The 55,194-nt window shown below is 67.9% G+C and carries 60 protein-coding genes (2 of these 60 only partly in view); 16 read left to right on the forward strand and 44 right to left on the reverse strand.

The annotated features are described in order from the left end of the window. The 6 genes from H3309_RS10355 to glmM all read right to left on the reverse strand — a co-directional run. Positions 1–29 carry the start of a site-specific DNA-methyltransferase gene (locus tag H3309_RS10355; RefSeq protein WP_182294642.1) on the reverse strand. The gene continues 1,036 nt to the left of window position 1, outside the view, so 29 of the gene's 1,065 nt are visible here — the first part of the coding sequence; the start codon lies at positions 27–29; its stop codon lies beyond the left edge, outside the window. Between the two features lie 166 nt (positions 30–195). Then, positions 196–768: a ribonuclease HII gene (locus H3309_RS10360; RefSeq protein ID WP_243453689.1), complete on the reverse strand. Its 573-nt coding sequence runs from the start codon at positions 766–768 to the stop codon at positions 196–198. Between the two features lie 87 nt (positions 769–855). Further along, positions 856–1,665 carry a bifunctional hydroxymethylpyrimidine kinase/phosphomethylpyrimidine kinase gene (thiD, locus tag H3309_RS10365; protein WP_182294644.1) on the reverse strand — a complete coding sequence of 270 codons (810 nt, stop codon included), beginning with the start codon at positions 1,663–1,665 and terminating at the stop codon, positions 856–858. After that, positions 1,662–1,964: a type II toxin-antitoxin system RelE/ParE family toxin gene (locus H3309_RS10370; protein WP_182294645.1), complete on the reverse strand. Its 303-nt coding sequence runs from the start codon at positions 1,962–1,964 to the stop codon at positions 1,662–1,664. Before H3309_RS10370 ends, thiD begins: the two co-directional genes overlap by 4 nt. Then, complete coding sequence (locus H3309_RS10375; protein WP_182294646.1) at positions 1,961–2,218, reverse strand: type II toxin-antitoxin system ParD family antitoxin; 258 nt, start codon at positions 2,216–2,218, stop codon at positions 1,961–1,963. The genes H3309_RS10370 and H3309_RS10375 overlap by 4 nt, the downstream gene beginning before the upstream one ends. Positions 2,219–2,237: 19 nt before the next feature. After that, entirely contained in the window at positions 2,238–3,575 is a 1,338-nt protein-coding gene (gene glmM, locus H3309_RS10380) for a phosphoglucosamine mutase (RefSeq protein WP_182294647.1), read from the reverse strand. A gap of 65 nt (positions 3,576–3,640) precedes the next feature. Between glmM and H3309_RS10385 the strand changes: the two genes are divergently transcribed. Next, the gene (locus H3309_RS10385; protein ID WP_182294648.1) at positions 3,641–4,498 is read left to right on the forward strand and encodes a sulfite exporter TauE/SafE family protein; all 858 of its coding nucleotides are present in this window, start codon (positions 3,641–3,643) and stop codon (positions 4,496–4,498) included. On the opposite strand, the gene H3309_RS10390 is transcribed toward H3309_RS10385, so the two are convergent. After that, a complete protein-coding gene (locus H3309_RS10390) occupies positions 4,473–5,315 on the reverse strand; it encodes an oxygenase MpaB family protein (RefSeq protein WP_182294649.1) in 843 nt (280 codons plus the stop codon). The two genes, H3309_RS10385 and H3309_RS10390, sit on opposite strands and share 26 nt — an antisense overlap. Before the next feature lie 74 nt (positions 5,316–5,389). Here H3309_RS10390 and H3309_RS10395 point away from each other — a divergent pair, with 74 nt between their 5' ends. Beyond that, the gene (locus H3309_RS10395; RefSeq protein WP_182294650.1) at positions 5,390–5,851 is read left to right on the forward strand and encodes a M15 family metallopeptidase domain-containing protein; all 462 of its coding nucleotides are present in this window, start codon (positions 5,390–5,392) and stop codon (positions 5,849–5,851) included. 29 nt (positions 5,852–5,880) lie between these two features. Here H3309_RS10395 and H3309_RS10400 read toward each other — a convergent pair whose 3' ends face one another. After that, positions 5,881–8,214, reverse strand: coding sequence for an FtsK/SpoIIIE family DNA translocase (locus H3309_RS10400; RefSeq protein ID WP_182294651.1), 2,334 nt, complete (start codon positions 8,212–8,214; stop codon positions 5,881–5,883). Positions 8,215–8,407: 193 nt separating this feature from the next. Here H3309_RS10400 and H3309_RS10405 point away from each other — a divergent pair, with 193 nt between their 5' ends. Further along, entirely contained in the window at positions 8,408–8,746 is a 339-nt protein-coding gene (locus H3309_RS10405; RefSeq protein WP_182294652.1) for a hypothetical protein, read from the forward strand. Positions 8,747–8,757: 11 nt separating this feature from the next. Here the strand turns inward: H3309_RS10405 and H3309_RS10410 are convergent, their stop codons facing one another. Further along, positions 8,758–9,168: a type II toxin-antitoxin system VapC family toxin gene (locus tag H3309_RS10410; RefSeq protein WP_182294653.1), complete on the reverse strand. Its 411-nt coding sequence runs from the start codon at positions 9,166–9,168 to the stop codon at positions 8,758–8,760. Continuing rightward, positions 9,165–9,434: a hypothetical protein gene (locus H3309_RS10415; protein WP_182294654.1), complete on the reverse strand. Its 270-nt coding sequence runs from the start codon at positions 9,432–9,434 to the stop codon at positions 9,165–9,167. The genes H3309_RS10410 and H3309_RS10415 overlap by 4 nt, the downstream gene beginning before the upstream one ends. A 348-nt stretch (positions 9,435–9,782) precedes the next feature. Between H3309_RS10415 and H3309_RS10420 the strand changes: the two genes are divergently transcribed. Next, positions 9,783–11,045 (forward strand): UbiH/UbiF/VisC/COQ6 family ubiquinone biosynthesis hydroxylase, encoded by a 1,263-nt coding sequence (locus H3309_RS10420; protein ID WP_182294655.1) that lies wholly within the window; start codon positions 9,783–9,785, stop codon positions 11,043–11,045. A 48-nt stretch (positions 11,046–11,093) separates the two neighbouring features. Next, complete coding sequence (locus H3309_RS10425; RefSeq protein WP_182294656.1) at positions 11,094–12,581, forward strand: AbgT family transporter; 1,488 nt, start codon at positions 11,094–11,096, stop codon at positions 12,579–12,581. 2 nt (positions 12,582–12,583) lie between these two features. On the opposite strand, the gene H3309_RS10430 is transcribed toward H3309_RS10425, so the two are convergent. Then, complete coding sequence (locus H3309_RS10430) at positions 12,584–13,369, reverse strand: succinate dehydrogenase iron-sulfur subunit (protein WP_182294657.1); 786 nt, start codon at positions 13,367–13,369, stop codon at positions 12,584–12,586. A 199-nt stretch (positions 13,370–13,568) separates the two neighbouring features. Then, a complete protein-coding gene (locus H3309_RS10435) occupies positions 13,569–13,847 on the reverse strand; it encodes a DUF1902 domain-containing protein (RefSeq protein WP_182294658.1) in 279 nt (92 codons plus the stop codon). A gap of 130 nt (positions 13,848–13,977) precedes the next feature. Between H3309_RS10435 and H3309_RS10440 the strand changes: the two genes are divergently transcribed. Together H3309_RS10440 and H3309_RS10445 are read left to right on the forward strand one after the other, a co-directional pair. Then, positions 13,978–14,226 (forward strand): type II toxin-antitoxin system Phd/YefM family antitoxin, encoded by a 249-nt coding sequence (locus tag H3309_RS10440; RefSeq protein ID WP_182294659.1) that lies wholly within the window; start codon positions 13,978–13,980, stop codon positions 14,224–14,226. Next, entirely contained in the window at positions 14,213–14,500 is a 288-nt protein-coding gene (locus H3309_RS10445; RefSeq protein WP_182294660.1) for a type II toxin-antitoxin system RelE family toxin, read from the forward strand. Before H3309_RS10440 ends, H3309_RS10445 begins: the two co-directional genes overlap by 14 nt. A gap of 41 nt (positions 14,501–14,541) precedes the next feature. Here H3309_RS10445 and H3309_RS10450 read toward each other — a convergent pair whose 3' ends face one another. From H3309_RS10450 to H3309_RS10485, 8 genes are all read right to left on the reverse strand, one after another. Then, positions 14,542–15,027 carry a hypothetical protein gene (locus H3309_RS10450; RefSeq protein WP_182294661.1) on the reverse strand — a complete coding sequence of 162 codons (486 nt, stop codon included), beginning with the start codon at positions 15,025–15,027 and terminating at the stop codon, positions 14,542–14,544. 9 nt (positions 15,028–15,036) lie between these two features. After that, positions 15,037–16,824: a succinate dehydrogenase flavoprotein subunit gene (gene sdhA, locus H3309_RS10455; RefSeq protein WP_182294662.1), complete on the reverse strand. Its 1,788-nt coding sequence runs from the start codon at positions 16,822–16,824 to the stop codon at positions 15,037–15,039. A 1-nt stretch (position 16,825) separates the two neighbouring features. Continuing rightward, positions 16,826–17,206: a succinate dehydrogenase, hydrophobic membrane anchor protein gene (sdhD, locus tag H3309_RS10460; protein WP_182294663.1), complete on the reverse strand. Its 381-nt coding sequence runs from the start codon at positions 17,204–17,206 to the stop codon at positions 16,826–16,828. Further along, positions 17,206–17,538 (reverse strand): succinate dehydrogenase, cytochrome b556 subunit, encoded by a 333-nt coding sequence (gene sdhC, locus H3309_RS10465; RefSeq protein ID WP_243453690.1) that lies wholly within the window; start codon positions 17,536–17,538, stop codon positions 17,206–17,208. Before sdhC ends, sdhD begins: the two co-directional genes overlap by 1 nt. Positions 17,539–17,907: 369 nt before the next feature. Beyond that, the gene (locus H3309_RS10470) at positions 17,908–18,378 is read right to left on the reverse strand and encodes a DUF1330 domain-containing protein (protein ID WP_182294665.1); all 471 of its coding nucleotides are present in this window, start codon (positions 18,376–18,378) and stop codon (positions 17,908–17,910) included. Further along, on the reverse strand, positions 18,362–18,715 hold the full coding sequence (locus H3309_RS10475; protein ID WP_182294666.1) for a DUF6285 domain-containing protein: 354 nt from the start codon (positions 18,713–18,715) through the stop codon (positions 18,362–18,364). Before H3309_RS10475 ends, H3309_RS10470 begins: the two co-directional genes overlap by 17 nt. Positions 18,716–18,728: 13 nt before the next feature. Beyond that, positions 18,729–19,712, reverse strand: a complete 984-nt coding sequence (locus H3309_RS10480; protein WP_182294667.1) for a phosphotransferase family protein — start codon at positions 19,710–19,712, stop codon at positions 18,729–18,731. After that, complete coding sequence (locus H3309_RS10485) at positions 19,709–20,260, reverse strand: GNAT family N-acetyltransferase (protein WP_182294668.1); 552 nt, start codon at positions 20,258–20,260, stop codon at positions 19,709–19,711. The genes H3309_RS10480 and H3309_RS10485 overlap by 4 nt, the downstream gene beginning before the upstream one ends. Positions 20,261–20,339: 79 nt before the next feature. Here H3309_RS10485 and pnuC point away from each other — a divergent pair, with 79 nt between their 5' ends. Genes pnuC through H3309_RS10500 form a run of 3 tightly spaced genes read left to right on the forward strand, consistent with a single transcriptional unit; the run spans position 20,340 to position 22,347 of the window. Continuing rightward, positions 20,340–20,891 (forward strand): nicotinamide riboside transporter PnuC, encoded by a 552-nt coding sequence (gene pnuC / locus H3309_RS10490; RefSeq protein WP_182294669.1) that lies wholly within the window; start codon positions 20,340–20,342, stop codon positions 20,889–20,891. Then, positions 20,888–21,400 (forward strand): AAA family ATPase, encoded by a 513-nt coding sequence (locus tag H3309_RS10495; RefSeq protein WP_182294670.1) that lies wholly within the window; start codon positions 20,888–20,890, stop codon positions 21,398–21,400. The genes pnuC and H3309_RS10495 overlap by 4 nt, the downstream gene beginning before the upstream one ends. Next, a complete protein-coding gene (locus H3309_RS10500) occupies positions 21,397–22,347 on the forward strand; it encodes a 50S ribosomal protein L11 methyltransferase (protein ID WP_243453691.1) in 951 nt (316 codons plus the stop codon). The genes H3309_RS10495 and H3309_RS10500 overlap by 4 nt, the downstream gene beginning before the upstream one ends. Positions 22,348–22,557: 210 nt before the next feature. Here the strand turns inward: H3309_RS10500 and ligA are convergent, their stop codons facing one another. Both ligA and H3309_RS10510 read right to left on the reverse strand, forming a co-directional pair. Next, positions 22,558–24,672, reverse strand: a complete 2,115-nt coding sequence (gene ligA / locus H3309_RS10505) for an NAD-dependent DNA ligase LigA (protein WP_182294671.1) — start codon at positions 24,670–24,672, stop codon at positions 22,558–22,560. Further along, positions 24,651–26,762 carry a ComEC/Rec2 family competence protein gene (locus H3309_RS10510; RefSeq protein WP_182294672.1) on the reverse strand — a complete coding sequence of 704 codons (2,112 nt, stop codon included), beginning with the start codon at positions 26,760–26,762 and terminating at the stop codon, positions 24,651–24,653. The genes ligA and H3309_RS10510 overlap by 22 nt, the downstream gene beginning before the upstream one ends. A 98-nt stretch (positions 26,763–26,860) precedes the next feature. On the opposite strand from H3309_RS10510, the gene gltX reads away from it, so the two are divergent. Both gltX and H3309_RS10520 read left to right on the forward strand, forming a co-directional pair. Continuing rightward, on the forward strand, positions 26,861–28,291 hold the full coding sequence (gene gltX / locus H3309_RS10515) for a glutamate--tRNA ligase (RefSeq protein WP_182294673.1): 1,431 nt from the start codon (positions 26,861–26,863) through the stop codon (positions 28,289–28,291). A 27-nt stretch (positions 28,292–28,318) separates the two neighbouring features. Further along, positions 28,319–29,602: a citrate synthase gene (locus tag H3309_RS10520; RefSeq protein WP_182294674.1), complete on the forward strand. Its 1,284-nt coding sequence runs from the start codon at positions 28,319–28,321 to the stop codon at positions 29,600–29,602. A gap of 1 nt (position 29,603) precedes the next feature. On the opposite strand, the gene H3309_RS10525 is transcribed toward H3309_RS10520, so the two are convergent. Genes H3309_RS10525 through H3309_RS17675 form a run of 4 tightly spaced genes read right to left on the reverse strand, consistent with a single transcriptional unit; the run spans position 29,604 to position 34,330 of the window. Next, positions 29,604–31,169, reverse strand: a complete 1,566-nt coding sequence (locus tag H3309_RS10525; protein WP_182294675.1) for a capsule assembly Wzi family protein — start codon at positions 31,167–31,169, stop codon at positions 29,604–29,606. Next, positions 31,157–31,840, reverse strand: a complete 684-nt coding sequence (locus H3309_RS10530) for a phosphocholine cytidylyltransferase family protein (RefSeq protein ID WP_182294676.1) — start codon at positions 31,838–31,840, stop codon at positions 31,157–31,159. Before H3309_RS10530 ends, H3309_RS10525 begins: the two co-directional genes overlap by 13 nt. 3 nt (positions 31,841–31,843) lie before the next feature. After that, on the reverse strand, positions 31,844–32,950 hold the full coding sequence (locus tag H3309_RS10535; RefSeq protein ID WP_182294677.1) for an inositol-3-phosphate synthase: 1,107 nt from the start codon (positions 32,948–32,950) through the stop codon (positions 31,844–31,846). Between the two features lie 42 nt (positions 32,951–32,992). Beyond that, on the reverse strand, positions 32,993–34,330 hold the full coding sequence (locus tag H3309_RS17675; RefSeq protein ID WP_182294678.1) for a CDP-alcohol phosphatidyltransferase family protein: 1,338 nt from the start codon (positions 34,328–34,330) through the stop codon (positions 32,993–32,995). 65 nt (positions 34,331–34,395) lie between these two features. Between H3309_RS17675 and H3309_RS10545 the strand changes: the two genes are divergently transcribed. Both H3309_RS10545 and H3309_RS10550 read left to right on the forward strand, forming a co-directional pair. Then, complete coding sequence (locus H3309_RS10545) at positions 34,396–35,247, forward strand: CDP-alcohol phosphatidyltransferase family protein (RefSeq protein WP_182294679.1); 852 nt, start codon at positions 34,396–34,398, stop codon at positions 35,245–35,247. 35 nt (positions 35,248–35,282) lie between these two features. Next, the gene (locus H3309_RS10550; protein WP_182294680.1) at positions 35,283–37,412 is read left to right on the forward strand and encodes a hypothetical protein; all 2,130 of its coding nucleotides are present in this window, start codon (positions 35,283–35,285) and stop codon (positions 37,410–37,412) included. On the opposite strand, the gene H3309_RS10555 is transcribed toward H3309_RS10550, so the two are convergent. The 13 genes from H3309_RS10555 to nuoG all read right to left on the reverse strand — a co-directional run bounded on the left by H3309_RS10555 (position 37,413) and on the right by nuoG (position 50,644). Continuing rightward, complete coding sequence (locus H3309_RS10555; protein ID WP_182294681.1) at positions 37,413–37,688, reverse strand: DUF1467 family protein; 276 nt, start codon at positions 37,686–37,688, stop codon at positions 37,413–37,415. Between the two features lie 196 nt (positions 37,689–37,884). Continuing rightward, positions 37,885–39,543, reverse strand: a complete 1,659-nt coding sequence (locus H3309_RS10560) for a ribonuclease J (protein WP_182294682.1) — start codon at positions 39,541–39,543, stop codon at positions 37,885–37,887. Position 39,544: 1 nt separating this feature from the next. Beyond that, positions 39,545–40,324, reverse strand: a complete 780-nt coding sequence (locus H3309_RS10565) for a type III pantothenate kinase (RefSeq protein ID WP_182294683.1) — start codon at positions 40,322–40,324, stop codon at positions 39,545–39,547. Between the two features lie 2 nt (positions 40,325–40,326). Further along, entirely contained in the window at positions 40,327–41,025 is a 699-nt protein-coding gene (locus H3309_RS10570; protein WP_182298670.1) for a biotin--[acetyl-CoA-carboxylase] ligase, read from the reverse strand. Further along, a complete protein-coding gene (nuoN, locus tag H3309_RS10575; protein WP_182294684.1) occupies positions 41,022–42,464 on the reverse strand; it encodes an NADH-quinone oxidoreductase subunit NuoN in 1,443 nt (480 codons plus the stop codon). The genes H3309_RS10570 and nuoN overlap by 4 nt, the downstream gene beginning before the upstream one ends. Then, positions 42,461–43,966, reverse strand: a complete 1,506-nt coding sequence (locus H3309_RS10580; protein ID WP_182294685.1) for an NADH-quinone oxidoreductase subunit M — start codon at positions 43,964–43,966, stop codon at positions 42,461–42,463. The genes nuoN and H3309_RS10580 overlap by 4 nt, the downstream gene beginning before the upstream one ends. Beyond that, on the reverse strand, positions 43,966–45,954 hold the full coding sequence (gene nuoL / locus H3309_RS10585) for an NADH-quinone oxidoreductase subunit L (RefSeq protein WP_182294686.1): 1,989 nt from the start codon (positions 45,952–45,954) through the stop codon (positions 43,966–43,968). The genes H3309_RS10580 and nuoL overlap by 1 nt, the downstream gene beginning before the upstream one ends. Then, positions 45,951–46,256, reverse strand: a complete 306-nt coding sequence (gene nuoK, locus H3309_RS10590; RefSeq protein WP_182294687.1) for an NADH-quinone oxidoreductase subunit NuoK — start codon at positions 46,254–46,256, stop codon at positions 45,951–45,953. Before nuoK ends, nuoL begins: the two co-directional genes overlap by 4 nt. Continuing rightward, positions 46,253–46,879: an NADH-quinone oxidoreductase subunit J gene (locus tag H3309_RS10595; RefSeq protein WP_182294688.1), complete on the reverse strand. Its 627-nt coding sequence runs from the start codon at positions 46,877–46,879 to the stop codon at positions 46,253–46,255. The genes nuoK and H3309_RS10595 overlap by 4 nt, the downstream gene beginning before the upstream one ends. Positions 46,880–46,924: 45 nt before the next feature. Further along, a complete protein-coding gene (gene nuoI, locus H3309_RS10600) occupies positions 46,925–47,413 on the reverse strand; it encodes an NADH-quinone oxidoreductase subunit NuoI (protein ID WP_182294689.1) in 489 nt (162 codons plus the stop codon). Then, positions 47,410–47,589 carry a hypothetical protein gene (locus tag H3309_RS10605; protein WP_182294690.1) on the reverse strand — a complete coding sequence of 60 codons (180 nt, stop codon included), beginning with the start codon at positions 47,587–47,589 and terminating at the stop codon, positions 47,410–47,412. Before H3309_RS10605 ends, nuoI begins: the two co-directional genes overlap by 4 nt. Further along, a complete protein-coding gene (nuoH, locus tag H3309_RS10610) occupies positions 47,586–48,641 on the reverse strand; it encodes an NADH-quinone oxidoreductase subunit NuoH (RefSeq protein ID WP_182294691.1) in 1,056 nt (351 codons plus the stop codon). Before nuoH ends, H3309_RS10605 begins: the two co-directional genes overlap by 4 nt. Then, positions 48,638–50,644, reverse strand: coding sequence for an NADH-quinone oxidoreductase subunit NuoG (gene nuoG, locus H3309_RS10615; protein ID WP_182294692.1), 2,007 nt, complete (start codon positions 50,642–50,644; stop codon positions 48,638–48,640). Before nuoG ends, nuoH begins: the two co-directional genes overlap by 4 nt. Before the next feature lie 108 nt (positions 50,645–50,752). Between nuoG and H3309_RS10620 the strand changes: the two genes are divergently transcribed. Continuing rightward, positions 50,753–51,010, forward strand: coding sequence for a type II toxin-antitoxin system RelE family toxin (locus tag H3309_RS10620; protein ID WP_182294693.1), 258 nt, complete (start codon positions 50,753–50,755; stop codon positions 51,008–51,010). Further along, positions 51,007–51,405, forward strand: coding sequence for a helix-turn-helix domain-containing protein (locus H3309_RS10625; RefSeq protein WP_182294694.1), 399 nt, complete (start codon positions 51,007–51,009; stop codon positions 51,403–51,405). The genes H3309_RS10620 and H3309_RS10625 overlap by 4 nt, the downstream gene beginning before the upstream one ends. Here the strand turns inward: H3309_RS10625 and H3309_RS10630 are convergent. The 5 genes from H3309_RS10630 to nuoE form a co-directional block, all read right to left on the reverse strand. Beyond that, positions 51,381–52,373: a cupin-like domain-containing protein gene (locus H3309_RS10630; protein ID WP_182294695.1), complete on the reverse strand. Its 993-nt coding sequence runs from the start codon at positions 52,371–52,373 to the stop codon at positions 51,381–51,383. The two genes, H3309_RS10625 and H3309_RS10630, sit on opposite strands and share 25 nt — an antisense overlap. A 2-nt stretch (positions 52,374–52,375) precedes the next feature. After that, entirely contained in the window at positions 52,376–52,978 is a 603-nt protein-coding gene (locus H3309_RS10635; RefSeq protein WP_182294696.1) for a hypothetical protein, read from the reverse strand. A gap of 36 nt (positions 52,979–53,014) precedes the next feature. Then, positions 53,015–54,322: an NADH-quinone oxidoreductase subunit NuoF gene (nuoF, locus tag H3309_RS10640; RefSeq protein WP_182294697.1), complete on the reverse strand. Its 1,308-nt coding sequence runs from the start codon at positions 54,320–54,322 to the stop codon at positions 53,015–53,017. Continuing rightward, positions 54,322–54,549, reverse strand: a complete 228-nt coding sequence (locus H3309_RS10645; protein ID WP_182294698.1) for a hypothetical protein — start codon at positions 54,547–54,549, stop codon at positions 54,322–54,324. The genes nuoF and H3309_RS10645 overlap by 1 nt, the downstream gene beginning before the upstream one ends. A 163-nt stretch (positions 54,550–54,712) precedes the next feature. Next, positions 54,713–55,194: the 3' portion of an NADH-quinone oxidoreductase subunit NuoE gene (nuoE, locus tag H3309_RS10650; protein ID WP_182294699.1), read on the reverse strand. 166 nt of this gene lie beyond the right edge of the window; 482 of the gene's 648 nt are visible here — the last part of the coding sequence; the start codon falls outside the window, past its right edge — the gene reads right to left on this strand; its stop codon occupies positions 54,713–54,715.

The raw sequence follows: 55,194 nt of genomic DNA on the forward strand, positions 1-55,194 counted from the left end.
CAATCGCCCATGATGATCCTGTTCAGCATAAATCCCCCGTTGGTCGGGGAGCTTGCTGAATCATCACGGATTCCCTCGTCAAGTCATGGATTTATGACGATATCCTCAAAGCCGGACTCATCACCGCGACAATCACCACAGATTGAGTCCGCCACGGATCGCAACCGCAACAGCTTGTGCTGTTGCGCAAAAGACTCACCCGCCCAACAGTTTCGCGACCGGCGCGAAACCCCGCCGGTGCAACGTACAAACCCCCAGTCGCGCCAGCGCCGCCGCATGCTCCGCCGTGCCATAGCCCTTGTGCCGGGCGAAGCCATAGCCCGGGAAATCCGCGTCCAGCGCACGCATCATCGCGTCGCGCGCCACCTTCGCCACGATGCTCGCCGCCCCGATCGCCGGGCAGCGCGCATCGCCCCCCACCATCGTCTCCGCGGGCACCCCGAAATCCGGCGCCCGGTTGCCGTCCACCCGCACCAGCGCCGGCCGCACCGGCAAAGCCGCCACCGCCCGCCGCATCGCCAGAAAGGTCGCCCCCTGAATGTTCAACGCCTCGATCTCCTCGACCAACGCCACCCCCACCCCCACATGCGCCACCGCGCGGATCAGCGGCACCAACGTCTCGCGGCGCGCGGCGCTCAGCGCCTTGCTGTCCCCCACCCCCTCCGGCACGCCCCCCCAAAACACCACCGCCCCCGCCACCACCGGCCCGCACCAAGCCCCCCTGCCCGCCTCGTCAACGCCCGCCACCCGAAGCAAGGACAAATCCACACCCCTCCCGTTCACGGGGAGCCGAAGACGAGGCAAAGCGTCGGCGGCGACCCGCGCCCCAACGTGAGCGGGGTGGGGGACCCCGCGTCACGCACAGGCACCGCCCGCCTCACCCAACCCCCATCCAAACCCCAGCGGTCCATGCCCCGCCCCCAGCCCCGGCGCCGCCAGGATCGCCCGCCGCACAAATGCACGGCCCCGCGCCACCGCCGCCTCCAGCGCCATCCCCTGCGCCAGACCCACCGCCACCGCGCTCGCCAGCGTGCAGCCGGTGCCATGCGTGTGCCGGCTGGCGATACGTACCCCGTCATACCGCAGCTGCCCCCCCCGCCACACCAGCCAGTCGCTCAGGGCATCGCCGTCCAGATGCCCGCCCTTGGCGAGCACCGCGCGCGGCCCCGCCTCCAGCAGCTCCTGCGCCGCCAGCAGCATGTCGGCCTCGTCCGCCACCTCCGTGCCCGTCAGCGCCACCAGTTCCGGCACGTTCGGCGTCACCAGCGCCGCCAATGGCAACAAGCGCTCCACCATCGCGCCCACCGCTTCCTCCGCCAGCAGCACCGCCCCCCCCTTCGCCACCATCACCGGATCGAGCACCACCGGCACCCGCACCCCGTCCAGGACATCCGCCACGGCACGGATGGTCGCCGCATCCCCCAGCATCCCCAGCTTCACGACATCGGCGCCGATATCCTCCAGCACCGCGCGCATCTGTGCCACGATCACATCGACCGGCACGGCATGCACCGCCTGCACCCCCCGCGTGTTCTGCACCGTCACCGCCGTCACCGCGCTGGCGGCGTAACCCCCCAACAGCGTCACCGTCTTGATATCCGCCTGGATGCCCGCCCCACCGCCGGAGTCGGAGCCAGCGACAATCAGGACCCGCGCGATGGTCACCGAAACATGTCTTCCACCCGTTGCCGCCCATGCGCCACGCGCAGCACCACCAGCACCCCGTCCCGAACCACAAAGGCGAAGCGGTGCGCCTTGTAGCGCCCCATCCGAACACCGGGCCGCAAATCCTCTCGCGGCGTGCACAAACCCGGTTGCGCCGCCGCGCGTTCCATCGCTGCCATCAACGCGTCGACATAGGCGATGGCCTCATCCCGCTGCCAGGGATCGAAAAAGCGCTCGACGATCCGCTGCAAATCACTCCGCGCTACTCGCGTCAGGCGAAACGCCGATGATGGCGTCACGCCGCCGCACAACCGCGCGCCCGCGCTTCAATATGCTCGCGAAGCTCCGCAAAGGCCTTCGCACCATCGATCGTCTGGTCATCGGCAAGCGCCGCATCAATTGCACGTCGCCAGGCATCCGCGTCACCATCGTACTGGCGCTCCCGCCAATATTCCAGCGCTTCCACCATCACCTCATCGGCTGCCGCATAACGGCCCGCCGCCACCGCCTTCTCCACGGCCTGCGCCAGATCCTCCGGCGCCACAAAGCTCATTCGCTGCTCCATCATGCCCTCATACCACCGCCCGCACCGCCGCACAAACCGCCTCGACGCTCGCCCTCACCTGTGCTGCATCCTCCCCCTCCGCCATCACCCGGATCAACGGCTCGGTGCCGGACTTGCGGATCAGCAACCGGCCATTGCCCGCCAGCTTCCCTTCCTCCGCCGCGATCGCCGCCTGCACGCCCGCATCCTCCAGCGGCGCGCCCTTGGCATAGCGGACATTCTTCAACAGCTGCGGAAACGGCTTGAACCGGTTCAGCGCCTTCGATGCCGGCTCGCCCGTCTCCACCAGCACCGCCAGCACCTGCAACGCCGCCACCAGGCCATCGCCCGTGGTGCCATGATCGGTCATGATCAGATGGCCGGACTGTTCGCCCCCCACATTGAACCCGCCCTCGCGCATCATCTCCAGCACATAGCGGTCGCCCACCTTCGCCCGCGCCAGCGTCAACCCCAGCGTCTGAAGATAGCGCTCCAGCCCCATGTTGGACATCACCGTCGCCACGATGCCGCCGCCGCGCAGCGTGCCCGCCGCATGGCCGCTCGCCGCCATCACCGCCATCAGCTGGTCGCCGTCGACCGTCGCGCCCTTCTCATCCACCACGATCAATCGGTCGGCATCGCCGTCCAGCGCGATGCCCACGTCCGCCCGCGCCTCCTTCACCCGCGCCGCCAGGGTCGCCGGGTGCGTCGACCCGACGCCGTCGTTGATGTTGAAGCCGTTCGGCTCCACCCCCAGCTTGATGACCTCGGCGCCCAGCTCCCACAGCGCCTCCGGCGCCACGCGATAGGCGGCGCCATGCGCACAGTCGATCACCACCCGCAGCCCGTCCAGGCGCAGCGCTTCCGGAAAGGTCGATTTGGCATGGTGGATATAGCGCCCGCGCGCATCGTCGATCCGCCGCGCCCGGCCGATCGCCGCCGGCTCCGCCAGCGTCACCGGTCCCTCCAGCCGCGCCTCGATCGCCGCCTCGTCCGCGTCCGACAGCTTGTAACCGTCCGGACCGAACAGCTTGATGCCATTGTCCTGATAGGGGTTGTGGCTGGCACTGATCATCACCCCCAGGTCGGCCCGCATGCTGCGCGTCAGCATGGCGACCGCCGGCGTCGGCATCGGCCCCACCTGCACCACGTCCATCCCCACGCTGGTGAAGCCCGCGGTCAGCGCCTGCTCCATCATGTAACCGCTCAACCGCGTGTCCTTGCCGATCAGCACCCGGTGCTTGTGGCCCCCGTTCAGGAAATGCGCGCCCGCCGCCTGCCCCACCCGCATCACCATCTCGGGCGTCATCGCGCCCTGGTTGGTCAGGCCCCTGATCCCGTCCGTGCCGAAATATTTGCGTGCCATTCCCGTCCTCACATGCCTATGACACCGCCCTACACGCGCACCCGCACCGCCCGCAAGGAACGCCCTTGATCGACCCTGCCCTGCTGCTCCTGTTCGCCGCCGGCCTCTGGGCCGGCGCCCAGAATGCGCTCGCCGGCGGCGGCAGCTTCGTCACCCTGCCCGCGCTGATGGCCGCCGGCCTCGATGCGAAAACCGCCAACCTCACCACCACGCTCGCCCTCTTTCCCGGCCAGCTCACCACCGGCTACGCCGGCCGCCACCTCGTCACCGGCACCCAGCGCCTGTCCTTCCGCGCCCTCGCGGGGATAGCCCTCCTCGGCGGCACGCTCGGTGCCGCCATCCTCCTTCTCACGCCTGCCCCCTCCTTCGCCGCCATGCTCCCCTGGCTCGTCCTCCTCGCCACCCTCATCTTCGCCTGGTCCGCCTTCCGCAAACCGGCAACAGCCACACCCCTCCTGCCCCGCGAAGCGGAGAGCGGGGAGTCGAAGACGGCGCACAGCGCCAGCGGCGACTCGCGCGACAGCGCGGCGGGGGTGGGTGCACGTCCCTATTCCGCGCCAGTGGCCCCACCGCCCCTCGCCCTCACCGTCGCGCTTCAGTTCCTCATCGCCGTCTATTGCGGCTTCTTCGGCGGCGGCGCCGGCTTCGTCATGCTGGCCTCCCTCACGCTCGCCCGCATGCCCGTCCGCAACGCCGCCGGCACAAAGAATGTCCTCGTCGCCCTCTCCAACTCCGCCGCCGCTCCCGTCCTCGCCCTCTCCGGCGCCGTCGCCTGGGACAAGGCGCTGATCCTCGGCACCGGCGCCATCCTCGGCGGCTGGGCCGGCGCCAAGGCGCTCTCCCACATCCCCGACAAACCACTGAAACTCCTGGTCATCCTCATCGGCACGCTGCTGTTCATCGGCCTCCTCGTCTGGACCTGAGCGCCCAGCGCAGCACCGCCCCCATGCCGCCCGCCCCGGCGCGCAACGCCGGCACCGCCACCCCCGGCACGCGCAGGCCGTGCATCGCCGCCGCCCACCCCGGCAGCAGGTCCACCGCCGCGCCGCGCAACAGCGCCTGCGGCACCGCCAGCTCCGCCGAGCCCCCGGCCCGCATGATCAGCCCCGCCACCTCCCGCGTCCGCGCGTCCACCCGCAATTCGCCGCGCATTTCCTCCAGAAACGCCGCGGCCGCCGCCTTCGTCTCGGGCATCCCCTCCGCCCCCAGAGCCCGCGCCACCGCCGCCATTTCCGCCATGTACCGGTCCTGACGGACTCGCGGCATGAACGGCTCGCGATAGCGCCGCCACGCCGCCAGAAAGCTCATTCCCTCCGTCACCGCCACAAAGCTCAGCAGCCGCGGCTCATCGGCGCGATAGGGCGTGCCATCCGGCAACACCCCCTCTACCCGCGCATGGATGCGCCGCACCCGCGCGATCGCCGCCTCGGCCGCCGCACGTTCCCCGAACGTTGTCACCGCGATGAACCCGGCCGTCCGCCGCAGCCGCCCCGCCATGTCCGCCCGGAAATTGCTGTGATCCCACACCCCCGCCAGCGCCTTCGGGTGCAGCATCTGCAACAGCAGCGCCGCAATCCCGCCGATCATCATGGTGGTCACATCGGCATGCACCTCGAAGGATTCCGCCCCCTCCGCCAGGAAGCGCGCATGCTGCGGCGCCGGCACCACCGCCGGCCGGCCACCGGGAGCCGCGAACGCCCCGCGCACCGTCCTCGCAATCGCCGTGCGCACCTGCTCCATCGCCGCAGCCTACCGCTTCGCCGCCCGCCACGCCACCCCTCGACGGCCGCGCCCCCCTATGGCATCATGCCGCCATGCCGGGCATCGACCAGCTCCGCCTCATCGGCCCCGCCGACGCCGGCGCCCGCCGCCTGCTCGCCCGCTTCCCCTTCATCGAGTTCACCAGCGGCCGCCGCAACGTCGCCGAACAGGCCGACGCCATGGCCAGCAACATCGTCGCCCGCCGGGACTGGATCCTGCGCACCTATTCGGACACAGCCGAACGCGCCGCGCTCCAGGGCTGGGTGGACAGCCACCCCGACGCCATCCGCCGGCCGGAGATCGCCCGCGGCCTCGCCCGCGTCATGGCCAACTGGGATGACGGCCAGAAGGGCCGCCTCTCCAAACATTTCAGCGGCCAGGCCTTCGATGTTCGGCCCCTCGTCAACAGCCCCGCGGCGTCCGCCATCAAGGCGGAAATCCGCGCGCTCGACGGTCTCGTCAAATTCCTGGAAAAAGAAGGCGGCCTCGTCCGCTGGCACGCGCAATTCGCATGAATCTGCCGGTCGTTGACAGAGTCGGCCGCCTATAGTCTCTCGCCATTTTCCCCCATCAACACCTCCCGCCGCCCGACATGGTCGGGCTTCGACACCAGCCCCATCTCCTCCATCTGCTCGATGAGGCGCGCCGCGCTGTTATACCCCACCCGCAGCGTCCGCTGCAGGTAACTGATCGTCGCGCGCCGGCTCGTCGCCACCACCTGGATCGCCTGCGTCAGCGTGTCGGCCTCGGCGTCCACGCCACTGCCGCCGCCGCCGCCCCTGCCCGGGCCGCCGCCCACCACGCCGCCATCGGACCCGTCCCCCTCGGGCGGCTCCTCCGTCACGCCATGCACATAATCGGGCGAGCCCTGCGCCTTCCAGAAGGCCGCCACCGCCTCCACCTCCTCGTCGCTCACGAAGGGCCCATGCACCCGCACCGCCGCCTTGCCGCCGGGCATGTAGAGCATGTCGCCCTTCCCCAACAGCTGCTCCGCCCCCTGCTCGCCCAGGATCGTCCGGCTGTCGATCTTGCTGGTCACGCTGAAGCTGATCCGCGTCGGCAGGTTCGCCTTGATCACGCCCGTGATGACATCAACGCTCGGCCGCTGCGTCGCCATGATCAGGTGGATGCCCGCCGCCCGCGCCTTCTGCGCCAGCCGCTGGATCAGGAACTCCACCTCCTTGCCCGCGGTCATCATCAGGTCGGCGAGTTCATCGACCACTACCACGATCAGCGGCAGCACCTCCAGCGGCAGCGTCTGCTCCTCATATTCCGGCCGGCCGTCCTCGTCCCAGCCGGTCTGGATCTTCTTGGTGAAACTCTGCCCCGCCCGCTGCGCCGCCCGCACCCGCTCGTTGAAGCCGCCGATGCTGCGCACATTGATGTGCGCCATGTTGCGGTACCGGTCCTCCATCTGCTCGACCGCCCATTTCAGCGCCCGCACGGCTTTTTGCGGCTCGGTCACCACCGGTGCCAGCAGGTGCGGGATCTCGTCATAGACGCTCAGTTCCAGCATCTTGGGGTCGATCATGATCAGCTTGCACTGGTCCGGCCGCAGCCGATACAGCAGGCTCAGGATCATCGCGTTCAGCCCCACGGACTTGCCGCTGCCCGTCGTCCCCGCGATCAGCAGGTGCGGCATCGGCGCCAGGTCCGCCACCACCGGCGCACCGCTGATGTCCTTCCCCAGCACCAGCGGCAGCGTGCAGCCGCTGTTCTCGAACGCCGCGCTGGCCAGCAGTTCAGACAGGCTCACCATCTCGCGCCGCGCATTGGGCAATTCGATGCCGATCACATTGCGCCCCGGGATCACCGCCACCCGCGCCGAAATGGCGCTCATCGACCGCGCGATGTCGTCGGACAGCCCGATCACCCGGCTCGCCTTGATCCCCGGCGCCGGCTCCAGCTCATACAGCGTCACCACCGGCCCTTGGCTCAGACCCACGATCCGGCCCTTCACCCCGAAATCGTCGAGCACGCCTTCCAGCAGCCGCGCATTCTGCTCCAGCGCCGCCTCGTCCACCACCACGGTGGACGCCGCGCGCGGCTTCAGCAGGCTCAGCGGCGGCAGCGCCGCCACATCCCCCAGCGCCAGCGCGCTCTGCCGCTCCACCGCCTCCCGCTTCGAACTCGCCGCCGCGGCCGGCGCGCGAATGGGCCGCGTCGGCGCCGCCACATTTTCCGCCACCGGCACGACCGCCGGCTCGCGCACCGGGCGCACCCGCAGCGGCGGCGGCGCCTCATCCGCCACCACCGCCCGCCGCGCCAACATCGCCCGCCACGGCAGGTCGATCGCCAGCAGCAACAGCCCCAGCGCCCCCAGCGCGCACATCCCCGCGACCCCCAGCGCCAGCAGCGCCGGGTCGAGCGACGGCAGCAGCAGCGCGCTGCCGCCATCCACCGCTTTCGCCGCGATCAGCCCGGCAACACCCCCCGGCCCGGCATCCAGCAACCCCAGCGGCTGCCGCCACAGCAGCCCCGCCGCGAACGCCGCCAGCAGCATCGCCAGCACCAGCCACAACAGCGCCCGCCGCCAGCGCACGCGCTGCCCGATCAGCAGCTTCACCCCGGCCACCAGCGGCAGCACCGCCAGCAGCACCGCGGCATAGCCGAACCCCTGCAACCCCAGGTCCGCCACAAAGGCCCCCGGCCGCCCCAGCCAGTTCACCGCCGCCCGTTCCGTCACATGATTGAGCGACGGATCCCCCGGATCATAGCTCACCAGCGCCAGCAAAATCCCGAACCCCAGCGCCAGCAGCCCCACCACAAGCACGCCCCGCAAAAACCGGCTCACCCCCCGCCCCACAGCCGCCCGCCCCCGCGCCACCGCCCCCCCGATATCAGGCTTCTCAAACAAAGGACGCGCGTTGCTGGCCATGCGCCATCATGCCCCGTCCCGGACTCGCCAACAAGGGGGAGTCCGTCTCCCGGCACTCCATAACATCAACCTGAGCAGGAAGCTGTCTTTCCATGAAAGCCTTGCAGCGGCGTGTTTGTCGAGGGGGAGCTGACAGGCAGCTTTTGCCTTCATATTGTTGGAAAGCGGCCATCGATCCCGCTAAGTGTTGACGATGGAAGATCCACGCCAGTTCAACATTGAGAATGGTCAGGGGCTGCTACTCTGTCCGTCGTGCGGTTTTCCAGGCTACTCTGACAAACCGGCATACGACGAACGAGGCGGCATTGTTGGGACGACGATCTGCAGTTGCTGTCTTTGGGAACCGGGCTTTGACGATGATCAGCTCGCTTCGGTGAACGCGGGCGATACTATCCTACAGTCTCTAAAAAATTATCGCGCGAAGCTAGGTACGCTGCAGTTAGGGCAGGGCGGTCGCGACCGACGGCCTAAAGATTTCAACGTTGAGCGGCAGCTTTCAGTGCTGTTTGCGATTGCACCGCACGTCCGATAGGTCGTCGTTTGTCACCCCGCCCGGCTCGCCGGATGAATCACCAAATCCGTGGTCACAAAATCATTCCCCGTGCACAGCAGCGGCGCCGATCGCTCCTTCGCCACCGCATAGACCATCAGGTCGAGGAGGTTGAGCGCGCCGCCTGATCCCGCGCCCTTGCCATATTGGGCGTTGGCTTCGCCGGCGATGCGGGCATGGTCGGCGGTGAAGGGGATGGTGTCCAAGCCCAGGCGCCCGAAATGGTCGAGCAGCAGCGCCGCCTCACGCCCCAGACCAACGCGACTTCCCGACGCGACGCGGAGATATTCAACGCGCGCCGGCGCCGGCAGCAGGCCACCTTCGGCAATGATGGCGTCCAGCAACGCCGCGGCACCGGTCTCCCGCAGCAGGATCGCGATCAACGCCGACGTGTCGACGATCACCGCACGTTGCCGTCTGCATCATACTCATCCGCGTCCAGCTCCTGCATCGTCGGATAGGCCCGCTTCGGCAGCCCGCCCAGCAAGGCCCGGATATCCTCGACGACACGGGTGCGATCATCGCTCAAGGGCAGCGGCATCCGCTCCAGCGCCTCCTCGATCACCTCGGCCTGGCTGCGCCCGCCCCGCGTCAGCAGCTGCAATCGCCGAAAGGCGCGATCCGAGGCAAAAGCGATGCGGCGTTGCTGCCGGCGGGGTACCGTGGCCATTCAATGTCTCCCCGATGGAAAATAGCACCGACCCCACCGTTCTGCAACGTGGTGTGCGATCGGCGGAACGCATCGCAAGGTCACAAAAAAAGCCCGAGGGAAGAGACCCCCGGGCTGGAATGAGTTGCGGACCCATAAAGGCCCTTGAGCGAGCACAGGAACCCGAAGGCACCCACTAACCTCCATTCAAAACCCGTGCCAACTCCCAAACATAGGCAATCTCCCGTCCAAACCCCGCCTGCCTGCCCAAAAACAGGGCGAACGCCCCGCCCTGCCCGCTTTTCAGGCATCTGCCCCGCGACGAAATCACCCTCGCCGCCACCGTCCCGCTCCCCTATGCTCGCCCTCATGCAGCATGATGCCCTCATCGTCGGCGGCGGCCTGGTCGGCCTCACCCTCGCCCTCGCCCTCGCCCAGCACGAGCTGACCGTCGCCGTCATCGAACGTGCCGATCCCGCCGCCATGCTCGCCGCCGGCTTCGATGGCCGCGCGTCGGCCATCGCCAGCGCATCCGCCCGCATGCTCCGCACCCTCGGCTTCGGTGAAACGCTGGACCGCGAAGGCTGCCCCATCCGCGCCATCCGCGTGACGGACGGCCTCAGCCCTCAACACCTCCACTTTGAAACCGCCGAGCACGATGATCCCCTCGGCATCATGGTCGAAAACCGCCTTCTTCGGGCCTGGCTGCAAACCGCCGCCGCCGCCCACCCCAACATCACCCTCCACGCCCCCGCCACCATCGCCACCACCGAACGCACCGAAACCCGCGCCACCATCACCCTTAATCTCCCCTCCCCTTCAGGGGAGGGGCCGGGGGTGGGGAAGCCCCACCAAGAGACAGTCACCCTCACCGCCCCCCTCATCATCGCCGCCGACGGCCGCGAATCCGCGCTGCGAAAGGCCGCCGGCATCCGCATCGCCCGCTGGCGCTACCCGCAATCCGCCATCGTCACCATGCTCGCCCACACCGAGCCGCACCACAACATCGCCAGCGAACTCTTCTACCCCAGCGGTCCCTTCGCCCTCCTCCCGATGAATGATCTGGACGGCGAACACCGCAGCGCCCTCGTCTGGACCGTCGACGCCGCGCACGCCCCCGGCGTCATGAAACTCGGCCCGCGCGCGCTCGCCGCTGAGGCGGAAAAGCGCATGGGCGGCCACCTCGGCACGCTGCGCCTGATCGCACCGGCCGCCACCTGGCCGCTCGGCCTCCACCACGCCGAACGCTACCACGCCCGCCGCCTGATCCTGGTGGGGGACGCCGCGCACGGCATCCACCCCATCGCCGGCCAGGGCCTCAACATGGGCCTGCGCGATGCCGCGGCGCTGGCCCAGGTGCTGGTCGAAAGCGTCCGCTTGGGCCTCGACCTCGGCGCCCCCGAAATCGCCACCCGCTACGAACGCTGGCGCCGTTTCGACAACAGCAGCGTCGCCTTCGCCACGGACAGCCTCAACCGCCTGTTCGCGCTCCCCGGCGCCCTCCCCGCCTCTGCACGCCGCGCCGGCCTCGCCACCGTCAACCGAATCGCGCCGCTCAAACGCTTCTTCATGCAAACCGCCCGAGGCGAAACCGGCGACCTCCCCGCCCTCCTCCAGGGTTCGCCGATTTAAGCGCACCCGGCATATTGTTTCGTCCACGAAACAATATAAAGCGTCCCGATGTTTGCCTTCATCGAACGCGTCGGCGCCCGCCTGCCCGATACCGCCATCCTCTTCCTGTGGTTCTGCGCGGCCGTCATCCTCGCCTCCGTGGTCGCCGCCGGCCTGGGCGCGTCCGCGGTCCACCCCGCCACCGGCGAAACCGTCGCCGCCGCCTCCCTGCTCAGCGCCGACAACATCCGCCGCTTCCTCACCGACATGCCGCGCACCTTCGCGGACTTCCCGCCGCTCGCCATGGTCATCACCGTCATGATCGGCATCGGCGTCGCCGAACGCTCCGGCCTCATCGCGGCGGCGCTGACCCGCGGAGTCACCCGTGTCCCCCGCGCGCTGCTCCCCGCGGTCACCGTCTTTGCCGGCATCATGTCCAGCCTGGCGGTCGATGCCGGCTATGTCGTCCTCGTGCCGCTGGGCGCCGCCGTCTTCGCCGCCGCCGGCCGCCACCCCATCGCCGGCCTCGCCGCCGCCTTCGCCGGGGTCGCCGGCGGCTTCAGCGCCAACCTCTTCATCACCAGCCTCGATCCCCTGCTCGCCGGCATCACCCAGACCGCCGCCCGCGTCGTCGATCCGGAATACACCGTGCTCGCCACCGCCAACTATTTCGTCATGGTCGCGCTCGTCCCGCTCTTCACGATCGTCGGCGCCTTCGTCTGCACCCGCCTTATCGAACCCCGCCTCGGCACCTGGTCAGGCACGCTCCCCGATGCGCCCGCCACCGAAACCAGCCTCGAACGCCGCGGCCTCCGCGCCGCCGGCCTCGTCCTATTTGCCACCGTCGCCGCCACCGTCGCCCTCACACTTCCCGCCGGCGCGCCCTTGCGCGACCCCGTCACCGGCAGCCTCGAACCCTTCTACAAATCCCTGGTCGCGCTCACCGCCATCCTGTTCCTGCTGATGGGCCTCGCCTACGGCCGCGCCGCCGGCACCATCACCCGCGGCGAGGATGGTGTCCGCCTCGCCACCGATGCGATGAGCAGCCTCGGCGCCTATCTCCTCCTCGCCTTCCTGGTCGCCCACTTCATCGCCTTCTTCAACTGGTCGAACCTCGGCGTCCTCACCGCCATCGGCGGCGCCGGTGCGCTCCGCAGCAGCGGCCTCTCCGGCAGCACGCTGCTGGTCGGCATGGTCGTCGTCACCGCGCTCATCAACCTGTTCGTCGGCAGCGCCAGCGCCAAATGGGCGGTGATGGCCACCGTCTTCGTCCCCATGTTCATGCTGGTCGGCATCACGCCAGAAGCGACACAGGCCGCCTATCGCGTCGGCGACAGCGTCACCAACATCATCAGCCCGACGCTGCCCTACCTGCCGCTGATCCTCGTCGCCGGCGCCCGCTACGTCCCCGGTTTCAACCTCGGCAGCCTGATCGCCACCATGCTGCCCTTCAGCCTCGCTTTCCTGCTTTCGGGCACGCTGCTGCTGGGCACCTTCCTGGCGCTGGGCCTGCCGCTGGGGCCGGGCGTCGAAGCCTTCATGACCCCGGCGGGGTGAGCCTAAACCGCGCGCTCCACCATCATCTTCTTGATCTCCGCGATCGCCTTCGCCGGGTTCAACCCCTTCGGGCACACGTTCGCGCAGTTCATGATGGTATGGCAACGGTACAGCCGGAACGGGTCCTCCAGCGCATCCAGCCGCTCGCCCTTCATCTCGTCGCGGCTGTCCGCCAGCCAGCGATAGGCCTGCAACAGGATCGCCGGCCCCAGGAACTTGTCGCTGTTCCACCAGTAACTCGGGCAGGAGGTGGAGCAGCAGGCGCACAGGATGCACTCATACAGCCCGTCCAGCTCCGCCCGATCCTCGACCGACTGGTACCGCTCCGCCAGCGCCGGCGTCGGTGTCACCGTCTGCAACCAGGGCTTGATGCTGGCATATTGCGCATAGAAATGCGTCATGTCCGGCACCAGGTCCTTCACCACCTCCATGTGCGGCAGCGGCGTGATGCGGATGTCGCCCTTCACATCCTCGATCGCCATCGTGCAGGCGAGCGTGTTGGTGCCATCGATGTTCATCGCGCACGACCCGCAAATCCCCTCCCGGCAAGACCGCCGGAAGGTCAGCGTCGGATCGACCTCACCTTTGATCTTGATGAGGGCATCCAGCACCATCGGCCCACATTGGTCCAGGTCGAGCGTGTAGCTGTCATAGCGCGGGTTCGCCCCATCATCCGGCGACCAGCGATAAATCTTGAACGTCTTCACCCGCACCGCCCCCGCCGGCGCCGGGTAACTCTTCCCCCCGCCCCTGATCCTGCTGTTCGCCGGAAGTGAAAATTCAGCCATTACCCGATCCTGTCCTTCAAACCCGCCTGCTTCAATACGGCATTGGCCATGGCACGGCTCATGATCCCACCGTCTACGGTAAATGGTCGCGGGGGATGCGGCCCAACTTACTCCTCATGGTGACCACGCCCTTGCCGCAACAGTCGGCAACCATTCGTCAGCAATATCGCCTTCACCCGTTACGTATAGCCCTGAATCATCAAGCCGCGACCGGCAATGCCCGCTCATGATGCGCCACCACCCGCACCGAGTGCGGCCCCGCCCGGTCATCGGGCGTCAGCAGGTCGGCGTTGATCTGCAACAGGCTGGACACATGCTCCGCCGCCTTGCGCGCCAACTCGTCCACCGTCGGCGCGTCCACATTCAACCCCGGCATGTCGCTGGCACGCGACACCCACACGGCATTCGCCGCATCCCAGTCCGCATACACCGTCCAAATCGCCACCACCGCCTCCTCATCGGTTGATGTCACCGACACGATTATTCCGCTTCCCTGCATGCCTACAGAAAGCAAGCCGCCCTGTCAGTATCAGAAACACTTGTACCGCAGATGCTCCGGACCCCAAACAAATCTTGACATGACCATCTCCTAGACCTACTATCCGGTCATGATCGAACCCCTCCTCGCGTCCGCCGCTGTCTCTATCAGCAACCTCAAGAAAAACCCCTCGGCCGTCATCGCTGCAGCCGAAGGCGCGCCGGTCGCCATCCTCAACCGCAACACGCCGCAAGCCTACCTCGTGCCCGCCGCCGCATGGGAAGCCCTGATGGACCAGCTCGAAGACCTCGAACTCGCCGCCATCGTCCGCGAGCGCGAGGGCCAGGAAGAAATCGAGGTATCGATTGACGACCTATAGGCTAACATTCCTGCGCGACGCGAAGAAAGAATGGGACAAACTCGATTCAAAAATCCGCAATCAGTTCAGCAAGAAGTTGGCAGAGCGTCTTTCTAACCCCCGCATCCCCTCGGCGAAACTCGCTGGTATGCCAAATTGCTACAAGATCAAACTGCACTCCGCTGGCTACCGCTTGGTCTATCGCGTCGATGACGGACGAATCGTGGTGCAGGTCATCGCCGTCGGCAAACGCGAGCGAAGCGCTATTTACGAGGCAGCTAACAAGCGAATTTAAACCATTGCCTCTTTTGCTGCTTAATCATAAATTAGTGACAATCAAAGAAACTCTCGTTCTAACTCTTCAATCATCCGATTTAATTCATTAACGCGATCAAGTAGCGCCTGCGCTTCCTCAGGTTGGACATCTTCTCCACCCGTCGCAGCTGAATTAATCAAATCCTGAATGTCTCTGCGAAGATTGATCTTTCCCCAGCCTATCTGTTCGAGCGTTCGTCTGTTGGCAAGGCCAATTTCTTCAAGGTCGTGATTTTCAAATCGCATTTGATCAACAAAGTCTCGGATACTCCACTCGCGATCATTAAAGTCGGGAAGTATGGCTTCAACATCTTCTAGGTCTGGCACGCGACCTTCAGCCAGAGACTGTACGATTAATCTGGTTCCTCGTGGTGTGAAGTAGATGCCTCGAAGCATACCGACCACCGCGTCTCTCTGCCTTTGAGCACGGCGACCGGGCGGGCGAAAACTTCGAAGTCCATTTATGAGGCTAACGCCCTGCGAAATGGTAGCCAGTTCAATGGGCATAACTATCCCTCAATACACCCGCGCCTTCGGCTTGATATACCCCACTTCGTCCGTCAGGGTATAGGCATGCACCGGCCGCGCATCCAGCGTCACCGTGCCGTCCCGCACCCAGCCGATCGAATGCTTCATCCATTCGCCGTCGTCGCGCGCCGGATAATCCTCATGCATGTGCGCCCCGCGGCTCTCCGTCCGCGCCGCGGCGCTGTGCATCGTCACCACCGCCTGCGGGATCATGTTGTCCAGCTCCAGCGCCTCCACCAGGTCGGTGTTGAACACCAGGCTGCGGTCGGCGATGCCGATGTCCGCCATCTGTTGATAGACGGCATCGATCTTGCGCTTGCCCTCCTCCAGGATTTCGCTGTTCCGGAACACCGCGCAATTGGCCTGCATCGTCTTCTGCATCGCCAGGCGGATGCTCGCCGTCGGCGAGCCCCCCTTGCTGAAGCGCAGCGCATCCACCCGCCCCAGCGCGAAGTCCGCGCTGTCCTTCGCCAGCGGCCGGTGCGCCGACATCGGCTTCACGATGCTCGAAATCCGGTGCCCGGTCGCCCGCCCGAACACCACCAGGTCGATGAGGCTATTCGAACCCAGCCGGTTCGCCCCATGCACGCTCACGCACGCCGCCTCGCCCACCGCGAACAGCCCCGGCACCACACTGTCCGGATCGCCGTCCTTCAACGTCACCACCTCGCCCCAGTAATTGGTCGGGATGCCGCCCATGTTGTAATGCACCGTCGGCGTCACCGGGATCGGCGCCCGCGTCACGTCGACGCCTGCGAAGATCTTCGCCGTCTCCGAAATCCCCGGCAGCCGCTCGTGCAGCGTCGCCGCGTCGATATGGTCCAGATGCAGGAAGATATGGTCGCCCTCCGCGCCCACGCCCCGCCCCTCGCGAATTTCCATCGCCATCGACCGGCTCACCACATCCCGGCTCGCCAGATCCTTGGCGCTCGGCGCATAGCGCTCCATGAAACGCTCGCCATTCTTGTTGGTCAGATACCCGCCCTCGCCCCGTGCCCCCTCGGTGATCAGCACGCCGGCGCCATAGATGCCGGTCGGGTGGAACTGCACGAACTCCATGTCCTGGCAGGGCAGCCCGGCGCGCAACGCCATCCCGCCGCCATCGCCGGTGGAGGTATGCGCCGACGTCGCGCTGAAATAGGCCCGGCCATAGCCGCCCGTCGCCAGCACCACGGCATGCGCCCGGAAGCGATGGATCACCCCATCCTCCATGTTCATCGCGATCACGCCACGGCACTCGCCATTTTCCATGATCAGGTCGATGGCGAAATATTCGATATAGAAATCCGCGTCATATTTCAGGCTTTGTTGGTAGAGCGCATGCAGCATCGCATGGCCCGTCCGGTCGGCCGCCGCGCACGTCCGCTGCGCCGCCGGCCCCTCGCCCATGTTCTGCGTCATGCCGCCGAACGCGCGCTGATAGATTTTGCCTTCCTCCGTCCGGCTGAACGGCACGCCGAAATGCTCCAGCTCATAGACCGCGGCCGGCGCCTCCCGGCACAGATATTCGATCGCGTCCTGGTCCCCCAGCCAGTCGCTGCCCTTCACCGTGTCATACATGTGCCAGGTCCAGTGATCCGGCCCCATGTTGCCCAGGCTCGCCGCGATCCCGCCCTGCGCCGCCACCGTGTGGCTGCGCGTCGGGAACACCTTGGTGATGCACGCGGTTTTCAGGCCACTTTCCGCAATCCCCATGGTCGCGCGCAGGCCCGAGCCCCCGGCACCCACCACCACCGCGTCATAGCTGTGGTCGATGATCTTGTAGGCTTCCGGCATCTCAGGCTCCGAACGACAGTTTCAGCACGGAAAACAGCGACACCGCCGCCACCGCCACCACATAGAGGTTGAGCGCGAGCAGGCTCATCAGCTTCAGCCCCTCGGCATGCACATAATCCTCGATCAGCACCTGCACCCCCAGCCGCACATGCCAGCAGACGCTGCCGATCAACAACAGCATCGGCACCGCCGCCACCGGCTGCTTCAGCCAGGCCACCACCGACGAATGGGTCAGGTCCGGCAGCAGGATCAGGCTGACCACAAACCACAGCACCAGCAGCAGATTGCCCGCCGCCGTCACCCGCTGCTGCCACCAATGCTGCACGCCGGACTTGGCCGAGCCCAGCCCGCGCACCCGCCCCAAAGACGTCCCGCCGCGCATCAATTGCCCTTCATCAGAATGAGTGCCCAGGTCAGCGCCGTCATCACCGCGGCGCCCACAAACACCAGGGTCGCCACCGTCTTCGACGTCTTCAGGTCATAGCCGGTGCCGCCGTCCATCACCAGGTGCCGCACGCCGCCCAGCAGATGCTGCCAGAACATCCAGCTCAGCCCCACGCCCACCAGCATCCCGAACCAGCCGGTCGCCACCTCGTGAAAGGTCGCATAGGCCTCCTTGCCGCTCGCCGCGGCGAACAGCCACCAGCCGAACAGCAGCAGCGCCCCGAACGCCAGGGCGTTGCCCGACACCCGGTGGAAGATCGATGCCGCCATGTGCACCTTCCACTTCCAGATCGACAGGTGCGGGGATAGCGGTCGCACCGTTGGCCGCGCGGATGCCATAAACCAATCTCCTGTATGCCGCCCCTGCAATAACGCCTCCCCCCGACCGCGCAACCATCAAAGCAGCCACTGCGGCACGATGGCCGCCCGGCCGCCACCCGAACGCCCGCCGGGCAAGCACCGCTCGAAAAAGCTTGCATCGATAAGCGATATGTGTAACCATTATGGAACTAAATTGCGATTCGAAGTCTCAAACTCCCGCACCGAAATCCACAGCAGGAACGACCCAAAAAACGGGCACAAGTCTCTAACCCCTTGATTCAGGCTGTCACTTTTTTCGCAAAACCTTCCAAAGATATCCTACAATCCCTCCGCTGCCCCTCGCGCCCCCGCCGGTCCGCACTGCAACAGCACCGTCCGCTCCAGCCCGGCATAGCGATGGACCAGCGCCGCCCGATAGGTGTCGTCCGCCATCATCGCCAGGAAATGCCGCCGGCTCGGATAGCGCACCAGCAACAACCTGTCCCAGTCACTCTCCGCCGCCCCCGCCACGCCGATCACGCACTGCTCCACCGGCCCCTCATAGAGCACCTCGGCCTGGCTGGTCGCCCCCACCGTCACCGTAAAGGCATGCTGGTATCGCGCATAGGCCTCGGCCCCCGTCCCGCCGGCGTCCGGATGCCCCGCCGGATAGCGCGCCTCCGCCCGGAACTTCAGGAAATTGGCCATCACGACCGGCCCCTCCCGGCCCTGATCGCGCAGCGCCCGCACCTGGTCGCGCGTCGGATCGATCGTCGCATCATGATTGCCCAGCTCAGGAACCGCCATCATCCATCCTTTCCCGCAAGCGCCCCAGGGTCGAATAGCGCGGATTGTCCACCGCCAGCCGCGCCACCGCCGCGGCCGCCAGCGCCGCCAGCAGCGGCCCGTCCTCCGGGTCCAGCCGGCCCTCCCGCAGCCCCGCGCACACCCCCGCCACGCCGCCGAAGGGCGCCAGCGCGGCCGCCTCTGCCGCCTCCGGCCGCGCCGCCAGCTCCCGCATCACGATCGCCAGCACATTGCCCGCCACCTTGGCGTGAAAGGCCTGCCGCGCCGGCAACCGCCCCTCCACCTCGCCCAGGAACCCCCTCACCGCCTCCAGCAGGCTTGCCGCATCCGGATGCCCCATCACAAATCGCCCATCACAAATCACCATGCCGCACCAGGTGCAGCAGGTCCGCCGACACCTCGCTCACCCGCCGGCCGATCGCCGCCCGCTCCACACTCCGCACCCGGCCGCTGACATGGTCATGCGCCAGCTGCAAACAGCTCAGCCCCCACTTCAGGTTGCCGAACACTTCCCACAGATGCAGCGTCTCCGGCGCGATCTGATCCCCGCCCGCCGCGGCATAGGCCGCCAGCAGTTCCTCCCGCGTCCCGAACCCGCCCACCGGCCTGTCCCACACCCCGAACCGCCAGGCATTCACGCACATCCAGCCCAAATCCTCCGCCGGCTCGGACAGGTGTGTCAGCTCCCAGTCCAGCACCGCCGCCAGGCCCGCCTGATCGATCAGCAAATTGCCGCTGCGGAAATCGCCATGCACCAGGCAGCGCGCCGGCGCCGTCGGCATCCGCGGCTTCAACCAGGCGAACGCCAGGTCGAACGCCGGCACGTCCACCCCCAGCAGGCGATACAGCGCGAAACTCCGCTCCAGCTGTTCGGCGCCACTGCCGCCCGCCAGCGCCAACCCCTCCCAATGCTCCAGCGGCGCCCGGTGCAGCCGCGCCAGCGCCGCCGCGCACTGCCCCGTCAACGCCGCCCTTGCCTGTGCATATTCCGCCCGCTTCAGCCAGCGCGGCGCCAGCGCCTCACCCTCGACAAACCCCGTCACCGCGCCGTCGCCCAGCCCATCTTCTGCCACGAGCACCGCCAGCAGCGGGGCCACCGGCAACCCCAACGCTCCCGCACGCGCCGCCACCGCCACCATCGTCGCCCGACCGAGGCCACCCGGCGAGACCGTCCCCGCCGCCGCCGTCTGCAGGATCAGCGGCGCCCCCTCGGTCTCCAGCCGATAGGTCGCGCTCGACGCCCCGCCCGACAGCGGCACCACCGCGGTCACCCGTGCCGCCACGCCGGCCCGAACCAGCGCCGCATTCACCGCCGCCGGTTCCGGCACCCCGCTCATTCGCCCGCCAGCCGCGCGAAACTCAGTTCGTCGATCCAGTCGCCATTCACCCGCCAGGCGGCGCGATGATGGCCCTCCTGCCGGAACCGCAGCCGGCTCAGCAGGCGATGCGCCGCGCGGTTCCGGATGTCGCAGAATGCCACCAGCCGGTGCAGCCCATGCTCCCCCAGCAGATGGTCCGCCATCCGCCCGATGCCCTCCGCCGCCAGCCCCTGCCCCTGCGCATCGGTATGCAGCGTGAAGCCGATCTCCGCCTGCTCCACCGACGGGTTGCCGAAATTCACCCCGATGTCCCCCACCAGCGCACCATCCGCCTTCGACAGCATCACGAACTGCTGCCAGCCGCTCTCGCCACCGATCGCCACCTTGCGCATGTCCACCACCATGGCGCGAAACCCGGCAATGCTGCGTCCCTGCGGCTGGAACGGCGCCGTCTGCCGCACCGCGTGGATGGCGGCCGCGTCACCGGGCAGCGCCGGCCGGATCAGCAGGCGCTCGGTGGTGCAGGTCCAGGCATCCAGTTCCAGCACCCGCAGCGCCGTGCGCATCTTCCCTCTCCCCAAAGCCTTGTCCCCCGGCCTATAGCGTCAGCGTGCCCCGCAAAACCATCGCAAACGACAGCAACGCATGACCGGCCTCGAACTCGCCGCCAGCGCCGCCGCGCTGGTCAACGCGCTGCTCGTTACCCGCCGCTCGCTGTGGAACTGGCCGGTCGGCGTGCTCGCCGTCAGCCTGTTCTTCTTCCTCTTCCTCGATGCCCGCCTCTACGCCGCGATGGCGCTGCAACTCGTCTTCCTGGCGCTCAACCTCTACGGCTGGTGGGCTTGGGCACGGGCGAAGGGAGACGCCCCGGACCTGCCGCTGGCCCGCATGACCGCCGGCGCGAAGGCGCTGACCGCCGCCGCGGTTGCCGCGCTCGCCGCCGCGATCGGCCTGCTGCTCGCCGGTACCACCGATGCCAACGCCCCCTTCTGGGACGCCGGCAACACGGCGCTGGCCCTCGCCGCGCAATATTGGCAGGCGCAGCGCGCGGTCGAGACCTGGCCGCTCTGGCTCGCCGTCAATATCGGCTCGACCGCGCTCTACGCCACCCAGTGCCTCTGGCTCACAGCCGCCACCTATGCAGTCCTCGGAGGCATCGCGATCTGGGGCTGGCGCGACTGGAGCGCGCGGGCATGACGCTGCGCATTGTGCTGTCGGGCGTCGAAAGCGTCGGCAAGTCCACCCTCGCCGCCGACCTCGCCGCGCATTTCAATGCCGCGCTCGTCCCCGAATATGGCCGCACCTACTGCGAAGGACTGGATCGCCCGCTCACGCCGGCTGACCTCACCGCCATCGCCGAAGGCCATGCCAGGGGTGCCCACCGGGCCATGCAGCAGGCGCCCGCCTGCCTCATCGAGGATACCGACATCCTGATGACCGCCGCCTGGGCGCGCATGCTGTTCGGCGCGCCCCAGCCCGACCTCGCCGCCTGGCCATCGCACGCCCACCTGCACCTGCTGCTGCTGCCCGACGTGCCCTTCGTGTCCGACCCCGTGCGGGTCTTCGGCGATCCCGGCCAGCGCCTTGCCTTCCACCGCCATGTGGTGGCGGAGTTCATTGAGCGCCGCACGTCCTTGGTCCCCGTCGGCGGCGGCTGGGATGCCCGCCGCGCCCGCGCCATCGCCGCCATCGAAAGCTGCCTGTGAGCCTCATTCAGATCACCCTCCCCTGCACCCGCGCCGAGGCCGTCGCCGCGCAGGCACTCGATGATCCCTTCCCCTGGCTGGAGGATCCGCCCGCGCTGGTCGCCGCCGAAACGCCCGACGGCTGGGCACTGATGCTCTGGCTCGATGCCCCACCCGACGCGCGGCTTCTCGCCGCCATCCGTGCCTTCGCGCCGTCCGCCGCCAGCGCAGCTTCGATCAGCGAGATCGACGAGCAGGACTGGCTCACCCTCAGCCAGGCCGGCCTCGAACCGGTCAACGCCGGCCGCTTCCACATCCACACATCCGATCACCCCGGGCAGGCGCGGCCCGGGCAGATATCCTTCCGCATCGATGCCGGCCTCGCCTTCGGCACCGCGCACCACCCCACCACCGCCGGCTGCCTCGCCGCCATCGACCGGCTGGCACGCCGCCGGCGCTTCAGCAATGTCCTCGATCTCGGCACCGGCAGCGGGCTGCTCGCCTTCGCCGCCGCGCGGGTCTGGCGCCGCGCCCGCGTCACCGGCAGCGACATCGACGCCACCGCGGTCCGCGTCGCCCAGGACAACGCGCGCCTCAACGGCCTGCGCCCGGGTCGCGGCCCTGGCAGTGTCCACCTGCTGGCGGCCCCCGGCCTCGAGCATCACGACCTCGCCGCGCGCGCGCCTTATGATCTGCTGATCGCCAACATCCTGGCGGGGCCGCTGCTGGCGCTGGCGCCGGGCCTGTGCGGCGCGCTGGCGCCCGGCGGCATCCTGATGCTCGCCGGCCTGATCAATCCGCAGGCCCGGAAACTCGTCGCCGCCTACCGCGCCCGCGGTTTGCGGCTGTTGCGCCCCGTGGGGGGCGCCGAATGGCCGGTGCTGCTGTTCACAGCACCAGCAGGCAACCGCCTCAGCCGCGCCGCGCGTGGAACAGCGGGAGCTCGGCCGACGGCAAGCGAATGGTAGTCCGCGTCTGCAGCAATGCTTTCGCCTGACTGTCGAGCACGGGGCCACGGTCATTCGCAACCTTCGCCACAAAGGCCGGGGTCTTCAGTTCGGTCATCGTTTTTCTCCTTTTATGATGATTTCCGATGACCTTGATTTAACCTCCCGTTCAGCTTTTGTGCACTGCATCATAAGCGGCAACAGCCATGCGCTCAGTGCATGGACAACGGATTATTGCGATTTTTTGACGATCTCCGCCCAGCCCGCTTCGTCGATCACCCGCACCCCCAGCGCCGCTGCCTTCGCCAGCTTCGATCCCGCATCCCGCCCCGCCACCAGCAGGTCGGTGTTTGCCGAGACACTGCCCGCCACCTTCGCCCCCAGCCGTTCCGCCTGCGCCTTCGCCTCGTCGCGCCCCATGGTTTCCAGCGTACCGGTGAACACGATGGTCAACCCCGCCACCTCGCTCGCCACCGTCTCCAGCTTCACCGGCGCCGGCGTCAGCTCCGCCAGCAGGTCCGCCAGCGCCGCCTGGTTGTGCGCTTCCGCCCAGAAATCGCGCAGCGCACCGGCCACCTCCGGGCCGATGCCCGCCACCCCCACCAGCGCGGCCAGCTCCAGCGCCTCCCGCCGCGCCACTTTCTCCGGCGTTTCCCCCAGCGCCGGCGCCACCGCATGCGCCACCAGCGCATCCAGCCGCGCGCACAGCCCGTCCCAGTCCCCCACCGACCGCGCCAGGTCGCGCGCCGTCACCTCCCCCACATGCCGGATGCCCAGCCCGAACAGCAGCCGGTCGAGCGGCGGCGCCCGCCGCGCCTCCACCGATTCGATCAGCTTGTCGACCGACGTCGGCTTCCACCCCTTCATCGCCAGCAACTCGTCGCGCCGGCGGTGCAGCCGATAGATGTCCGCTGGCGACGCCAGCCACCCCAACACGGCGAACAGCTCGATCCGCTCCGCCCCCAGCCCCTCGATGTCCAGCGCCCGCCGCCCGACGAAATGCCGCAACCGTTCCACCCGCTGCGCCGGGCAGGTCAGGCCCCCCGTGCAGCGGCGCACCACCTCGCCGGCCTCCCGCACCGCCGCGCTGCCGCACGCCGGGCAATGATCGGGATAAGCGAACACCGCCCGCGCCGCATGCGCCTCGGCATCGCCCACCCACCCCAGAACCTGCGGGATCACGTCGCCGGCGCGCTGCACCTGCACCCTATCCCCCACCCGTACATCCTTGCGGGCGATCTCATCCTCATTGTGCAGCGTCGCGTTGGTCACCACCACCCCGCCCACCGTCACCGGCGCCAGCCGCGCCACCGGGGTCAGCGCCCCCGTCCGCCCCACCTGGATGTCGATCGCCAGCAGTTCGGTCGTCGCCCGCTCCGCCGGAAACTTGTGCGCCAGCGCCCAGCGCGGCGCCCGCGCCACCTGCCCCAGCCGCGCCTGCCAGTCGAGCCGGTCGACCTTGTACACCACGCCGTCGATGTCATAGCCCAGTGTCGCCCGCTGCGCCTCGATCGCGCGATAATGCGCCAGCACCTCCTCCAGCGTCTCCGCCCGGATCAGCGTATCGCTGACCGCAAAGCCCAGCGCCGCCAGCGCCCGCATCGTCTCATATTGCGTCACCCCCAGCGGCGCGCTCAGCTCGCCCCAGCCATGGGCATAGAAACGCAGCGGCCGCGTTGCCGTGATGCCGGCATCCAGCTGCCGCAAACTCCCCGCCGCCGCGTTGCGCGGGTTGGCGAAACGCTTCGCCCCCGCCGCCTCCTGCGCCGCGTTCAGCGCGGCGAAATCCGCCGTCGCCAGATAGACCTCGCCCCGCACCTCCAGCACCTCGGGCGCACCGCACAGCCGCTGCGGCACGTCGCGCAGCGTCCGCACATTGGCCGTCACATCCTCGCCCACGGCGCCATCGCCCCGCGTCGCCGCCTGCACCAGCACGCCGGCTTCATAGCGCAGGCTCAGGCTCAACCCATCGATCTTCGCCTCCGCCGTCAACGCCACCGCGGCATCCCCCAGGTTCAGGAACCGCCGCACCCGGCCGATAAACTCCGCCACGTCGGCGTCGCTGAAGCCATTGTCCAGGCTCAGCATCGGCCGCGCATGCACGATCTTGCCAAAACCGCTGCCAACCGCCGCTCCCACCCGTTCGCTCGGCGAATCGGCGCGCTTCAGATGCGGGAACGCTGCCTCCAGCGCCGCGTTGCGCGCCATCAGCGCGTCATAGTCCGCATCCGAAACCGTCGGCGCATCCCCCTGATAATAGGCATGATTGTGCGCAGAGATTTCCGTCGCCAGCCGCGCCAGCTCGGCCGCGACCTCCGCTTCGCTCAACTGATCGGTTCCGTCCATCGCTCCTTGCCTAGCAAGTCCCGCCAGCGCGAAACAGGGGCGGCGGGGCTCCACGGATGATCCCCCGCCAGCGCCCCCGCGCTCACCCAGCGCCGGCGCGCCCTGTCTACCGCCACCGCGCCCAGCGACCGCAGCGTTACCTTGTCCAGCAGCAGCCAGCGCGGCCGGCACGCCGCCGGCAGCGCCCGGTCGCTCACCACGATATCCGCCGCCGCGCACGCCTCCAGCAGGCTCGCCCGCTCCAGCGCCGCGGCGCTGCGCAACGCCAGCAAGGACGCCCCCGGCCCCGGCAGCGCACAGGCAAGGTCATTGCACCGCGCGTCCGTCGCCATGCCCAGCGGCACGATGTCGCTCACCCCCGCCGCCTCGGCCATGCTGTCGGTGGCGAACCCGCCTTTCGCTGCCCGCAGCGTCAGCAACCGCCCGTCGCGCACCAGCGCCACATGCCGCCCGTCGGCGGAGACCATCAGGTCCGGCGCCGGCCAGACCAGCGCCAGCATCCCGCCCGCCAGCAACGGCGCCATCCCCAGCAGCCGGGCGCGGGTGGACAGTAGCGCTAGCAGCAGCATGCCCGCCAGCATCAGCCCGAACGCCGGTACCGGCACCGCCCCCAGACGCGCCACCGCGCCGGGCAGACCGGCCACCGCCTCCGCCAGCCCGATCAGCGCCCCGATCCCCTGCCGCGCCGCCCAGGCGAACGGCGCCTCCAACCCCACCGCACCTGCCGCCAGCATCCCCCCCAGGGCCGGCATGATCGCCACCGAAGTGAGCGGGATCCCCAGCAGGTTCGCCAGCGTCCCATACAGCCCCGCGCGCCCGAAATGGAACAGCGCCACCGGCGCCAGCATCGCCTCGATCACCAAGCCCGACAGCAGCAGCGCCGCCCCCCGCCGCCCCCAGCGCGTCCACCAGGCGTCCTCCGGCAACAGCGGGAACAGGCGCCGCCCCCAGGCCGACTGGTAGAGCGACACCAGCGCCACCACCGCGGCGAAGCTCAGCTGGAAACTGGGATTCAACGCCGCCTCCGGCCGCGCCAGCAGGATGACGAACGCGGCAAAGGCGATCAGCCGCAGGGACAGCGGATCGCGCCCCAGAACCAGTGCCGCCACCACCACCCAGGCCATCAGGCAGGCCCGCACCGCCGGCACCTCCGCCCCCGCGATCAGGGTATAGAGCGTCCCCATCACGCCCGCCCCCAGCGCCGCCAGCGTCCGCACCGAGACCCTCAGCGCCAGCCATTCCCAGCGCGCCAACAGCCGCCGGAACAGCCACAGCGACGCCCCCACCACCACGGCGATATGATAGCCCGAGACCGACAGCAGGTGCGCCAGCCCCGAATCGCGCATCGCCGCCACTGTCCGCGCGTCGATCCGACCTTGATCCCCGGTCACCAACGCCGCCGCGATGCCCCCCTCCCGCCCGCCGACCCGCGCCGCCAGCCACCCGGTCAATTCCAGACGCCGCAGCGCCAGCCAGGCCGCCACCCCGGGCGGCGCCGGCGCCGCCCGCAGCAGGTGCGGCGCCCCCAATATCTGCCCGCTCGCCCCCACCCCCATGAACCAGGCGCGGCGGCTGAAATCATAGCCGCCCGGCACCTGCGGCCCCGCCGGCGGCTGCAACTGCACCTTCGCCGCCAGCCGCGCCCCCGGCCGCAGCCAGTCCGGCGGCAGCCCCGCCATCCGCAGCCGCAGCGTCGCCCCCGCCGGCATGGCGTCCGCCGCCAGCAGCAGCCGCGTGAACGGCGCCTCGCCGCCCGCGCCATCCACCCGACCCTCCACCGCCGTCACCGTGCCGCTCACCTCGGCCCCGCTCAGCCGGAAATGCAGCCGCGGCGCCGCAACATTATTGGAACGCACATCCGCCAGCACGACCCCGGCGGCAAACAGCAACCCAGCGCACAGCAGCACCGGCCGCAGGAACCCGCGAAACAGCAACCCCAGCAGCGCCACCGCCACCCCGATGCCCGACGCCGCCTGCCGCTGCGGCAGCCAGGGCAGCAGGAACCAGGCCGCGATCCCTGCCGCCAGCAACAACGGCGCGAACAGGATCAGCGCGTCGCGTTCCGGCCACAGCGCATGGTCGGCCGCCACATCAAGCCTTTGAACAAGCGCAAACGGTCTGCTAGCCACATTCACCCGCCAGCCGACCCGGCTGCCTTCTGTCCGCCATTTTCACAGTCAGCGCAACAATGTCCGCATCCAGTCCCGCCGCCCCGGTCGTCACCCGCTTCGCCCCCTCGCCCACCGGCTTCCTGCACATCGGCGGCGCGCGCACGGCGCTGTTCAACTGGCTCTACGCCCGCCACCATGGCGGCCGCTACCTGCTGCGGATCGAGGATACCGACCGCGCCCGCTCCACCGAACCCGCCATCGCCGCCATCCTCGACGGCCTCGACTGGCTCGGCCTGACACCCGACGAACCGCCCAGCTTCCAGTTCGAACGCGCGCCCCGCCACGCCGAGGTCGCCCGCGGCCTGCTCGACTCCGGCCATGCCTACCGCTGCTACGCGACGCCCGAGGAGCTGGAGGCGATGCGCGCCGAGCAGAAGGCCAGGGGCCTGCCGCAACGCTATGACGGCCGCTGGCGGGACCGCGCGCCTGGCCCGGAACAGCATAACCAGCCCTTCGTCATCCGCCTCAAATCCCCGACCGTTGGCAGCACCACCGTTGCAGACCGGGTGCAGGGCGACGTCACCGTCAGCAACAGCGAGCTCGACGATTTCGTCCTGCTCCGCTCGGACGGCACGCCCACCTACATGCTCGCCGTCGTGGTGGACGATCACGACAGCGGCGTCACCCATGTCATCCGCGGCGACGACCACCTCAACAACGCCTTCCGACAGCTCGCGCTGATCCGGGCGCTCGGCTGGCCCGAACCCGTCTATGCCCATGTGCCGATGATCCATGGCGCGGACGGCGGCAAACTCTCCAAGCGCCACGGCGCGCTGGGCGTGGAGGCCTACCGCGACGAGATGGGCATCCTTCCCGAAGCGCTGGAAAACTATCTCCTGCGCCTCGGCTGGGGCCATGGCGACATCGATCTCATCGACCGCGCCGGCGCCATCGCCCTGTTCGATCTCGATGGCGTCGGCCGCTCGCCCTCGAAATTCGACCTCAAAAAGCTGGAAAGCGTCAACGCCCATTATCTGAAGATTGCCGACAACGCCCGGCTGACGGCGCTGGTCACGCCCCGACTCGCCGCGCTCGCCGGCACGGACATCACCGCCCAACAACAGTCGATGTTGCAGGGCAGCATGGAAGAGCTGAAACAAAGATCCAAGGATCTCAATGTTCTGGCAGCATCCGCGCTCTATCTCGTTCGCACCCGCCCACTGCCTCTCGACGCAGCTGCACAAAAGCTGTTAGACCCGGCGGGACGGTCGATGCTGGCCGCCACGCGCGAGCGGTTGCAGGCGCTGCCGGACTGGACCCGGGAAGCGCTGGAGGCAGCGGCGACCGCACTGGCGACCGAACAGGGCATTGGGCTGGGGAAGGTGGCGGGCCCGCTCAGGGCCGCGCTCACCGGAACCACCGCTTCGCCCAGCGTGTTCGGCATCCTCGCGGTGCTGGGCCGCGGGGAAAGCATCGCCAGGATCGACGACGCACTGGCGCCCGCCTGAGACGCCACAAGAAACAGGGACGACGCAATGAGCAGCACGGCGACACTTTCCATCGGCGACAAGAATTTCGACTATGCCGTGCGCTCCGGCAGCGTCGGTCCCGACGTCATCGACATCCGCAAGCTCTACGCCCAGACCGGCGCCTTCACCTTCGATCCCGGCTTCACCAGCACCGCCGCCTGCGAATCGGCACTGACCTACATCGACGGTGACGAAGGCGTCCTGCTCCACCGTGGCTATTCGATCGAGGAACTGTCCGAGCAGTCGAGCTTCATGGAAGTCGCCTATCTGCTGACCGAAGGCGAACTGCCCAGCCGGGAACAGCTGGAAAAATTCACCTACACCATCACCCGCCACACGATGGTGCACGAACAGCTCGCGCAATTCTTCCGCGGCTTCCGTCGCGATGCCCACCCGATGGCGATCATGTGCGGCGTCGTCGGCGCGCTCAGCGCCTTTTACCATGATTCGACCGACATCAACGATCCCAAGCAACGCGAGATCGCCAGCCACCGGCTGATCGCGAAAATGCCCACCATCGCCGCCATGGCCTATAAATATTCGGTCGGCCAACCGTTCATGTATCCGGACAACAGCCTGTCCTACACCGGCAATTTCCTGCGCATGACCTTTGGCGTGCCGGCGGAACCCTATGTCGTCAACCCGGTGGTGGAGCGCGCGCTCGACCGCATCTTCATCCTGCACGCCGATCACGAGCAGAACGCGTCGACCTCCACCGTCCGCCTCGCCGGCTCCTCGGGCGCCAACCCCTTCGCCTGCATCGCCGCCGGCATCGCCTGCCTGTGGGGCCCGGCGCACGGCGGCGCCAACGAGGCCGCGCTCAACATGCTGCGCGAAATCGGCACGCCCGACCGCATCGCCCATTATATCGAGCGCGCCAAGGACAAGAACGACCCCTTCCGCCTGATGGGCTTCGGCCACCGCGTCTACAAGAACTACGACCCGCGTGCGACCGTCATGCAAAAGACCGTCCGCGAAGTCCTCACCGCACTCAACGTCAACGACCCGATCTTCGAGGTGGCGCTGCAGCTGGAGGAAATGGCGCTGAGCGACAGCTATTTCATCGAGAAGAAGCTGTTCCCAAACGTCGATTTCTATTCAGGGATCATCCTGTCCGCCATCGGTTTCCCCACCAGCATGTTCACCGCGCTGTTCGCGCTCGCCCGCACCGTCGGCTGGATCGCGCAGTGGATCGAGATGATCAGCGACCCCGAACAGAAGATCGGCCGCCCCCGCCAGCTCTACACCGGCCCCGCCATGCGCCCCTACGTGCCGCTCAGCGCGCGATAGCTCAAAACCGAACGCGCCAACCAGCCTCAACGGCGCCCTTTGGTGCACGCCGCCCCGGCGTGTTCGGCGAATCGCCCTGCCAGCGCCCCTCCAGCCGCAAGTCGCCAAGCGACGTCGGCCATTCCACGCCCGCCCCGAGCATCGCGAATTTCTCGTTGTTCGCCGACACGCGATTGATTGTCAGGCCGCGCACGGTGCCATCGGGCGCCGTCGCCGGGAACGGCGGGTTGCCGACATTGTTGAAGTTGAGATGCACCGACCGCACCACGCCGAACCAGCGCCGATTGCTGGTGTCCGTCACCGACAGGTTGAACGCAAGATTGCGACTATCGCCGTCTGTCCAGTAGCCAATCGGTCGCTTGTTATAGGCAAAACCATCGAAATACAGGCTGTTGTTGTACAGTGAGCCCGGATAGACCGTCTCTCCGCCCGTGAGCTTCTCCAGCGGCGTGCCATTGAACAGGCTCGCCGCCTGGGTATCGGCATATTCCATGTTGAAGGACCAGCTCGCGCCCCGCCGACCCAGCGGCCCGCTCAGTGTCATCCCGATCAACCGGCCATATTGCTCCAGGATGATATTGTCGAAATCCTCCGCCTCCGCCTCGGCATAAAGCTTCACCGCCAGCCGCGGGAAACGGTGCGTATAACTGATATCAAACCCTGCCAGCTGGTTCCCGGCTTGCTGCAAAAACGCCTGCGGATCACCGGGCGTCGGGTTATCGGCATTGCCAATACCCACGAATGATTGAAAAATCTGCTTGAAGCCACAAGGCCGCCCCTTGCCGCACAGCATCTGCGCCCGGTTCAGCCCGATCTGCAACCCCTTGGCCGGCTCGAAACTCAACCGCGTGCCCACGGTGATGATATTGTTGTAATCGCGTCGCTTCTCATCCAGCACGCCGCCGAAAATCTCGAACCGCACCGGCCCCAGCCAGCGCAGCACCGGAAAATCGATCGGCTCCGGCATCAGCCGCGTGACCCCGAATTTCGGAAACGGCCGGGCGCTGTTGGAAAACAGCAGCGCGCCATCGCTGCCCGGCCCGAACCAGTGCGTGCTCCAGCCGGCGTGAAAGGCCCAGTTGCCCGCCAACACCACCAGCTGCGTGCCATCCGGCTTGAAGGCGCTGCCGTCCTGGTTGGTGCGTACGGCGCCCCCCACCGCCAGGCTCCATCCATCGCTGTTCAACTCGGCACGGCCGCTGACATCCGCGGTCGCCCGTGCGGTATCGGAAAAATCGCGCGCCAGCGCCTCGCGGTTGGTCCCCCGGATTGCGCCATCGAACGCGCGGTCCTGCTCGGCATGGTCCGCCAGCCGGCTCAGCCGGTTCACCGCCGCCAGCAAATGGGGCGGCAATTCCCGGCCGTCGCGTGCCCGATCGATGCCGGCACCGATCTGCGCCCAGGGCAGCGGCCAGCTGTCGATTGGCCCGTCGATCAACCCCTCGGCCTTCAGCGCCTCGACATCCTGCCGCAATTGCCGGTCTCCCGGCGCCGCCAGCGGCCCTGCGGTCGCCACCGAACCCCACAGCAACAGGGCTCCCGCCAGGCCAACCCTCACAACGGCCATTCCCGTTCCGCCAACGCCAGCGCCCGCGCGTCATCCACATCCAGCCATGGGGCATCGCCACCATCCACCACCCCCGCCATTCCCTGTTTCGCAAGCACGGCAACACCTTCACTCAAACTTGGCGCCGCCATCGGCGCCAACGCCCGCACCAGCGACGGTCCCACCACAAACAAGCCCGTGTCATAGGCGTCGTAGATGACAAGCGCCTTACCAATCGCCGCGATTGCGCCACGCTCCGTCCGAACGCGGGTCACGTCGGCCTCGTCCACCCAGGGATGCCCCAACCGCCGGTCCACCGCCAGAGTCAGCGGCAGCCGCGCCGCCGTCGCTGTCCGCGCCACCAGCCCCGGGCTCAACAGATGGTCCGCCATGCACAGCAGCGTCGGGCCATCGATGGCCGAACGGGCGGCGAGCAGCGAAACCCCGTTGGGCGTTGTCTCCCACACCGCATTCACCACCGTCGCCGGCCGCAGTGCATGCCCCGCCGCCGCGGCCGCCACGGCGTCGGCCCGATAGCCCACCACCACCGTCGCCGACGTGGCGCCGCCCGCCATTAGGGCGTCCAGCACGTGCAGGATCAGCGCCCGGCCCCGAAAGAGCGCCAGCGGCTTCACCGGCGCCACGTCGCGCAACCGCGACCCGGCACCCGCTGCGAGCACGACCGCGTGCATCGCTCAATGCTTCGTGTTGGCGCCCTTGATGAAGGCTTCCAGCGCCTCGAAGGCATCGCGGTCCGGCACCTGCACCGGCGGATGCTTGCAGAAACTCGACGACGCCGGGTGAATGATGCCACCGATGCCGCGATCCTTCGCCACCTTGGCGCAGCGGATCAGGTCGATCGCCACGCCGGCGCTGTTCGGGCTGTCCTCCACCGACAACCGCAACTCGATGTTCATCGGCACGCCGCCGAACATGCGGCCTTCCATGCGCAGGAAACACACCTTGTTGTCGTTCTGCCAGGCAACATAGTCCGATGGCCCGACATGGATGTTGTCGTCGTCCAGCCGGCGCTCGGCCACCGACTGCACGGCTTCGGTCTTACTGGTCTTCTTGCTGGCCAGCCGGTCCTTGTTCAGCATGTTCAGAAAGTCGGTGTTGCCGCCCGTGTTCAGCTGATAGGTGCGATCCAGCCGCACGCCACGCTGCGCGAACAGGTCGGTCAGCGTCCGGTGCACGATGGTCGCGCCGATCTGCGCCTTGATGTCATCGCCGATCAGCGGCACGCCGGCTTCCAGGAAGCGCCGCGCCCAATCGGGATTGCTGGCAATGAACACCGGGATGTTGTTCACGAACGCCACGCCGGCCTTCAGCGCCGCCTCGGCATAGAATTCGGTCGCCGCCTGGCTGCCCACCGGCAGATAGTTCATCAGCACATCGGCTTCGCTCGCCTTCAGCACCTCGACCACATCGGCAAGGCTCGGCTCGGGGGCGTCCGCCACGCGAAAGCTGCGCGCCTCGCTGTAATCCGCCATGTGCGCGCTCACGCCGTCCAGCACCGCGCCCATCCGCACCTTCACGCCCGAATCGGGAACATGATCGCAGAACACCGCCGTGCAGTTCGGCTTGGCGAAAATCGCATCCGCCACATCCTGACCCACCTTGCGCCGGTCGACGTCCCAGGCCGCCACCACGCGGATATCCTTCGGCCGATAGCCGCCCAGATCCCAATGCGACAGGCCGATGGCCTCGTTCGCGCCACCGTTGCTGTAATGCGCGATGCCCTGCACCAGCGAGCTTGCGCAATTGCCGACGCCAACGATGGCAAGATTGATTTGGTTCATGCTGGTCCCAGACCCTTTAACATTTTTGTCACGGAATCGGCCTCACCTAGAGACATCGCCGCGTTGGGGCAAGAAATCATAAGCTGTTGTCACAAAATTGTTGGCGATCTGTGCACTGTGCACCGTGCCATAGCTGGCAAGGGCGCGCAGCATCCGCCACAAACAGACCCCCCAGGTGACCATGGCATAGGCCAGGATCACCCCGAATCCGGCAAACCACGCGCCTGCCGCGGCGAACGGCAGCAGGGTCCAGAAATGCGTGTTGCGCCGGCCGGCCACCAGACGCCAGCGCCGCTCGAAGCCGCCCCAGTCGTCCAGCTGCCGACCGGTAAAACGCCGGAAAAACTCCCCCTGCACCGCCTCCGCCAGCGCAAACACGCTGATCCCCAACGCGATCAGCCAGCCCGCCAGCCCCGCCCCCTGCCCGGCAAACCAGCTGCCCAGCGCCAGATACCAGCCATATTCCAGCACCTTGTCCAGAACATGCTCCAGGTCACCCCAGCGACTGTATTCGATCCGCGCGCGGGCCAGCTTGCCATCCACACCGTCCAGCGGCCCGATCAGCAGCACCAGGATCAGCCCGGTCCACAGCCATCCGGTAGCAAAGGCGACGATCGCGGCCACCCCCACCAGCCCGCCGAACACCGTCACCATGTTCGGCGTGACCGGCGTCGGCAGCAGCAGCCGCACCAGCGCATCCTCGACCGGCGGGTGAAGGAACCGCGCCGGCCAGTCCAGGCACCCCTTCTGCGCATCCGCGATCACCACATCGGTCAGCCGTGCCGCTGCCGCCGCCGTCCGCGGCCGCCCCCAGCGCAGCGGCACCCGCCGCCGCCGCGCCGGCGCATAATCCTCCAGCGAATCGAGCAGCAGCCGCGCCGCGCCATGTTCCACCGCGGTCCGCACCAGCGTCGATCCCAGCTCCCACTCCCCCAGGCCACGCAGCACGTCGCGCACCAGCGGGGCGGGCAGCACCGCCACGCCGCTCCACAATGTCTCGGCATCCAGCCGCTCGGCATCCGGCCCCGGCGGCACCTGCCACACCGCCAGCCGGCACGCCGCCCCATCCGCCAGCGTCGCGTTGACGATCCGCTCGTCCAGCTCCACACCGTCCGCCAGCAACAGCACCCGGTCGTCATCCCCGATCAGTGCCGCCGCCGCGGCCGCCGCCTCCACGATCGTCACCCCCGGCATCGCCTGCAACCGCTCGCGCAGCAGTGCCGGCAACGCCGGCGCCACCACCAGCGTCCGCTCCGCCCCCACCCGCCGCACCAGCCGCACCTGCCGTTCCAGCAAGGATCGGCCGGCAACCGGCAGCAAACCGGAAGGCGACGATTCCGGACCGGTCTCGCCCAGGGACAGCAACGCAAGCAGGGACATTCGCGCCTCATAGGGGCGCGCGGCGGCAATTGCCAAGCGCCAAGCGTTGCGCCACACGCGCCGCCATGAGTCCGACCGCTCCCCGCGCACCATTCGTCGACAGCAGTCGCCCGCGCGAGATCGAGCCGCTCAGCAACCGCCTGCTCATCCACCGCGTTTCCAATGCGCTGCTGCCGCTCGCCATCCGCGCCGGCATCCACCCCAATCTGGTCTCGCTCACCGGCCTCGCCTGCGGCCTGCTCGCTGCCCTCGCCTATGCCGAATGGCGGTACCCGCTCGCCTGCCTCGCCGGCCTCGTGCTGATGCTCGCCTGGCACATTGCCGACGGTCTGGACGGCAGCCTCGCCCGCGCCACCGGCAAGACCAGCGACTTCGGCCGGCTGGTGGATGGCATCGCCGATTACGCCACCTTCGTCGCCGTCTATCTGGCGCTCGCCCTCTCGCTCGAAAACTGGCCACTGGCGCTGGCGGTCGCGGTCCTCTCCGGCGCGCTCCACGCGCTGCAATCCATGTTCTACGAGGCCGAACGCGCCACCTACATCCGCCGCCTCAGCGGCCGCTTCGCCGCCACCCCGCGCAGCGCCGCCGGCGGCCCGATCGAGCGCCTCTACAACCGCGGAGAGGCCTGGCTCGGCAACCGCACCCGCCCGTTCGACGACCATCTGCGCCGCGCCCCCCCCGCCCACCACCAGGCGCTGCTCGCCGCCTGGGCCAGCGCCGCCGCCCCGCGCCTGAAGGCGCTCACCCTGCTCAGCGCCAACGCCCGCACCGTCGCCATCTTCCTCGCCTGCATCGCCGGCTCGCCCTGGCTGTTTTGGGCCTACGAGATCATCGGCCTCACTCTCCTCGCCCTGTTTCTCGGCCGCCGCCTGCGCCAGGTCGAGCAGACCCTGTTGCAAGATCAACCTCGCTGCTAAAGCAATCGAAACACAATCACGGGGCGCCCCTTTCCATGACCGACCGGCCCAGGCCACCTTCCCGCACGCCCTTCCTGCTGGCCGCGCTGCTCAGCCTCGCCTGGGTGGCCGCCATCCTCTGGGCGGTCGCCCGGGGCCACCTCCCTGTCCTCACCCCCGCCGACGCGCTCGCCCTCGTCGCGCTCATCCTCTCGCCGCTCGCCCTCCCCTGGGCGCTCGCCGCCGCGCTGCTCGCCCGCAACGCCGCCATCGGCGCCGCCATCGACCCGCTCGCCGTCCATGGCGAAGGCGTGCTGGAGGCGACCGAACAGCGCCTGACCGGCATCGTCAGCCGCATGGACGCGGTGCGCTCGCTGCTGCAGGATGACCTCGCCGCCATCCGCGCCGCCGCCGATGCGCTCGAAACCCGGGGCGCCGCCGCCCACGCCGCGCTGGTCGACGCCACCGCCGCCGCGGCCGCCGCCAGCGACGCCGGTCGCGCGCTCGAAGCCGCCCTCCCCGCCGTCCGCCAACAGTCGGAGGCTGTGCAGCAGGCCATGACCGCCGGCGGCGCCGAGACCGAGCGGCAGGCCACGCTCGTCGCGTCGCTCGCCCGCACGCTCGCCGAACGCCAGGCCGAACTGGCACAGGCCGCGCAGGTCACCGGCGGTGTCCTGAACGAGGCCCTCGCCGCGCTGGAAAGCCGCGCCACCGCCACCCGCGCGCATGTCGAAGGCCAGGCCGTCGCTTTGAAGGCCGATGCCGACGCCGCCTTCGCCGCCACCGAGGCCGCGACCGCCGCGATGCGCGACGGCGTCGCCGCCCAGTCCGCCGCGCTAGCTGCCAGCCTCCAGTCGGCGCAATCCAGCCTCACCCAGATCGGCAACGACGCCGCGCGCGCCATCAGCGCCCGTCTCGACAGCCTCGCCGGCCAGGCCGCCACGCTCGAAGCGCGCCTCGCCGCCCAGGGCGCCGCCGTCGACCAACTCTCCGCCAACGCCGACCGCGCCTTCAAGGTGCTCGACGGCCGCCTCGACCACAGCGCCCGCCAGACCGAGGGCAATCTCGACCGGCTCGACAGCCGCCTCGCCGCCAGCCGCGCCGCCATCGATTCGCTGGGCGAACCGATGCGCGACGCGCAGGCCGCCGCCGAAGCCCTTGATGCCGCCGTCGCCCGCCTGAAGGCCATCACGCTCGACACCGTGGACGCCTTGGGCGCCACGCTCCCGGAACGCACGGTGGAGGCCAGCCGCGCCGCCGAAACCATGACCTCGGAATTGACCGCCCTCGTCCGCGTCATCGAGGCAGCGCACGAAAAAGCCGCCGCGCTCGCCGCCCCCATCCACGACAGCAAGGCCGCGCTGCTCGCCGCCGCCGACGATTTCGCCCGCCAGCGCGACAATGTCGAAACCGCCGGCCAGGCGCTGGTCGTCGAACTCAACCAGGCGAAACAGCTCATCGCGGAGGTTAACGACGCCACCGACGCCACCTCGCTCGCCGCCGCCACCCGTCTGGTCGATGCCATGAACCGCGTGCGGGACGTGGCGGCGCAGGCCGCCGGCACCATGCGCGACACGCTCGCCGGCGTGATCGAGGAAGCCCGCACCGGCCTCGCCGACGCCGCCGGAGACGCAACGCGCAAGGCCTTCGTCACCCCGATCCGCGAACAGGCCGAGGCCGCCGTCGCCGCCTCAGAGGCCGCCGGCACCCGCGCCCAGGCCGTCGTCGGCCGCGTCGCCGCCAGCATCGCCGCGCTCGCCGAAACCCTTGCGCTGATGGACGCGAAGGTCGCCGCGCGCGACGCGGAACTCGGCGTCAGCAGCAACGAAGCGCTTGTCGCCGCCGCCGCCGCGCTCAACGACCGCCTGGCGCAGGCCGGCATCGACCTCACGCGCGCCATGGGCGCCACCCTGTCCGATGCCGACTGGACCGCCTGGGCGAAAGGCGAACGCGGCCTGTTCGGCCGCCGCGCCGTCGAACTCACCGCCAAGTCCGACCGCACCGCCCTCAGCGCGCTCGCCGCCCGCGACCCGGATTTCAACGCCGCCGCCCGGCGCTACATCGGCGATTTCGAGGCGCTGACCAGCCGCTTCACCGGCGACCGCCGCGGCGAAACCCTGATCGCCCTGCTGCGGGACGGCCCCCAGGGCCGCCTCGCCGCCGCCCTCACCGAAGCGCTGGACTGATCAGCGGGCGACGGAAGGCCGCCAGCCGGGAATATCGTCCACACCCACCCAGCCGAAGATAAAATTGGCGTAGAAGACCGCGAACAACAGCGCCGAGATCAGCGTCGTCCACAACAGCTTGCGCGGCATCGACAGGTTCGCCGGCGCGCTCGGCGCCTGCCCCGGCACCTCCTCCTGCCCCACCTCCCGCGCCGTCTTCACGCCATAGGGCAGCACCAGGAACAGCGTGAAGCTCCAGAACAGAAGATAGATGGCAAGGATCGAATACCAGCGCATCCCCGCCGGTTAACCCCCCGCCCCCGCCCCCACAAGCGCCCCATTGCCGCAGAGCTCGCACAAGCGCAACGGCATGGGTTTCAGGGCACCCGCAGGCTTTCCCCCGGCACGGGGGAGCGACTCGCGCTTGCGCGAACGGAGGGGGCCAGCGGGCGAAAAAACGCCACCCCGCTCGTACCACCCGCTTCGCCCGTCATCAGAACTTCGCCAGCGTCACCTCGGTCAGCGGCTTCTTCCCCGTCCACGCCTTGCTTACCCGGCGCAGCGCCACCTTCACCTCATCCACCAGCCGCCGCTCGTCGCGGTTCCCTACCTTGTTCGCCGCCTTCTCCGCCGCCTCGCGCAGCTCGGCCACGAAATCATCGGCCTCATCCTCCACCGGCACCCCCAGCGCCGTCACGATCGGATCGGTCGCCAGCGCCCCCTTGCGGTCGAACAGCAGCGCGCAGGTGATGACCCCGCCATGCCCCAGCTTGCGCCGCATGTTCAGCGTCGCGCCGTCCGCCGGCAGGATCACGTCGCCGTCCAGCACCAGCCGGCCGACCGGTTCATGGCCCACGATCTCCGCCTTGCCCGGGGCCAACCGAATGACCGTGCCGTTCATCGGCACCACCGCCTGCGGCACGCCCTGCGCCCGCGCCAGCCGCGCATGTTCCTCCATGTGCCGGCGCTCGCCATGCACCGGAATGGCGATCTCCGGCCGGATCCAGTCGTACATCGCCCGCAGCTCCGGCCGTCCCGGATGGCCGCTGACATGCACATAGGCCTGCTTCTCGCCGATGATCTCGATGCCGCGCGCCGCCAGCGCATTCTGCACCCGCCCGATCGCGATCTCGTTCCCCGGAATCTGCTTCGATGAATAGACCACCAGGTCGCCGCGCTCCAGCTTGATCGGGTGCGTGCCCTCCGCGATCCGCGCCAGCGCCGCCATCGGCTCGCCCTGGGTGCCGGTGGACAGGATCAACAGCGTCTCCGGCCGCGCATTCGCCGCCGCCTCCCAGCTCATCGTCTCGGGAAAATCCTTCAGGTAACCGGTCGCCTTCGCCACGTCGCGGATGCGCTCCATGCTCCGCCCGGCCAGCACCAGCCGCCGGCCGGTCTCCCGCGCCACCGCCGCCAGCGTGTCCAGCCGCGTCGCGTTGCTGGCAAAGGTCGTCACCAGCACGCGGCCGGTCTTGCGCCCCTTGATCAGCTTGATCAGGCCATCGCGGACATCCCCCTCGCTGCCGCTCGCTACCTCGTTGAAGGCGTTGGTGCTGTCCCCCACCAGCGCCAGCACGCCCGAATCGCCGATCGCCCGCAGGTCGGCCTCGGACGCCGGATCGCCCAGCAGCGGGCGCTCGTCGAACTTCCAGTCGCCGGTGTGGAAAATCCGCCCCAGCGGCGTGTCGATCACCAGCGCATTGCCCTCGGGAATGCTGTGCGCCAGCGCCACATAGCGGGCGCTGAAATCGCCCAGCGTCACCGTCCCGCCCATCGGCACGACATGCAGCTTCACCCTGTTGGCGATGCCCTCCTCGTCCAGCTTCTTGCGGATCAGCCCCGCGGTGAACGGCGTCGCATAAAGCGGCGCGTCGAGATCGCCCGCCAAATAGGGAATGGCGCCGATATGGTCCTCATGGCCGTGCGTCAGGATGATGCCCAGCAGATTGTCCAGCCGCTCCTCGATGAACTGCAAGTCGGGCAGCACCAGCTCCACGCCGGGCAGGCTGGGATCGGCGAATGTCATCCCCAGGTCGACCATGATCCACTTGGCACGCTCGACATCCGGCCCGATGCCATAGAGGTTGACGTTCATGCCAATCTCGCCAGACCCGCCCAACGGCAGGAAGAACAGTTTATTTTTTTGGGTCATTTCAATCTTTTATATTGCGGGCGTGAAGAATGATCAGCCCGTCGATGGTCAGGTCGGGTTCGACCTTGTTCAACGCCGATGTATGCCGTCCGAACAGCGTTGCCAACCCTCCGGTTGCGATGGTGGTCACCGGTGCGGCAATTTCCGCGCCCAGCCGCGCCACCAGCCCCTCGATCAGGCCGACATAGCCCCAGAACACGCCGGACTGCATGGCATGCACCGTCGACTTGCCGATCGCCCCCGCCCCCTCCGGCGGCGGCTCCACCGCGATCCGCGGCAGCTTCGCCGCCGCCTGGTACAGCGCATCCATGCTCAGGTTGATGCCCGGCGCGATCACCCCGCCTTCATAGGCGCCGTCCGCCCCCACCACATCGAAGGTTGTCGCCGTGCCGAAATCCACCACGATCAGCGCGCCCGAATAACGCGCATGCGCCGCCACGGCATTCACCAGCCGGTCGGCGCCCACCTCGGCCGGATTGGGCAGGTTGATGCGCAAGCCCCAGTCGAAATCACCGTTCGCGACAAGCGGCTCCACCCCCAGATATTTCCGGCACAGCCGCTGCAGGTTGAACAGTGTCTGCGGCACCACCGTCGCGATGATCGCCGCGCCGATGCTGCCGAACGCCAGCCCCTCCAGCGTCAGCAGCTGGTTCAGCCACACGGCATATTCATCCGCCGTCCGCGCCCCCTCGGTGCGGATGCGCCAGCGATGCGCGATGGCACTGCCCTCGCACAGCGCGAACACGATATTGGTATTCCCCACATCGATCGCCAGCAGCATGGCTACACCCCAAAGATATCAGCGGCATAAATGCGCCGCAGCGAACCATCGGGCAAGCGCAAAGCCAGCGCGCCATCCGCCTCCAGCCCCGCCATCACGCCCACCACCGTCTCCCCCGGCAACCGCGCCTCGATCGCACCCTCCCGGAATGCCGCCCGCGCCAGCCAGTCCGCCCGTATCCCTGCGAACCCCCCGGCCACCCATTGTGCCCGCCGGGCCGCGAACGCCGCCGCCAGCCGCGCCGCGAAAGCCGCCGGCGTCACGGTCACCCCCCGCGCCGCCAGGCTGGTCGCGCGATACCCCGCATCGGGGGGATAATGCGCCAGGTTCACGCCGAACCCGATCACCAGCGCCGCCCCCGCCGCCTCCAGCAGGATGCCCGCCACCTTCGCCCCATCCAGCAGCACATCATTCGGCCATTTGATCTGTATCGCCAGCGGGCGGGGTGGGGGAAACAGCGCCGACAACGCATCATGCAGCGCCAGCGCCGCCACGAAACTCAGCTCCTGCCGCGGGCGCTCCGTGGCCGTCACCAGCACGCTCGCATGCAGATTGCCCGCCGGGCTGCTCCACGCCCGCGCCCGCCGCCCACGCCCCGCCGTCTGCACATCGGCGCGCACCCACTGTCCATCCGCCAGCCCCGCCGCCCGCGCCAGCAGCCAGTCGTTGGTCGAGCCGACCTCGGCCAGATGCTCGATCAGAACAGGCTCGCCGCCGCCCGCCGCGTCGCCACGCCCAGCGGCCCCAGCAGCAGATACCCCGCCGGCGAGCAGAAAACCGCCGCCGCCGCCAGCATCGCGCCGTTCAGCCGGCTGCCACCCGTCACCACCACGCCTGCCGGCGCATCGAAGAACAGTATCTTCACCACGCGCAGGTAATAATAGGCGCCCACCACGCTCGCCAGCACGCCGATCACCGCCAGCGGCCACAGGTTCGCCGCCACCGCCGCGTTGAACACGGCGAGCTTCGGCATGAAGCCGAACAGCGGCGGAATCCCCGCCAGGCTGAACATGAACAGCGCCAGCGCCGTCGCCAGCCACGGCCGCGTCCGCACCAGTCCCGCCAGATCGTCGAGCGTCTCCACCGCCCGGCCGTCGGCGTCGGTGAGCGCCAGCACGCACAGGAAGCTGCCCAGCGTCATCACCAGATAGACCGCCATGTAGAACAGCACCGCGCTGATCCCCGCCGGCGTCGCCGCCGCGAGCCCGATCAGCGCAAACCCCACATTGTTGATGCTCGAATAGGCCAGCAGCCGCTTCACATTGCTCTGGCCGATCGCCGCCACCGCCCCCAGCAGCATGGAGGCGATGGCCATGAAGATCACCACCTGCCGCCAGTCCGCCACCATCCCGCCGAACGCATCCATCGCCACCCGCAGCAACAGGCCCATGGCGGCCACCTTCGGCGCGCTGGCGAAGAACGCCGCCACCGGCGTCGGCGCGCCCTCATACACGTCCGGCGTCCACATGTGGAACGGCACCGCGCTGATCTTGAACGCCAGCCCCGCCAGCACGAAGGTCAGCCCCACCAGCGCGCCGATGCTCCGCGTCCCCGTCAACGCCGCGCCGATCCCCTGAAACGCCGTCGTCCCGGCAAAGCCATAGACCAGGCTCACGCCATACAGCAGCACGCCCGAGGACAGCGCCCCCAGCACGAAATATTTCAGCCCCGCCTCCGCGCTCTTCACCTCCTGCCGGTGAAACGCCGCCAAGACGTACGCCGACAGGCTCATCAGCTCCAGCCCGATATACAGCGTCAGCAGGTTGTTGGCGCTGACCATGATCCCCATGCCCAGCGTCGCCAGCACGATCAGCACCGGATATTCGAACCGCGCCGTGCGCGTGCGTTTCAGATAGGGCAGCGCCAGCAGCACCGACACCGCGGCACCGATCAGGATCACCACCTTCAGGAACGCGCTCAACGCGTCCGCGACATACAGCCCGTTCCACGCCAGCACCCGGCCCGGGCCGTCATCGATCAGGCTGGCACCGGCCAGCGCGAACAGCACAACCGCACCCCAGCTCAGCCCCACCAGCGAGCGGTCGCCCCGGAACACCCCGATCAGCAGCAGCACCATCGCGCCCGCCGCCAGGATCACTTCCGGCGCGCCCACCGCCAGCGATTGCCACAAGCCGCTCATTTCACCTCAGCCTTCGCCAGAACCACCGGCGTCTGCGGTGCCTTCGCGCTCTCCAGCCGCGCCATCAGGCTCGCGACCGGCGCCCGCAGCGGCTCCATGAACGGCTTGGGATAGACGCCCATCCACAGCGTCACCACGGCCAGCGGTACCAGGATGGCATATTCGCGCCTGTTCAGGTCCGGCATCGCCGCCGTCTCCGCCCCCGCCGCCCGGCCATAGGACACGCGGGCATAGAGCCACAGCATATAGGCCGCGCCCAAAATCACCCCCGTGGTCATCACGAACGCGAACCATGTGTTCGCCCGGAACATGCCCGTAAGCGCCAGGAACTCGCCCACGAACCCGCTGGTGCCGGGCAGCGCGATGCTCGCCATCGTGAACAGCAGGAACAGCACGGCATAGCGCGGCATCGTCGTCGACAGATCGCCATAGGCGGCAATCTCCCGCGTGTGCAGCCGGTCGTAGATCACCCCCACGCAGAAGAACAGCGCCGCCGACACGAAGCCATGGCTCAGCATCACCACCATCGCGCCCTCGATGCCCTGCGTGTTGAACGCGAACAGCCCGCCGGTCACGAACGCCATGTGCGCCACCGATGAATAGGCGATCAGCTTCTTCATGTCATTCTGCACCAGCGCCACCAGGCTGGTGTAAACCACCGCCACCATCGACAGCGCGAACACGATCCACATATGGGCGACGCTGGCATCCGGGAACATCGGCAGCGAAAAGCGGATGAAGCCATAGCCCCCCATCTTCAAGAGCACGCCCGCCAGGATCATCGAGCCCGCGGTCGGCGCCTCCACATGCGCGTCCGGCAGCCAGGTGTGCACCGGCCACATCGGCATCTTCACCGCGAAACTCGCAAAGAACGCCGCCCACAGCCAGCCCTGCGCCTGCACCGGGAAGTCATAGGCCATCAGCGCCGGAATGTCGGTCGTCCCCGCCGTCCGCACCATCCACAGCATGGCGAGCAGCATCAGCACGCTGCCCAGCAGCGTGTAGAGGAAGAATTTGTAGCTGGCGTAGATCCGCCGCTTCCCGCCCCAGATGCCGATGATCAGATACATCGGAATGAGGCCAGCCTCGAAGAAGATGTAGAACAGGAACAGGTCCAGGCTGGCAAAGACGCCGATCATCAGCGCCTCCATCACCAGGAAATAGGCGAGATATTCCGGCACCCGCGTCTTCACGCTGTCCCAGCCCGCCAGGATGCACAGCGGCATCAGGAACACCGACAGCAGGATCAGCACCAGGCTGATGCCATCCACCCCCAGGTGCCAGCTGAACAGCCCACCGAACAGCTCCGCCCGCTCGGTGAACTGGAACGCCGCCGTGCTGCTGTCGAACCGTGCCCACAGCACGCAGCCCGCCACGAACAGCAGCAGCGTCGTCGCCAGCGCCAGCCAGCGCGCGGTCCGCGCCCGCGCCGCCTCATCGCCGGGCAGGAACAGCACCGCCAGCGCCACCGCCAGCGGCAACAGGATCATCACACTCAACATCAACCGCGAACCATGAAAAATGTCGCCGCCGCCGCCACGCCCAGCAGCATCACCAGCGCATAGCTGTAGAGATAGCCGGTCTGGAACCGCCGCGCGACCCCGCTGCCCGCCGCCACCACCGCGCTCACCCCGTCCGGCCCGAAGCGGTCGATCACGCCGACATCACCGCGCTGCCAGAAAAACCGCCCGATGGCCTTCGCCGGCCGCACGAACAACCAGTCATACAGCTCGTCGAAATACCATTTGTGCACCAGGAAATCATGCAGCACCCGCCAGTGCGCCACGAACCGCGCCGGCGCCGCCGGATCGAGAATGTAATTCCGGAACGCGATCAGAAAACCGGTCGCCATCACCACGAACGGCGCCCAGTGCACCCAGCCCGGCACCGCCTCCAGCCGCTCATAGAAGGCCGCGCTGTGCACGATGGCGCCATTCCAGAACGCGTTCACGCTACCGGTGAAGGCGTCATGGAACAGGAACCCGGCGAACAGCGCCCCCACGCTCAGCAGCGCCAGCGGCACCATCATCGTCCACGGGCTTTCATGCGGATGATATCCCGCCGTCGGGTCTCCCTGCGCATCGCCATGGGCATGATGATGCCCGTCATGATGCACCGCATGCGCGATATGCTCGCTGCCCGCCCAGCGCGGCGTCCCGAAAAAGGTCAGGAAGATCAACCGCCAGCTATAGAAACTCGTCAGCAGCGCCGCCCCCAGCCCCACCCAGAAGGCCACCATCGCATGCTCGCTGCCATTGATGAAAGCCGCGAACAGGATCGCATCCTTGGAATAATAGCCGGACGTGAAGTTCAGCCCCGTCAGCGCCACCGTCCCGATCACCATCGCGGCGAAGGTGAACGGGATCGACTTCCGCAACCCGCCATAAAACCGCATGTCCTGCTCATGGTGCATGGCGTGGATCACGCTCCCCGCGCCCAGGAACAGCAGCGCCTTGAAGAAAGCGTGCGTGAACAGATGGAACATCGCCGCGCCATAGGCGCCGACGCCGGCGGCAAAGAACATGTATCCCAGCTGCGAGCAGGTCGAATAGGCGATCACCCGCTTGATATCGGTCTGCACCGTGCCCACCGTCGCGGCAAAGATCGCCGTCATCGCGCCCACATAAGTCACCACCGTCGCCGCCACCGGCGCCGCCTCGAACAGCGGCGACATGCGGCACACCAGGAACACGCCCGCCGTCACCATCGTCGCCGCGTGGATCAGCGCGGAAACCGGCGTGGGCCCCTCCATCGCGTCCGGCAGCCAGGTATGCAGCAGGAACTGCGCCGATTTCCCGCACGCCCCCACGAACAGCAGCAGCGCCACGCAGGTCAGCGCATCCGCCTGCGCGCCCAGAAACTCGAACGTCGTCCCCGCCATCCCCGGCAGCGCCTTCAGGATCGCGTCCAGCTCGACCGTGCCGGTCAGCATGAACAGGGCGAAAATCCCCAGCATGAAGCCGAAATCGCCCACCCGGTTCACCACGAACGCCTTGATCGCCGCGGCCGTCGCGCTCGGCTTGTTGTACCAGAACCCGATCAGCAGATAGGAGGCGAGACCGACCCCCTCCCAGCCGAAGAAGATCTGCACCAGATTGTCGCCCGTCACCAGCATCAGCATGGCGAAAGTGAAGAGCGACAGATAGGCGAAGAAGCGCGGCTGATCCGGATCCTCCGCCATATAGCCCCAGCTATAGAGATGCACCAGCGCCGACACGCTGGTGATCACCACCAGCATCACACCCGTCAGCATGTCCTCCTTCAACGACCAGTTCACCGCCAGATCGCCGGAGGCGAACCATTCCAGCACCTGCACATCCTGCGCCGGCGCGCCGCCCATCAGCCCGATGAACACCACCCAGCTCAGCGCCGCGGAGACGAACAGCGCCCCCGTCGTCACCAGCTTGGCCGCGGTGTTGCCGATGGCGCGATTGCCCAGCCCGGCGATCAGGAACGCCAGCAACGGCAGAAAGACGATGGCCTGAATCATCCGCGCATCACCGATACATCATCCACGGCAATGCTGCCCCGGTTGCGGAAATAGATCACCAGGATCGCCAGGCCGATCGCCGCCTCGCCCGCCGCCACCGTCAGCACGAACATCGCGAACACCTGCCCCACCATGTCCCCCAGGAACACGCTGAACGCCACCAGGTTGATGTTCACGGCCAGCAGGATCAGCTCCACCGACATCAGGATGACGATCACATTCTTCCGGTTGATGAAAATCCCCAGCACGCCCAGCGTGAACAGGATCGCGCCGACCCCCAGATAATGGCCCAGCCCGATCATTTGACGCCTTCCGCGGTATCCACGCCCGCGCCCAGCGCCGGCTTCGTCAAGGCGACCGCATTCTCCGCCGTCCGCGCATTCTGCTTGCCCACATCCTGCCGCTTCACCCCCGGCCGCTGCCGGTGCGTCAGCACGATGGCCCCGATCATCGCCGTCAGCAGGATCATGCCGCTCGCCTGAAACACGAACAGATAATCGGTGTACAATATCGTCCCCAGCGCCTGCGTATTGCTCAACCCCGCCCCCGGCACCGCCGCACGGCTGCCCAGCGCCACCGGAGAGAAATCCCAGCTCGCACCCAGGATCACCAGCTCCGCCAGCAGCACGCCGGCAATCGCCAGCCCGAACGGCAAATATCGCGTGAACCCGGCGCGCAGTTCGCTGAAATCGATGTCCAGCATCATCACCACGAACAGGAACAGCACCGCGACCGCGCCGACATAAACGATCACCAGGATCATCGCCAGGAACTCGGCGCCGATCAGCAGGAACAGCCCGGCGGCGTTGAAAAACGCCAGGATCAGCCACAGCACGCTGTGCACCGGGTTGCGCGCCAGGATCACCATCAGCCCGGAAAGGCAGACGATGCCGGCGAACAGGTAAAAGATGAAGGCCTGAACCACGTTCAGCGCGCGCCCCGGTTGATGAGAATCATTGTCGGCGTCCGCTTACCGATACGGCGCGTCGGCGGCAAGGTTGGCGGCGATCGCCCGCTCCCACCGCTCGCCATTCGCCAGCAGCTTCGCCTTGTCATACAGCAGCTCTTCCCGCGTCTCGGTGGCGAACTCGAAATTCGGCCCCTCCACGATCGCATCCACCGGGCACGCCTCCTGGCAGAAGCCGCAATAGATGCACTTCGTCATGTCGATGTCGTATCGCGTCGTCCGCCGGCTGCCGTCCTCGCGCGGCTCCGCCTCGATGGTGATCGCCTGCGCCGGGCACACCGCCTCGCACAGCTTGCACGCGATGCAGCGCTCCTCGCCATTGGCATAGCGCCGCAACGCATGTTCACCCCTGAAACGGGGGGACAGCGGCCCCTTCTCATGCGGGTAATTCACCGTCTTCTTTGCCCGCAGGCTGTAACTCAGCGTCAGCCACAAGCCCTTCACGAACTCGATCAACAACAGCGATTTCGCACCCCGCACCAGCGCGTTCATGACCGCCTCCGCAACAACCCGGCCTTGTCCAGATAGAAGATGAGCGTGTAGCCGATGGCACCGCCCAGCAACCCCGACGGGGACGGCAGATGCCCGTCGAACAGCCACATCAACCCGGCCATGCCCGCCATCACCATGGCCACCCGCCACAGCCATTCCAGAAAGAGCGCCATCATCCGGCAGTCCCCGAAAAATGCCCCGTGAACACCAGCCAGCCGCTCACCAGCACCACCCAGAACAGGCTGAGCGGCAGGAACACCTTCCACCCCAGCCGCATCAGCTGGTCATAGCGATAGCGCGGCACCGTCGCCTTCACCCAGGCAAAGATGAAGAACACAAAACAAGCCTTCAGGAAAATCCACACCAGCCCCGGCACATGATAGAGCGGCGCCCATTCCGCCGGCGGCAGCCACCCACCCAAAAACAGCACCGCCGTCAACATGCACATCAACAGGATGTTCATATATTCGCCCAAAAAGAACAGCGCGAACGCCATCGACGAATATTCCACCTGATAGCCCGCCACCAGCTCCGCTTCCGCCTCCGGCAAATCGAACGGCGGCCGGTTGGTCTCGGCAAGCGCGCTGATCACGAAGATCACAAACATCGGAAACAGCAGCGGATTGAACACATTGCCGTTCACGAACCCGAAGACATTGCCGCGCTGGCTCTCGATGATGTCATTCAGGTTGAAGCTGCTGGCATAGAGCACCACGCAAACGATCACGAAGCCGATGCTGACCTCATAGCTCACCATCTGCGCCGCGGACCGCAGCCCGCCCAGAAACGGATATTTGGAGTTCGACGCCCAGCCCGACATGATGATGCCGTAAACCCCCATCGAGCTCACCGCGAACAGGAACAGCAGCCCCACGTTGATGTCCGCCAGCACCCATTCCGCGCTGAACGGAATGACCGCCCAAGCCACCAGCGCCAGCACGAAACTGATCATCGGCGCGATCAGGAACACACCCTTGTTGGCGCCCGTCGGGATGATCGTCTCCTTCAGGAACAGCTTGATGCCGTCGGCAAAGGGTTGCAGCACCCCGAATGGCCCCACCACATTGGGCCCGCGCCGCAGCTGCATCATCGCCCAGATTTTCCGGTCGAAATAGGTGCTCAGCGCCATCACCGCCATCACCGGCAGCGCGATCAGCAGGATCAGGATCAGATGCGCCACGACATAGCCGAAGCCGGCGCCGAGATAGCTTTGAAAGAACTCGGTCATTCCGCCGCTTCCAGCATGGCCGGACGACCGTCCACGATCTCCCGCACGCAATCCGCCATGGTCCGGCTCGCCCGTGCAATGGGGTTTGACAGGTAAAACGAACCCACCGCCGCCGGAATCGCCGCGCTCGTCAGCGGCTGCGCCACCGCCCCCGCCTGCCACTCGAACATGCTCAGCCCCGGCGTCCCCAGATGCGGCCACTCCGCCGAAATCCGCGCCCGCAGCGCCTCCAGGCTGTCATAGGGCAATCGCACCCCCAGCACGTCGGACAGCGCCCGGAAAATCGTCCAGTCCTCCCGCGCCTCCCCCGGCGGGAAGGTCGCCCGCAGCCCGCGCTGCACCCGCCCCTCCATGTTCACCCAGGTCCCCGACTTCTCGGTATAGGCCGCCCCCGGCAGGATGATATCCGCGTCCCGCGCCCCCGCGTCGCCATGCGTGCCGACATACACCGTCGTCACACTGGCCGCCTTCGGCGCCACCTCGTCCACCCCCAGCAGGAACAGCAGCTTCGCATCGCCTGGCACCCCGGTCGCGAAGCCGACATCCATCGCGCCCACCCGGCTTGCCGCCGTGTGCAGCAGATTATACCCGTTCCACCCCTCGCGCACCAAATGCGCGTCCGCCAATGCCTTCGCCACCGCCAGCACCGCCGCGCCCTGCGCCCCCCGTACCGCCGCCGTCCCCAGGATCAGCACCGGCCGCGCCGCGCCCTTCAACGCGTCAACCACCGCCGCGGGCAGCGCCGCCAGCAGCGCCACATCATCCCCCAGCTGCTCGACCGCATAGGTCAGATCGACCGCTGGCCCGATGTTGAACACCCGCGCGCCGCCCTTGCGCACCGCCTTCCTGATCCGCGTGTTCACCAGCGCCGCCTCGGCGCGCGGATTGGTGCCCACCAGCAGGATCACATCCGCCGTCTCCAGCCCCGCGAACGTCGTGTTGAACCGATAGGCCGCCGGGTCGGCGGTTTCCATCGCCCCCCCATCCAGCCGGCACTCCAGATGCGGCGAACCCAACCCCGTCATCAAATCTTTCAGCGCGACCATCTCCTCGACCGCGCACAAATCCCCCGCCAGCGCGCCGATCGAGCCCGCCGGCACGGCCGCCACCGCCGCCTTCACCGCCGCGAATGCCTCTGCCCAGCTCGCCTTCACCAGCTTGCCATCGCGCCGAACCCACGGCGTATCGAGCCGCCGTGCCATCAGGCCGTCGATCGCAAACCGCGTCTTGTCGCTGATCCACTCCTCGTTGACCGCCTCGTTCAGCCGTGGCGTCACCCGCATCACCGCGCCGGACCGCGTGCCGATCACGATGTTGCTGCCCACCGCGTCCATCACATCGATACCGTCGGTGCGCTTCAGCTCCCACGGCCGATATTCGAACGCCAGCGGCTTGGCCGTCAGCGCCCCCACCGGGCACAGGTCGATCACATTGCCGCTCACCTCGCTGGTGACCGCCGCCTCCAGATAACTGGTGATCTGCATATTCTCGCCGCGATACAGCGCGCCGATCTCCTCCACCCCCGCCACTTCCTCGGCAAAGCGCACGCAGCGCGTGCAATGGATGCAGCGCGTCATCACTGTTTTTATGAGCGGCCCCATATATTTCTCGGTCACCGCCCGCTTGTTCTCGTCGAACCGCGTGAACCCGCGGCCATAGGCCATTGCCTGATCCTGCAGGTCGCACTCGCCGCCCTGGTCGCAGATCGGGCAATCGAGCGGATGGTTGATGAGCAGGAACTCCATCACCCCCTCGCGGGCCTTCTTCACCTTCGGCGTGTTGGTGCGGATCACCATATTGTCCGCCGCCGGCATGGCGCAGCTGGCGATCGGCTTCGGCGCCTTCTCCTGCTCCACCAGGCACATGCGGCAATTGCCCGCGATCGACAGCCGCTCATGATAGCAGAAACGCGGAATCTCCCGCCCCGCCGCCTCGCACGCCTGCAACACGGTCGCGCCCGCGGGAACCTCAACCTCGATATCGTCGACCATCAGCTTTGGCATGGCCACGCTTTAGGCAAGGCTCTCAAAAAGGGAAAGCCGCTTTCGCGCCGCAGCATGACCGCGCATGCCTGTATTGCCCTGATATTTGCAATCTGCTAACTCCCTGCCGTGCAAATCATCTATCTGGCGCCGGCGCTGAAATCGCTTCGCCGTCTCGACGCTCAGGTCCGGATTCGCATCGAACAGAAGATGATCGCCTATGCCGCCAATCCAGACGCCTTCGCCAACAGCGTCACCCGGCTACAGGGTCAGGGACTGCGGCGATTGCGGGTCGGCGATTATCGCGTCATCTTTACCGAGGACGGCGTGATCCTGACGGTGCATCAGGTCGGCCCTCGCGGTTCAGTCTATCGGAGCCTGTCATGACGGTTCAATTCATCACCGTTCCCAAGGGCGAGGAGCTTGCCGTCCTGCCCCGCCGCGAATGGGAAGCGCTCGTGTCCGCGGCTGAGGATGCACAGGACCTCGCCGAAGGACGAGCCATCGCAGCCGCCTGGCGCGCCGGCGAGATCGAGGCCTTCCCCGGCGAACTGGTTTCCGCCCTTGTCAACGGTGCCAACCCCGTTCGTCAGTTCCGCCAGTTCCGGGGCGTGTCACAAGCCGATCTCGCCGCCCGTGCCGGCCTGTCGGCGTCCTACCTGTCGCAGATCGAAAACGGCACCCGGGAGGGGACTGGCCTGACCCTCAGCCGAATTGCCACGGCGCTGAATATCGATCTGGAACTGCTGGTCTGGGATCACGCATCCCGCACCAGCGACTGAGCAATGACGCGCGCCAACTCTCGGCGCCGCTCCCCCGTCATCGCCCCCAGCACCCCCCGCGCGCCTTCCGGAATATGCTCGGGCACTTCCGCCTCGAACAGATAATGGTCGAAAAAGGCCCGCCACGCCCGCCGCTCCGCCACCGGCAGGTCGCGCAGCGTCAGCAACCCGTGGAACAGCGTCAGCAGCGGCGTCATCGCGTCGGCCGGCGCGTCCCGCCACCAGAAATTCACCTGCGCGCCAAAGGGCGCGGGCGTCTCCACATGATGCCACCACAGGCTCGGCAGATAGAGCGCATCGCCCGGCCGCAACGTCACCCGCTGCGCCACGGCCAGCGCATCGGCAAAGCGCGGAAACCGCGCCAGGTCCGGCTTCGTCACGTCCACCAGGCTCACCGGCTGCCCCGCCAGCGTATGGTCGAGCGGCCCGACATAGAGGTTCTCCACCTGCTCCGGCGGAAACAGCGTATAGGTGCGCGTGCCCGCCACGCACACCGCGATATTCTGTGCCAGGTCCCAATGCGCCGCCGTCCGCGATGCCGTGCCGATCCACAAGGACGTCAACCGCGCCGCACCGTCGGCCAGCAACGGCATCGGCACCTCCGCCATCAGCCGCGGCAACACCTGCGGCACCGGGATCGCGCCGGCATAGATCGCCGCCGGCTTTTCCTGCGCCGCCACCAGCAGGTCGAGCAGCTCGGCAAAGCGCATCCGCTCGCGCACGAAATCGAACCCGGTCAGATCGTCCGAATAGCCATAATCGGCGCCCCTGCCGCGCCACACCTCCACCGGCGTGGCATTGGCCCTGCCGTCCAGATGCCGGCACAGCGGGATTACCCCCTGCCGCCCCAGCTTCACCAGCGGCCACGACGCCGCCAGCCCCGGCATCACCGCCGGTCGCGCCAGCGGCTGAACGTCCCCGGCAAAGCGCTGCGGCGTCATATTCGGAAACGCCGCGACCGCCTCCATCCTCAGCCCGCGCTGCGTCCGTACAGCATCAGCGCCAGCCCCGCCCGCAGCCGGTCACCACTCACCGGCAGCGGCGTCTCGGGCTTCAGGCACGCCGTCAGCGGCGCATCCATCGCCGCGAAGGCCGCTTTTTCGGCCTCCGATCCCGCCCGCGCCCGTGCAAAGTCCGCCGCCGGCCCCGGCGCCGCGTCCAGCACGCAGCCCGCATAACCCGCCAGCCCCGCCTCATTCGCCGCCGCGGTGCGCGCCGCTTCAGACACCGGCCCGGATGGCGGCACATAGGCCGCCGGCGCGGCAACACCCGCCATCCAGAACGCCCGCGCCAGCCCGCCACGGAACAGGATCCCCGTCATCCGCCCGGCATCGCTCCCCGCCTTGTCCAGACATCGCGCCGAAGCCCGGCGCAGCTTCTCCACGCGCCCGCTGAATCCGCCATCATAGCGCGTATCCAGCGCCACCGCGGCCGCCGTCACCGGATCGGCCTTCACGATGCAGTCAAACCAGGCGTCGATCCGCGCCTCCGCCGCCACCCGTGCCCCAGCATCCGGGGAAGCCCACGCACCACTCGCCATCATCACCGACATCACCAACGCCAGTTTACGCATCACAACCACCCTCCACAACGGGCGGGGCCTGCCCGCCTACTCCGCCGCCAGCGCCATCGCCGGCACGCTCACAAACCCCCGTCGCCTCGCGATCCTTGCCTCGATCTCCGGCCGGAAGTGCCGGATCAGCCCCTGGATCGGCCAGGCCGCCGCGTCCCCCAGCGCGCAGATGGTATGCCCCTCGATCTCGGTCGTCACCTCCAGCAACAGGTCAACCTCGTGCGGCTCGGCATCGCCCGTCACCAGCCGCTGCATCACCCGCCACATCCATCCCGTGCCTTCGCGGCACGGCGTGCACTGGCCACAGCTCTCATGCTTGTAGAAATAACTGATGCGCGCGATCGCCTTCACGATGTCGGTGGACTTGTCCATCACGATCACCGCCGCCGTCCCCAGCCCCGATTTCAGGTCGCGCAACGCATCGAAATCCATCGGACAGTCGGCGATCTCATGCGCCGGCACCAGCGGCACCGAGGATCCCCCCGGAATCACCGCCAGCAGATTGTCGAACCCGCCACGAATGCCGCCGCAATGGGTTTCGATGAGCTCGCGGAACGGAACGCTCATCGCCTCTTCCACCACGCAGGGCTTGTTCACATGGCCGCTGATCTGGAACAGCTTCGTCCCCTCATTCTTCGGCCGGCCGATGCCGGCAAACCAGGCCGCGCCGCGCCGCAGGATGGTCGGCACCACCGCGATCGATTCCACATTGTTCACCGTCGTCGGGCAGCCATACAGGCCCACGCCGGCGGGAAACGGCGGTTTCAGCCGCGGCTGGCCCTTCTTGCCCTCCAGCGATTCGATCATCGCCGTCTCTTCGCCACAGATATAGGCACCCGCCCCGCGATGCACGAACACGTCGAAGTCATAGCCCGAACCGGCGGCATTCTTCCCCAGCAGGCCCTTGGCATAGGCCTCCTCGACGGCCGCGAACAGCGTCTCGGCCTCGCGGATATACTCGCCACGGATGTAGATATACGCCGCCCGCGCCCGCATCGCGAAGCCGGCGATCAGCGCCCCTTCCAGCAGCTTGTGCGGATCATGCCGGATGATCTCCCGGTCCTTGCAGCTCCCCGGCTCGCTCTCGTCGGCGTTGATCACCAGGAAGCTCGGCTTGCCCGGCTTCGGCTCCTTCGGCATGAAGCTCCACTTCATCCCCGTCGGAAACCCCGCCCCGCCGCGCCCGCGCAGGCCGGACTGCTTCACCGCATCGATGATCGCATCCGGCCCCGGCGCCATCAACGCCGCCGTATCCTCCCAATCACCCCGCTTCATGGCGTCGGCCAGCCCCCAAGGCGCAAAGCCATAGAGGTTGGTAAAAATCCGGTCCTTGTCCGCCAGCATCAACGCGCATCCACCAGTTCGAGCCGCCGCTCGACACGACCGATACGCTCGTCCATCCGATCCAGCCGATGATTGACGCCTGACAGCGACACCACGATGGAGCCGACATGCTCCTCAACCGCATGCATCCGCAGCTTCAGGTCACCAATCTCATTCTTGATGTCGAGCACATCGCCACGGATGCGTTTCAGCATCTCCAACATCAGATCAGAACGTTCGTCAGTCATCCCGTCATCCTACCATATCCTCCCCCGCAAGGGGAGGTGGCCGCGTCGCGAACGGCGAGGACCAACCCGCTCGCGCAACAGCTCCCAGCGCTTGACCCGACCAGCCTCTCCCCCGGCACGGGGGAGCGACTCGCGGAACGCGAGCGGAGGGGGCCAGCCCCCATCACGCCACCCCTTCCAGCAAACTCGTCCGCCCACCCTCGGGGCAACTCGCCTGGCGCCCGATCGCGCTCCCCGCCTTCGGCACCCGCCCGGCGATCAACTCGTCCAGGATCGCCGTCATGCTCGCATAATCCAGGTCTTCATAAGTGTCGTCGTTGATCTGCACCATCGGCGCATTGGCGCACACGCCCATGCACTCCACCTCGGTCAGCGTGAACAGGCCGTCGTTGGTGACCTCGCCCTTCTTCAACCCCCGGTCCGCGCAAGCCCGGAACAGCTCATCCGACCCCCGCAACCAGCAAGGCGTGGTCCCGCACACCTGCACATGAAACCGCCCCACGGGTTTCAGATTATACATGGTATAGAAGGTCGCCACCTCCAGCGCCCGGATCTTCGGCATGTCGATCTGGCGCGCCACGAACTCGATGACCGGCAGCGGCAACCACGCCACGCCCGTCTGCGCCGCCATCTGATACTGCGCCA

The organism is Sandaracinobacteroides saxicola (genome assembly GCF_014117445.1).
GTDB lineage: Bacteria > Pseudomonadota > Alphaproteobacteria > Sphingomonadales > Sphingomonadaceae > Sandaracinobacteroides_A > Sandaracinobacteroides_A saxicola.

Excerpts from the sequence above, each read along its gene's own strand:
- gltX (WP_182294673.1), top strand. The coding sequence starts at position 26,861 with ATGTCCGCATCCAGTCCCGCCGCCCCGGTCGTCACCCGCTTCGCCCCC.
- H3309_RS10440 (WP_182294659.1), top strand. The coding sequence starts at position 13,978 with ATGATCGAACCCCTCCTCGCGTCCGCCGCTGTCTCTATCAGCAACCTC.
- H3309_RS10645 (WP_182294698.1), bottom strand. The coding sequence starts at position 54,549 with ATGACTGACGAACGTTCTGATCTGATGTTGGAGATGCTGAAACGCATC.
- H3309_RS10550 (WP_182294680.1), top strand. The coding sequence starts at position 35,283 with ATGACCGACCGGCCCAGGCCACCTTCCCGCACGCCCTTCCTGCTGGCC.
- nuoF (WP_182294697.1), bottom strand. The coding sequence starts at position 54,322 with ATGCTGGCGGACAAGGACCGGATTTTTACCAACCTCTATGGCTTTGCG.
- nuoH (WP_182294691.1), bottom strand. The coding sequence starts at position 48,641 with ATGACCGAGTTCTTTCAAAGCTATCTCGGCGCCGGCTTCGGCTATGTC.
- H3309_RS10430 (WP_182294657.1), bottom strand. The coding sequence starts at position 13,369 with ATGGCTGAATTTTCACTTCCGGCGAACAGCAGGATCAGGGGCGGGGGG.
- nuoK (WP_182294687.1), bottom strand. The coding sequence starts at position 46,256 with ATGATCGGGCTGGGCCATTATCTGGGGGTCGGCGCGATCCTGTTCACG.
- H3309_RS10545 (WP_182294679.1), top strand. The coding sequence starts at position 34,396 with ATGAGTCCGACCGCTCCCCGCGCACCATTCGTCGACAGCAGTCGCCCG.
- H3309_RS10470 (WP_182294665.1), bottom strand. The coding sequence starts at position 18,378 with ATGATGGCGGTTCCTGAGCTGGGCAATCATGATGCGACGATCGATCCG.
- H3309_RS10605 (WP_182294690.1), bottom strand. The coding sequence starts at position 47,589 with ATGATGGCGCTCTTTCTGGAATGGCTGTGGCGGGTGGCCATGGTGATG.
- nuoG (WP_182294692.1), bottom strand. The coding sequence starts at position 50,644 with ATGCCAAAGCTGATGGTCGACGATATCGAGGTTGAGGTTCCCGCGGGC.
- H3309_RS10395 (WP_182294650.1), top strand. The coding sequence starts at position 5,390 with ATGCCGGGCATCGACCAGCTCCGCCTCATCGGCCCCGCCGACGCCGGC.
- H3309_RS10565 (WP_182294683.1), bottom strand. The coding sequence starts at position 40,324 with ATGCTGCTGGCGATCGATGTGGGGAATACCAATATCGTGTTCGCGCTG.
- sdhC (WP_243453690.1), bottom strand. The coding sequence starts at position 17,538 with ATGGCGGCATCGATCTTCCACCGGGTGTCGGGCAACGCCCTGGCGTTC.
- H3309_RS10415 (WP_182294654.1), bottom strand. The coding sequence starts at position 9,434 with ATGGCCACGGTACCCCGCCGGCAGCAACGCCGCATCGCTTTTGCCTCG.
- H3309_RS10450 (WP_182294661.1), bottom strand. The coding sequence starts at position 15,027 with ATGCCCATTGAACTGGCTACCATTTCGCAGGGCGTTAGCCTCATAAAT.
- H3309_RS10420 (WP_182294655.1), top strand. The coding sequence starts at position 9,783 with ATGCAGCATGATGCCCTCATCGTCGGCGGCGGCCTGGTCGGCCTCACC.
- H3309_RS10535 (WP_182294677.1), bottom strand. The coding sequence starts at position 32,950 with ATGAACCAAATCAATCTTGCCATCGTTGGCGTCGGCAATTGCGCAAGC.
- H3309_RS10520 (WP_182294674.1), top strand. The coding sequence starts at position 28,319 with ATGAGCAGCACGGCGACACTTTCCATCGGCGACAAGAATTTCGACTAT.
- H3309_RS10485 (WP_182294668.1), bottom strand. The coding sequence starts at position 20,260 with ATGCGCACGGCGCTGCGGGTGCTGGAACTGGATGCCTGGACCTGCACC.
- H3309_RS10400 (WP_182294651.1), bottom strand. The coding sequence starts at position 8,214 with ATGGCCAGCAACGCGCGTCCTTTGTTTGAGAAGCCTGATATCGGGGGG.
- H3309_RS10555 (WP_182294681.1), bottom strand. The coding sequence starts at position 37,688 with ATGCGCTGGTATTCGATCCTTGCCATCTATCTTCTGTTCTGGAGCTTC.
- sdhA (WP_182294662.1), bottom strand. The coding sequence starts at position 16,824 with ATGCCGGAAGCCTACAAGATCATCGACCACAGCTATGACGCGGTGGTG.
- nuoI (WP_182294689.1), bottom strand. The coding sequence starts at position 47,413 with ATGAACGCGCTGGTGCGGGGTGCGAAATCGCTGTTGTTGATCGAGTTC.
- nuoN (WP_182294684.1), bottom strand. The coding sequence starts at position 42,464 with ATGAGCGGCTTGTGGCAATCGCTGGCGGTGGGCGCGCCGGAAGTGATC.
- sdhD (WP_182294663.1), bottom strand. The coding sequence starts at position 17,206 with ATGCGCGGCGGGACGTCTTTGGGGCGGGTGCGCGGGCTGGGCTCGGCC.
- H3309_RS17675 (WP_182294678.1), bottom strand. The coding sequence starts at position 34,330 with ATGTCCCTGCTTGCGTTGCTGTCCCTGGGCGAGACCGGTCCGGAATCG.
- H3309_RS10630 (WP_182294695.1), bottom strand. The coding sequence starts at position 52,373 with ATGGAGGCGGTCGCGGCGTTTCCGAATATGACGCCGCAGCGCTTTGCC.
- ligA (WP_182294671.1), bottom strand. The coding sequence starts at position 24,672 with ATGGACGGAACCGATCAGTTGAGCGAAGCGGAGGTCGCGGCCGAGCTG.
- H3309_RS10560 (WP_182294682.1), bottom strand. The coding sequence starts at position 39,543 with ATGACCCAAAAAAATAAACTGTTCTTCCTGCCGTTGGGCGGGTCTGGC.
- H3309_RS10530 (WP_182294676.1), bottom strand. The coding sequence starts at position 31,840 with ATGCACGCGGTCGTGCTCGCAGCGGGTGCCGGGTCGCGGTTGCGCGAC.
- H3309_RS10480 (WP_182294667.1), bottom strand. The coding sequence starts at position 19,712 with ATGAGCGGGGTGCCGGAACCGGCGGCGGTGAATGCGGCGCTGGTTCGG.
- H3309_RS10390 (WP_182294649.1), bottom strand. The coding sequence starts at position 5,315 with ATGGAGCAGGTGCGCACGGCGATTGCGAGGACGGTGCGCGGGGCGTTC.
- pnuC (WP_182294669.1), top strand. The coding sequence starts at position 20,340 with ATGACCGGCCTCGAACTCGCCGCCAGCGCCGCCGCGCTGGTCAACGCG.
- nuoL (WP_182294686.1), bottom strand. The coding sequence starts at position 45,954 with ATGATTCAGGCCATCGTCTTTCTGCCGTTGCTGGCGTTCCTGATCGCC.
- H3309_RS10425 (WP_182294656.1), top strand. The coding sequence starts at position 11,094 with ATGTTTGCCTTCATCGAACGCGTCGGCGCCCGCCTGCCCGATACCGCC.
- H3309_RS10375 (WP_182294646.1), bottom strand. The coding sequence starts at position 2,218 with ATGAGCTTTGTGGCGCCGGAGGATCTGGCGCAGGCCGTGGAGAAGGCG.
- H3309_RS10495 (WP_182294670.1), top strand. The coding sequence starts at position 20,888 with ATGACGCTGCGCATTGTGCTGTCGGGCGTCGAAAGCGTCGGCAAGTCC.
- H3309_RS10635 (WP_182294696.1), bottom strand. The coding sequence starts at position 52,978 with ATGCGTAAACTGGCGTTGGTGATGTCGGTGATGATGGCGAGTGGTGCG.
- H3309_RS10475 (WP_182294666.1), bottom strand. The coding sequence starts at position 18,715 with ATGGGGCATCCGGATGCGGCAAGCCTGCTGGAGGCGGTGAGGGGGTTC.
- H3309_RS10625 (WP_182294694.1), top strand. The coding sequence starts at position 51,007 with ATGACGGTTCAATTCATCACCGTTCCCAAGGGCGAGGAGCTTGCCGTC.
- H3309_RS10405 (WP_182294652.1), top strand. The coding sequence starts at position 8,408 with ATGGAAGATCCACGCCAGTTCAACATTGAGAATGGTCAGGGGCTGCTA.
- H3309_RS10580 (WP_182294685.1), bottom strand. The coding sequence starts at position 43,966 with ATGTTGAGTGTGATGATCCTGTTGCCGCTGGCGGTGGCGCTGGCGGTG.
- H3309_RS10525 (WP_182294675.1), bottom strand. The coding sequence starts at position 31,169 with ATGGCCGTTGTGAGGGTTGGCCTGGCGGGAGCCCTGTTGCTGTGGGGT.
- glmM (WP_182294647.1), bottom strand. The coding sequence starts at position 3,575 with ATGGCACGCAAATATTTCGGCACGGACGGGATCAGGGGCCTGACCAAC.